The 57,671-nt window shown below is 59.1% G+C and carries 50 protein-coding genes and 1 pseudogene (1 of these 51 running past the window's edge); 21 read left to right on the top strand and 30 right to left on the bottom strand.

All coding sequences use genetic code 11. The features are described 5' to 3' along the window. The 3 genes from TU73_RS02980 to TU73_RS02970 form a co-directional block, all read right to left on the bottom strand. On the bottom strand, positions 1-491 hold the 5' end (the start) of the coding sequence (locus TU73_RS02980) for an alpha/beta fold hydrolase (RefSeq protein ID WP_057010907.1). It extends 583 nt beyond the left edge of the window; only the first 491 of its 1,074 coding nucleotides appear in the window; its start codon is at positions 489-491; its stop codon lies beyond the left edge, outside the window. Between the two features lie 62 nt (positions 492-553). Continuing rightward, positions 554-1,921, bottom strand: a complete 1,368-nt coding sequence (locus TU73_RS02975) for an epoxide hydrolase family protein (protein WP_057010906.1) — start codon at positions 1,919-1,921, stop codon at positions 554-556. A 612-nt stretch (positions 1,922-2,533) separates the two neighbouring features. After that, complete coding sequence (locus TU73_RS02970) at positions 2,534-2,782, bottom strand: CsbD family protein (protein WP_057010905.1); 249 nt, start codon at positions 2,780-2,782, stop codon at positions 2,534-2,536. 275 nt (positions 2,783-3,057) lie between these two features. Here TU73_RS02970 and TU73_RS02965 point away from each other — a divergent pair, with 275 nt between their 5' ends. Then, positions 3,058-3,648 (top strand): acyl-homoserine-lactone synthase, encoded by a 591-nt coding sequence (locus TU73_RS02965; RefSeq protein WP_057010904.1) that lies wholly within the window; start codon positions 3,058-3,060, stop codon positions 3,646-3,648. A 50-nt stretch (positions 3,649-3,698) separates the two neighbouring features. On the opposite strand, the gene TU73_RS02960 is transcribed toward TU73_RS02965, so the two are convergent. Then, the gene (locus TU73_RS02960) at positions 3,699-4,424 is read right to left on the bottom strand and encodes an autoinducer binding domain-containing protein (RefSeq protein WP_057011316.1); all 726 of its coding nucleotides are present in this window, start codon (positions 4,422-4,424) and stop codon (positions 3,699-3,701) included. 445 nt (positions 4,425-4,869) lie between these two features. On the opposite strand from TU73_RS02960, the pseudogene TU73_RS29270 reads away from it, so the two are divergent. Continuing rightward, positions 4,870-5,028 (top strand): annotated as a pseudogene (locus tag TU73_RS29270) (PhzA/PhzB family protein); the annotation flags it as partial. A gap of 183 nt (positions 5,029-5,211) precedes the next feature. Then, positions 5,212-6,504 carry an MFS transporter gene (locus TU73_RS02955; protein WP_057010903.1) on the top strand — a complete coding sequence of 431 codons (1,293 nt, stop codon included), beginning with the start codon at positions 5,212-5,214 and terminating at the stop codon, positions 6,502-6,504. A gap of 31 nt (positions 6,505-6,535) precedes the next feature. On the opposite strand, the gene TU73_RS02950 is transcribed toward TU73_RS02955, so the two are convergent. Both TU73_RS02950 and TU73_RS02945 read right to left on the bottom strand, forming a co-directional pair. Continuing rightward, positions 6,536-8,269, bottom strand: a complete 1,734-nt coding sequence (locus TU73_RS02950) for a hydrogenase maturation protein (RefSeq protein WP_057010902.1) — start codon at positions 8,267-8,269, stop codon at positions 6,536-6,538. Between the two features lie 109 nt (positions 8,270-8,378). Continuing rightward, on the bottom strand, positions 8,379-9,290 hold the full coding sequence (locus TU73_RS02945) for a LysR family transcriptional regulator (protein WP_057010901.1): 912 nt from the start codon (positions 9,288-9,290) through the stop codon (positions 8,379-8,381). Between the two features lie 141 nt (positions 9,291-9,431). Between TU73_RS02945 and TU73_RS02940 the strand changes: the two genes are divergently transcribed. Beyond that, the gene (locus tag TU73_RS02940; protein ID WP_057010900.1) at positions 9,432-10,637 is read left to right on the top strand and encodes an MFS transporter; all 1,206 of its coding nucleotides are present in this window, start codon (positions 9,432-9,434) and stop codon (positions 10,635-10,637) included. A 5-nt stretch (positions 10,638-10,642) separates the two neighbouring features. Here TU73_RS02940 and TU73_RS02935 read toward each other — a convergent pair whose 3' ends face one another. Beyond that, a complete protein-coding gene (locus TU73_RS02935; RefSeq protein ID WP_057010899.1) occupies positions 10,643-11,989 on the bottom strand; it encodes a DUF6687 family protein in 1,347 nt (448 codons plus the stop codon). Positions 11,990-12,014: 25 nt separating this feature from the next. Beyond that, positions 12,015-13,436: an MFS transporter gene (locus TU73_RS02930; RefSeq protein WP_057010898.1), complete on the bottom strand. Its 1,422-nt coding sequence runs from the start codon at positions 13,434-13,436 to the stop codon at positions 12,015-12,017. Between the two features lie 199 nt (positions 13,437-13,635). Between TU73_RS02930 and TU73_RS02925 the strand changes: the two genes are divergently transcribed. Both TU73_RS02925 and TU73_RS02920 read left to right on the top strand, forming a co-directional pair. After that, positions 13,636-14,289, top strand: coding sequence for a helix-turn-helix transcriptional regulator (locus tag TU73_RS02925; protein ID WP_057011315.1), 654 nt, complete (start codon positions 13,636-13,638; stop codon positions 14,287-14,289). A gap of 55 nt (positions 14,290-14,344) precedes the next feature. After that, the gene (locus tag TU73_RS02920) at positions 14,345-15,247 is read left to right on the top strand and encodes a LysR family transcriptional regulator (protein ID WP_057010897.1); all 903 of its coding nucleotides are present in this window, start codon (positions 14,345-14,347) and stop codon (positions 15,245-15,247) included. Between the two features lies 1 nt (position 15,248). On the opposite strand, the gene TU73_RS02915 is transcribed toward TU73_RS02920, so the two are convergent. Continuing rightward, positions 15,249-16,181, bottom strand: coding sequence for a cupin domain-containing protein (locus TU73_RS02915; RefSeq protein WP_057010896.1), 933 nt, complete (start codon positions 16,179-16,181; stop codon positions 15,249-15,251). Between the two features lie 192 nt (positions 16,182-16,373). Between TU73_RS02915 and TU73_RS29570 the strand changes: the two genes are divergently transcribed. Both TU73_RS29570 and TU73_RS02905 read left to right on the top strand, forming a co-directional pair. Continuing rightward, positions 16,374-16,826, top strand: a complete 453-nt coding sequence (locus tag TU73_RS29570; protein WP_057011314.1) for a hypothetical protein — start codon at positions 16,374-16,376, stop codon at positions 16,824-16,826. Positions 16,827-16,868: 42 nt separating this feature from the next. After that, positions 16,869-17,150 (top strand): hypothetical protein, encoded by a 282-nt coding sequence (locus TU73_RS02905; protein ID WP_057010895.1) that lies wholly within the window; start codon positions 16,869-16,871, stop codon positions 17,148-17,150. A 38-nt stretch (positions 17,151-17,188) separates the two neighbouring features. On the opposite strand, the gene TU73_RS28900 is transcribed toward TU73_RS02905, so the two are convergent. From TU73_RS28900 to TU73_RS02895, 3 genes are all read right to left on the bottom strand, one after another. Further along, positions 17,189-17,368 carry a hypothetical protein gene (locus TU73_RS28900; protein ID WP_124356126.1) on the bottom strand — a complete coding sequence of 60 codons (180 nt, stop codon included), beginning with the start codon at positions 17,366-17,368 and terminating at the stop codon, positions 17,189-17,191. Positions 17,369-17,569: 201 nt separating this feature from the next. Then, entirely contained in the window at positions 17,570-19,363 is a 1,794-nt protein-coding gene (locus TU73_RS02900; RefSeq protein WP_057010894.1) for a thiamine pyrophosphate-requiring protein, read from the bottom strand. Between the two features lie 128 nt (positions 19,364-19,491). Beyond that, entirely contained in the window at positions 19,492-19,713 is a 222-nt protein-coding gene (locus TU73_RS02895; RefSeq protein WP_043050188.1) for a PLDc N-terminal domain-containing protein, read from the bottom strand. A 305-nt stretch (positions 19,714-20,018) separates the two neighbouring features. On the opposite strand from TU73_RS02895, the gene TU73_RS02890 reads away from it, so the two are divergent. Then, positions 20,019-20,195, top strand: coding sequence for a con-10 family general stress protein (locus tag TU73_RS02890; RefSeq protein WP_057010893.1), 177 nt, complete (start codon positions 20,019-20,021; stop codon positions 20,193-20,195). A 262-nt stretch (positions 20,196-20,457) separates the two neighbouring features. On the opposite strand, the gene TU73_RS02885 is transcribed toward TU73_RS02890, so the two are convergent. Both TU73_RS02885 and TU73_RS02880 read right to left on the bottom strand, forming a co-directional pair. Then, on the bottom strand, positions 20,458-21,807 hold the full coding sequence (locus tag TU73_RS02885) for an LLM class flavin-dependent oxidoreductase (protein WP_057010892.1): 1,350 nt from the start codon (positions 21,805-21,807) through the stop codon (positions 20,458-20,460). Further along, entirely contained in the window at positions 21,804-22,787 is a 984-nt protein-coding gene (locus TU73_RS02880; RefSeq protein ID WP_057010891.1) for an ABC transporter substrate-binding protein, read from the bottom strand. Before TU73_RS02880 ends, TU73_RS02885 begins: the two co-directional genes overlap by 4 nt. A 329-nt stretch (positions 22,788-23,116) precedes the next feature. Here TU73_RS02880 and TU73_RS02875 point away from each other — a divergent pair, with 329 nt between their 5' ends. Next, positions 23,117-23,986 carry an isocitrate lyase/PEP mutase family protein gene (locus TU73_RS02875; RefSeq protein WP_057010890.1) on the top strand — a complete coding sequence of 290 codons (870 nt, stop codon included), beginning with the start codon at positions 23,117-23,119 and terminating at the stop codon, positions 23,984-23,986. A 23-nt stretch (positions 23,987-24,009) separates the two neighbouring features. Here the strand turns inward: TU73_RS02875 and TU73_RS02870 are convergent, their stop codons facing one another. Then, positions 24,010-24,486 carry a winged helix-turn-helix transcriptional regulator gene (locus TU73_RS02870; RefSeq protein WP_057010889.1) on the bottom strand — a complete coding sequence of 159 codons (477 nt, stop codon included), beginning with the start codon at positions 24,484-24,486 and terminating at the stop codon, positions 24,010-24,012. A 106-nt stretch (positions 24,487-24,592) separates the two neighbouring features. Between TU73_RS02870 and fabF the strand changes: the two genes are divergently transcribed. The 7 genes from fabF to TU73_RS02835 all read left to right on the top strand — a co-directional run bounded on the left by fabF (position 24,593) and on the right by TU73_RS02835 (position 36,791). Then, the gene (fabF, locus tag TU73_RS02865) at positions 24,593-25,861 is read left to right on the top strand and encodes a beta-ketoacyl-ACP synthase II (protein WP_057010888.1); all 1,269 of its coding nucleotides are present in this window, start codon (positions 24,593-24,595) and stop codon (positions 25,859-25,861) included. Positions 25,862-25,932: 71 nt separating this feature from the next. Further along, the gene (locus TU73_RS02860) at positions 25,933-26,313 is read left to right on the top strand and encodes a RidA family protein (protein WP_043050195.1); all 381 of its coding nucleotides are present in this window, start codon (positions 25,933-25,935) and stop codon (positions 26,311-26,313) included. Positions 26,314-26,557: 244 nt separating this feature from the next. Further along, positions 26,558-27,451: a bestrophin family protein gene (locus TU73_RS02855; RefSeq protein ID WP_057010887.1), complete on the top strand. Its 894-nt coding sequence runs from the start codon at positions 26,558-26,560 to the stop codon at positions 27,449-27,451. A gap of 70 nt (positions 27,452-27,521) precedes the next feature. Next, positions 27,522-28,580 (top strand): HEAT repeat domain-containing protein, encoded by a 1,059-nt coding sequence (locus tag TU73_RS02850; protein WP_057010886.1) that lies wholly within the window; start codon positions 27,522-27,524, stop codon positions 28,578-28,580. A 142-nt stretch (positions 28,581-28,722) separates the two neighbouring features. Beyond that, positions 28,723-30,222 (top strand): ATPase domain-containing protein, encoded by a 1,500-nt coding sequence (locus TU73_RS02845; protein WP_057011313.1) that lies wholly within the window; start codon positions 28,723-28,725, stop codon positions 30,220-30,222. Further along, the gene (locus TU73_RS02840) at positions 30,222-31,892 is read left to right on the top strand and encodes an ATP-binding protein (protein WP_057010885.1); all 1,671 of its coding nucleotides are present in this window, start codon (positions 30,222-30,224) and stop codon (positions 31,890-31,892) included. Before TU73_RS02845 ends, TU73_RS02840 begins: the two co-directional genes overlap by 1 nt. A 117-nt stretch (positions 31,893-32,009) precedes the next feature. Next, the gene (locus TU73_RS02835; protein ID WP_156421192.1) at positions 32,010-36,791 is read left to right on the top strand and encodes a DUF8038 domain-containing protein; all 4,782 of its coding nucleotides are present in this window, start codon (positions 32,010-32,012) and stop codon (positions 36,789-36,791) included. 41 nt (positions 36,792-36,832) lie between these two features. On the opposite strand, the gene TU73_RS02830 is transcribed toward TU73_RS02835, so the two are convergent. The 5 genes from TU73_RS02830 to TU73_RS02810 all read right to left on the bottom strand — a co-directional run bounded on the left by TU73_RS02830 (position 36,833) and on the right by TU73_RS02810 (position 43,400). After that, positions 36,833-37,210 carry a response regulator gene (locus TU73_RS02830; protein ID WP_032897270.1) on the bottom strand — a complete coding sequence of 126 codons (378 nt, stop codon included), beginning with the start codon at positions 37,208-37,210 and terminating at the stop codon, positions 36,833-36,835. A gap of 78 nt (positions 37,211-37,288) precedes the next feature. Further along, positions 37,289-38,482, bottom strand: a complete 1,194-nt coding sequence (locus TU73_RS02825; protein WP_057010883.1) for a hybrid sensor histidine kinase/response regulator — start codon at positions 38,480-38,482, stop codon at positions 37,289-37,291. Beyond that, positions 38,476-39,075, bottom strand: a complete 600-nt coding sequence (locus TU73_RS02820; RefSeq protein ID WP_057010882.1) for a chemotaxis protein CheB — start codon at positions 39,073-39,075, stop codon at positions 38,476-38,478. Before TU73_RS02820 ends, TU73_RS02825 begins: the two co-directional genes overlap by 7 nt. Continuing rightward, complete coding sequence (locus TU73_RS02815) at positions 39,072-39,902, bottom strand: CheR family methyltransferase (RefSeq protein WP_173664487.1); 831 nt, start codon at positions 39,900-39,902, stop codon at positions 39,072-39,074. The genes TU73_RS02820 and TU73_RS02815 overlap by 4 nt, the downstream gene beginning before the upstream one ends. After that, entirely contained in the window at positions 39,903-43,400 is a 3,498-nt protein-coding gene (locus TU73_RS02810) for a response regulator (RefSeq protein ID WP_057010881.1), read from the bottom strand. It abuts the gene before it with no gap. 258 nt (positions 43,401-43,658) lie between these two features. Between TU73_RS02810 and TU73_RS02805 the strand changes: the two genes are divergently transcribed. Together TU73_RS02805 and TU73_RS02800 are read left to right on the top strand one after the other, a co-directional pair. Next, positions 43,659-44,024, top strand: coding sequence for a response regulator (locus TU73_RS02805; protein WP_057010880.1), 366 nt, complete (start codon positions 43,659-43,661; stop codon positions 44,022-44,024). A gap of 152 nt (positions 44,025-44,176) precedes the next feature. Beyond that, positions 44,177-45,577: a DUF1254 domain-containing protein gene (locus TU73_RS02800; protein ID WP_057010879.1), complete on the top strand. Its 1,401-nt coding sequence runs from the start codon at positions 44,177-44,179 to the stop codon at positions 45,575-45,577. Positions 45,578-45,595: 18 nt separating this feature from the next. Here TU73_RS02800 and TU73_RS02795 read toward each other — a convergent pair whose 3' ends face one another. From TU73_RS02795 to TU73_RS02775, 6 genes are all read right to left on the bottom strand, one after another. Continuing rightward, on the bottom strand, positions 45,596-46,267 hold the full coding sequence (locus TU73_RS02795) for a DUF3313 domain-containing protein (protein ID WP_057010878.1): 672 nt from the start codon (positions 46,265-46,267) through the stop codon (positions 45,596-45,598). Between the two features lie 125 nt (positions 46,268-46,392). Continuing rightward, positions 46,393-46,887: a hypothetical protein gene (locus tag TU73_RS02790; RefSeq protein WP_057010877.1), complete on the bottom strand. Its 495-nt coding sequence runs from the start codon at positions 46,885-46,887 to the stop codon at positions 46,393-46,395. A gap of 180 nt (positions 46,888-47,067) precedes the next feature. Next, positions 47,068-47,409 carry a hypothetical protein gene (locus TU73_RS02785; protein ID WP_057010876.1) on the bottom strand — a complete coding sequence of 114 codons (342 nt, stop codon included), beginning with the start codon at positions 47,407-47,409 and terminating at the stop codon, positions 47,068-47,070. Positions 47,410-47,513: 104 nt separating this feature from the next. Further along, positions 47,514-48,056 carry an isopentenyl-diphosphate Delta-isomerase gene (idi, locus tag TU73_RS27970; protein ID WP_082642535.1) on the bottom strand — a complete coding sequence of 181 codons (543 nt, stop codon included), beginning with the start codon at positions 48,054-48,056 and terminating at the stop codon, positions 47,514-47,516. A gap of 83 nt (positions 48,057-48,139) precedes the next feature. After that, positions 48,140-48,937: a class I SAM-dependent methyltransferase gene (locus TU73_RS02780; RefSeq protein WP_057010875.1), complete on the bottom strand. Its 798-nt coding sequence runs from the start codon at positions 48,935-48,937 to the stop codon at positions 48,140-48,142. Continuing rightward, complete coding sequence (locus TU73_RS02775) at positions 48,934-50,964, bottom strand: cytochrome P450 (protein WP_231984796.1); 2,031 nt, start codon at positions 50,962-50,964, stop codon at positions 48,934-48,936. Before TU73_RS02775 ends, TU73_RS02780 begins: the two co-directional genes overlap by 4 nt. A 552-nt stretch (positions 50,965-51,516) precedes the next feature. Between TU73_RS02775 and TU73_RS02770 the strand changes: the two genes are divergently transcribed. Continuing rightward, positions 51,517-52,209 (top strand): aspartate/glutamate racemase family protein, encoded by a 693-nt coding sequence (locus TU73_RS02770; protein ID WP_057010873.1) that lies wholly within the window; start codon positions 51,517-51,519, stop codon positions 52,207-52,209. On the opposite strand, the gene TU73_RS02765 is transcribed toward TU73_RS02770, so the two are convergent. The 3 genes from TU73_RS02765 to TU73_RS02755 form a co-directional block, all read right to left on the bottom strand. Next, the gene (locus TU73_RS02765) at positions 52,206-52,718 is read right to left on the bottom strand and encodes a GNAT family N-acetyltransferase (protein WP_057010872.1); all 513 of its coding nucleotides are present in this window, start codon (positions 52,716-52,718) and stop codon (positions 52,206-52,208) included. The genes TU73_RS02770 and TU73_RS02765 overlap by 4 nt on opposite strands. A 209-nt stretch (positions 52,719-52,927) precedes the next feature. Next, complete coding sequence (locus TU73_RS02760) at positions 52,928-54,067, bottom strand: glycerate kinase (protein WP_057010871.1); 1,140 nt, start codon at positions 54,065-54,067, stop codon at positions 52,928-52,930. Between the two features lie 100 nt (positions 54,068-54,167). After that, positions 54,168-55,268 carry a sugar diacid recognition domain-containing protein gene (locus tag TU73_RS02755; RefSeq protein WP_057010870.1) on the bottom strand — a complete coding sequence of 367 codons (1,101 nt, stop codon included), beginning with the start codon at positions 55,266-55,268 and terminating at the stop codon, positions 54,168-54,170. 158 nt (positions 55,269-55,426) lie between these two features. Here TU73_RS02755 and TU73_RS02750 point away from each other — a divergent pair, with 158 nt between their 5' ends. Then, positions 55,427-56,737, top strand: coding sequence for an MFS transporter (locus tag TU73_RS02750; protein ID WP_057010869.1), 1,311 nt, complete (start codon positions 55,427-55,429; stop codon positions 56,735-56,737). A gap of 455 nt (positions 56,738-57,192) precedes the next feature. Here the strand turns inward: TU73_RS02750 and TU73_RS02745 are convergent. Continuing rightward, positions 57,193-57,671 (bottom strand): integrase core domain-containing protein (locus TU73_RS02745; protein ID WP_156421191.1); only part of this gene is annotated, 479 nt, incomplete at its 5' end.

Here is a 57,671-nt window from a genome sequence, read left to right as displayed (position 1 = left end):
CAGTCAAACCCACCCAGCACCGCCGTCTTGATCTTCAGCGCGTCCATGAAGTCGATCAGGTCGCTCGCCAGCGCAGCAGGTTGACCATTGCGAACTGTCTTGGCCGAGAGAAAATGCGTATCGCCATAACCACGCGCAGAAGGGATCAACACTCGATATCCCTTGTCCGCCAAAGCAGGAGCGACATCAGCGTATGCGTTGATATCGTAGGGCCAGCCGTGCAACAAAATGACCACAGGGCCATCGGCTGGGCCGAGTTCCGCGTAAGAAACGTCCAGCAGCCCCGCTTTCACATGCTTAAGAGCACCGAGAGAGGTGTGAGCTCCCGGCGTGATAGCCCCAATGGTGGACGCGGGTACATCAGCCGCGCTGGCTTGGGAAAAACCGACAGCCACCGCTGCGAATTGCAGCACCGCTGCTGCCAACAGCGATGGGGCAAGACCTCGCAGGCGGCTGAATTTATGTTGGTTGTTCAGCAAGGTCATCTCCATGATATTTCTCCGTAGCGAGCCGCCGAATAGCGACCCGGTGTGTTGACTCGATGGCGTGTGAGCTACTGGGCTGTCTTCGTTGCGCTCAGCTTGGCGCGCAGCGGCCGGAAGGCCTCCCGCAACTCTTCGCTGAACAATTGAGGTTGCTCCCAGGAAGCGAAGTGGCCGCCCTTGTTAACCTGGCTGTAGTAGGAAAGTGATGGGTAAGCGCGTTGCGCCCAGCTTTTTGGCGCCTGGTAGATCTCGTGCGGGAAGACCGTGATCGCCACCGGCACCTTGATGCTTGCGGTGTTCTGCGCGGCAGCGCTGAAATTGTTGTTGTTGTTTTCCCAGTAGAAACGCGATGACGATGCGCCTGCGTTCGTCAGCCAGTACAGGCTGATATCGTCCAGCATCTCGTCACGGCTCAATACCCGTTCAGGCTGGCCATCACTGTCCGTCCATGCGGCGATTTTTTCGTACATCCACGCCGCAGTTCCGGTAGGCGAATCGGCCAGCAGGTAACCGATAGTCTGCGGGCGCGTAACCATCATCGCGCCGTATGCTGCATTGCGGCCGAAGAAGGTGCTCAAGGAATCAAACGCCTTGCGTTCAGGCTCAGTGAGCCCGACAGGCGCCGGGTCACCACTACTGATCGGCTTGACCAATTCGGGCGGGATGGTGGCCGGCATGTTCAAGTGAATGCCCAACAGACCCGGAGGATTCAGGCGGCCCAATGCATCCGATATCACCGAACCGTGATCTCCGCCCTGGGAAACATAGTGGGTATAACCCAGACGCTTGATGAGCACATCCCAAGCCTTCGCGACTCGATCCGGCCCCCAGCCCAATTCAGTTGGCTTACCGGAAAAACCGTGTCCCGGAATCGATGGAATGATCACGTCGAACGAATCTTCAACCTTACCGCCGTAAGCAACGGGATCCGTTAGCGGGCCGATAGTTTTCAGGAACTCGAATTGTGAGCCAGGCCATCCGTGTGTCAGAAGCAGCGGCATCGCGTTGGGGTTTCGCGAGCGAACATGGATGAATTGAATATCGACGCCGTCGATAGTGGTGATGAATTCAGGCAGCGCATTGAGCTTTGCTTCGGCCTTGCGCCAGTCATAGCCGCTGCCCCAATACTTCACCAGCGCCTGGACCTGGGCTAACTGCACTCCTTGGGAAACGTCATTGACGGTCTCTTTGTCCGGCCAGCGGGTCGCTGCAATGCGCTTTTTCAGATCGGTCAATTGAGCTTCATCGACGTGAATTCGATAAGGTCGAATCGATTCGGGATTGGTCGAGGCCGAACTGGCAACTGACGCATCGGCGGCCGGGCCAGCAGCCCAGGCACCACCGTTGCCGGTTATCAGGGCCAACCCCAAAACACCCATTCTCACGGAAGAGGCCAGACAATGGCGCCAGGTGAAACCGAACGTAGCTGCAGGCATTTTGAATTTCCTATAAGTCATTGTTCGACAACGTCGCGAAACGCGCAGAGATAGCCGCGAGTTAAATGAGTCATCCATTGGAGAAGGTTTGCGCCTTCTCGATGGGTTCATTTAAAGCCCCGCAGGTATCCCGTATGTGTCATCAACCGACTTAAAAGAATCGCTGTGTATCTATCCAAAGCGCAGATACAAAACGATACAAACCGACCACTCGCTCATAAGAAAAGCCAATGCCCCGACTTGTCGGGGCATTGGCTTTTCTGGGACGCGGAAAACATAAGGGTTTTTCAGCCCATCAAGCCCGGCAAAGGGCATCGAGGCCTCGTCGATTGCCAGGCGGCATGACTACCCAAGGAACGCGCAGATACCCCGCTCAACTTCAGGCCCCTCCACGCTTAAACCTGGGAATGTCCAATCCCAAGCTCTCGCGCAACGTCGTGCCTTCATATGCCGTGCGATACACGCCACACGCTTGCAACAACGGTATGACTTGTTTACCTCGCCTATCTCGGCGCAGGAATGCTGATAGGCCATGATTGTCACGAAGATGGGGCTTCGGGCCTATTCCAGCCTGAGGGAGCGTCCCTGACGGAACGCCCTTTCCTCTATGACTCAGCGGCGAAAGAGACGGTCTAGAACCAGCAGCGCTACTGCACCAATCGCGATGGCAGCAACTGGTTTTTCTTTAACAAACGTAGTGACGCCGTCCACTACGTCGCCGTAGGTCTGGGTCAACTGACCTGCAGCTTGACGACCAGCGCCTTCTGCTTCCAGTTTAGAATCACCAAACAGCTTCCCAACGACGCTCTGTGCCTTTCCAGCAACCTTTTCTGCAACACCTTCGACTTGTTCACTCTTCATAAATCACCAAACCTTTGCGTGTAATTAGTTAGCTCAGGTTCAACCTGAGCCAGGCGCTAGCTGCACAGCGTTAGGGGGATGAGCGTCAGCATAAGTTCAAAGTTGTTGAGGCTCTTGGGGTGGCCGCTGGATTCCTGCTCGAACTCCTCACGCCTCGTTTGCACTCCAGCCCCGCCGACCACACCAGCTCGCCCTACAAGATCTTGTAGTCGCTAACCCTCCACAAGTCCTCTATAAAAAACCGCACTCCCCCCTCCCCCAAGGAACACCCTGCCATGCACATGGAAGAGCACACGCTGAGCGCAATGGACGACGAGCTTAAACTCATGCTGGGCCGCTTTCGGCATGAACAATTCGTCGAAAAACTAGGGTGGCGATTGCCTATCCCACCGCACCAGGCCGGTTATGAATGGGATCAATACGACAACGAGCACGCCCGTTACCTCCTGGCGTTCAACGAGCAGCGTTCAATCGTCGGCTGCGCTCGGCTGATACCCACCACATTCCCCAACCTGCTGGAGGGTGTGTTCAGCCATGCCTGCGCAGGCACACCACCCAGGCATCCCGCCATTTGGGAAATGACACGCTTCACCACCCGCGAGCCGCAACTGGCCATGCCGTTGTTCTGGAAAACCCTCAAGACCGCCAGCCTGGCGGGTGCCGATGCCATCGTCGGAATCGTCAACAGCACGATGGAACGCTATTACAAGATCAACGGGGTCAAGTACGAACGCCTGGGATCGGTTATCGAGCATCAGGGCGAAAACATCCTCGCCATCAAACTCTCGGCTCACCGGGAACACCACCGCGGCGCCCGCTTACCTTCAGCCTTCACGTCTGACGCATTCTTGGAAGAGACTGCTTGATAATAACGGCCGAGTCGTCCTCTTGGGCGACTCGGCGCAGCAGATGAACCTCAGATATAGCCCAGCGCGACGGCGTAAGACACTGCCTGTACGCGGTTGCTGGCGCCAATTTTGCGTTGGATGTTGCGGTGATGGTAGTTCACGGTGTCGGTGCATACGCCCATGATCACGCCAATTTCCTCCGAGGTCTTGCCATCGGCGGTCCAGCGCAACACACCACATTCGCGCTCGCTGAACTCTACATCCGTGTTGAACGCACGAACATCAGTCTCCAGCGCGGAAATTTTCTCCAGGGCCGCTGCCGCAAACGCTTTGGTCACTGGCTTCAATGCTTCAAATTCCTGAAGACTGATGGCGTTGTCCTTGCGTGCCAGGCTTAACACCCCGACCCGGCCCTGGGTGTTGAACGAAGGTTGGGCCAGGCCATGGCATAGACTCGAGTCGTTGGCTTCTGACCACAGGTCCGAGCAGTCTCGGAACAAGTCGTTGCTCCATAAAATGGGGGCCGACGAGACCTTGCTGTGTTTCACCGTGGGGTCGATCGTCGCATAGTTAGCGGCTTGATATCGTTGTAGCCAGTGCTCGGGATAGTTGCCGTACATATAGGTCTTGGGCCGCATGAACGGCGTCACGCTGCACATGCCATAGGCAAAAAAATCGAACCGCAGTTCACGCAAGGCTCTCAATGCAACAACAGTGAACTCCTCCATGTTCATGGTTTGTGCAAAGATACTGTAAAAATAAGCATCCCATCCCAACAGCTGTCCTAATTCCATTTTGAACACTTATAAGACTCCAAGGGAGTCGTGAGACTAAACTAACCTGAACGCCTGTCAACACCCAAAATCAACACTCATAGACTGCTTCGCACTAGCGACATGTTTTTTATGTCTAACCCAACTAACTAGCCATAGGCCACTGTTTCTCAGCCGACGAATGAGCCTGCACCTTCATAATAATGCAACACTCCATCCGCCTGATCGCGGCCGCCCTGAGCTACTACAAGATCTGGTAGTTCCAAGCCCGGGAAACGCAGGTATATAAACAACGCCACACAAAACAATTAATGCGAAACAGTTCAAAAGCATTCAATTTCGTCGCATGCAATTAACTAATTATTTAATTGATTGTTCGCGATTTTAATCAACTAAGGAGAACATTGCCCATGCCCGGTTCGCTTTCATCTGGCGGCTTTAATGACCATCTTGAAACCGATGCCCCCACTTCCTGCACTCCTTCGAGCTGCAAGACGGCAAAGTAAAACGCAACCGCGAATTCATGAATGTCTTTCAACTATTGCGCGCCTTGGGTATTTGCGCCCGCTGCCTGCGTCCTAACGTCGCAGCCGCCAGCTCTTGGAAAATCCCACACAAGCCTTAGAATCGCGCGCTCGCTTGCAGTCGTCGGGGTCGATGGCTGGAGGCTAGCAACGCGTACCTGAATAGCTGGCCACACATTCGTCATGTGTGTCCGACTCAACCACCCTCATTTGCACAACACACTTCGGTTTGGCAATCGCATGCACGCCTGTGCCTGTTTCACTGTTCGATTCTAGAGGTCTATATGTCTGCGCGTTTGCTGGCCATGGCGCTGGCGCCCTTGCTCGGGCTGTTCATTGTTGCTTTGGGCAACGGCTTTCTTTCATCCCTGACCACCCTTCGACTGGACGCGGCCGGTGCCTCGGCCACCATGATTGGTATCGTTTCCTCGGCGTACTTTATTGGCCTGACGCTGGGCGCCGTCTTTAATGATCGATTGATTCTGCGCATCGGTCATATCCGCGCCTACGGCAGCTTTGCCTCGTTGATCGCGGTGACCATCCTGCTGCAAGGATTGTTCTATGACACGTGGGGCTGGTTCGCGCTGCGTCTGATCAACGGCTGGGCCACGGTCGGGGTGTTCCTGGTGATCGAGAGCTGGCTGCTGCTGGCCGGCGACGCGAAGATCCGCGGGCGCTTGCTCGCGCTGTATATGATCGTGCTGTATGGCGCGGGAGTGCTGGGCCAGGCTGCGCTGGGGAAGATCACCGGCTTGAGCGACAGTGCACCGTTCATGGTGGCCGGCATGCTTGCTTCGTTATCGGTGCTGCCTATTGTGATCCTGCCACGGGTGTCGCCGCTGCTGGATCAGGTTGAACCCCTCAAGCCACGGCAACTGCTGGGCGTGACGCCGACCGGGCTGATCGGGTGTTTTGGCTCGGGAGTCACCATTGCGGCGATTTACACCTTGCTGCCGCTGTACCTGCAACGCGCCGGCCTGGATGTCGGCGAAGTCGGCAGCATGATGGCCTGGACAATCCTCGGCGCCATGCTCCTGCAATATCCAGTCGGGCGCTGGTCCGACCACAAGGAACGTTTGCAGGTGCTGACAATTCTGGCGATGGCCTGCACGGTCTTGTCGCTGGTGATCGTATTGCTACCGTTATCCTCGGTGATGCTGGCCGTGCTGCTGTTCCTGCTCGGCGGCGCGGTGTTCGCGCTCTACCCGGTTGCCGTCAGCCATGCCGCCGACCGCGCCCCTGCCGAAGCGCTGGTACCGATGATCCAGGGCCTGCTGCTGATCAACTCGTTGGGCTCGGCGATCAGTCCGATGATGATCTCACCGGTGATGAATTCGTTCGGCCCAAGTGGACTGTTCTGGGTGTTCGCGCTGGTCAACCTGTGCATGGTCAGCTTTTTCTTATGGCGCCGTAACAAACGCCCCGCCCCGTCCAATCCAGCACCTTTTACCGCTGCGGCAACGTTCTCGCCGACCGGTGCTGAATTGCGCGTGACCGAAGATCTGCGCCAGGCGGCGCAGGATCATCCGCCCATGGTCGATGCGCTGAGTGGCGAGCCCACCCACTCCCAGTCCTGAACCCCACCCAATCGCCCCTGGCCCGTGCGGCTTATGCGCTTTCCCGCTTCTCTTTTACTGTCGGCTGTGGGCTCAACGCCCACGGCGCCATCAACCGCTGCGGGCTCTGGCAAGTTTTACGCTTAAGCACAAAGCCCTGGCACTTTTGCGCAAACTGTTGACGGTCTTGCACCATATCCATCTGCATTTGTGCCAGCTCACGTTCGCGACAGCGCTCAACCTGCTGAATATCCATCGCGGCTTTACGGGCACGTGCTTGAAGGCATTTCTCATCGGTCAACGCACTGCTGGCCTGCTGCATGAGCCACCGACCGAATGCGTCTGGGCAACGCGGTCCGATGCCTTGGATCATTGCGTATTGCTGGGCTTGGAGGGCACTGATGGGCAGGCATTCTTCGGTGAGTTTGTGCGCGATTTCACTGCCGACGGCCCGTGGCAGGCTGTAGGTCCAGTATTCGGAGCCATAAAGCCCCATGGTTTTGTAATGCGGGTTGAGCACGACACCCTCGCGGGCCAATACAACATCGGCGGCCAGCGCCAGCATCACGCCGCCTGCGCCAGCGCTGCCGGTCAGGCCGCTGATTACCAGTTGCCTCGCTGTTAGAAGCTCCAGGCACACATCGTCGATGGCCTGGATGTTGGCCCAGGCTTCCAGCCCCGGCACTTTGGCGGCCTGGATGACGTTGAGATGAACACCATTGGAAAAACTGCCGCGCCCGCCCTTGATCAGCAACACCTGGGTATCTCGCGCCTTGGCCCAGCGCAATGCAGCCACCAGGCGCTGGCATTGTTCGGTGCTCATGGCGCCGTTATAGAACTCGAACGTCAGTTCGCCGACGTGTCCGATTTCGCGGTAGCGAATCGGTTGATAAACCAGCGCATTAAACGCCTGGTGGGCGATGGAGCTATCGAGCACCGGCACGCCGGCCAACCGCTCAGCCAGGACCTGCCGTGCCGGCAGCTTGAAGGTCTCCTCCCCTGGCTGGGCTTTGGGTTTGAGCGAGCCGATCCACAGGCTGCGGTCGCCGGCCGCCACCAGCACGGCGTCGTCCTGTATCGCAAGGATTGCTCCCGGCGTACCCTGGCGTGAATCCAGGTGTGCGTCGTACAGGTAATACTGCCCGCCCTCAAGGCTTGCCAGCACGCCGGGCTGGCCATCGGCGGCGTCGATGCTGCGTTTGATGAAGCTTGCGCAATCGAACCAACTGAAGGTTCGGTCGGCCTGGGTCATGTTCGGCTGCAAACGTCCGATAACGTTGGGTTGTGTGTAGTCGAGCGGCACCGGGACGAAGCCGTTGGCAAACTTTTGCACCACATCGCGGATGCACACCATCGCGGCGTCACTCACCGGGCCGTTGTACAGCTCGGATTTGCGCATATCAGTGGGCATGTCGAATTCGCAGGTGGACCAGATCGGCCCGGCATCCATTTCCTCTACCGCTTGCAGGGCCGTGACACCCCAGCGGCTGAGCTGCCCGGTAATGGCCCAATCCAGTGCACTGGCGCCACGGTCGCCGATGATGCCCGGATGAATGATCACTACCGGTCGCTGCGCATGGCTCCACAGCTGCTGTGGCACACGGTCCTTGAGAAAGGGGCAGATCACCAGATCGGCGCCTGAATCCTCGATCTGCCGGCACACCGAGGCTTCATCAGTGAACACCACCACGCTGGGGTCGTGACCCGCCTGGCGCAAGTCCAGCCAGGCGCGCTGGGTCAAACCGTTGAACGCCGACGATAACAAGAGGATCTTCAATGACCGCATGGCTGACTCTTCCTTGAGAATGCGCGGCCAGAGAGGCTCCTTGAGCCGTCCCTGGCCTTTGATGGATCACAAGATTATAGCGCTCGCCGGTACGGTCACCTGATCAGGATCAATCTTGCGTGCCCAGCCCGGCGATCAACGCATCGAGCACCACGCGAACCTTGGGCTGCGCCTGGCGGCTCTTGATCCAGACCAGGTTGATCTCAAACCCTGCTGTCGCCAATTGCGGCAAGACCTGGACCAATGTCCCGTCGTGCAGCTGTTGCTTGGCCAGCCACGTCGGCAACTGGACGATACCGCAGCCAGCCAACGCGGCCATCAGCAGCCCTTCACCATTGCCCACCACCCACTGCGGCGCTGCATGCTTGTGCAGCGTCATGCCCTGTTCACCGGTGTAGCGCCACGGGCTGATACGCCCATCCACCCAGCCATAAGCGATGCACTGATGGTGTGCGAGGTCGTGTTCCGACACCGGTGTGCCATGACGGGCCAGGTACGCCGGGGCGGCACACAAGACATGCCATTCATGCGCGAGCACCTTGTGCCCTAGCGTCTGCGGCCAGTCATCCGTATTGCCGATGCGCACGACGATGTCGGCACCTTCCCGGAACGGGTCGACCAGGCCATCACAGAAGGTCAGGTGCGGCACCAGCAGCGGATGTGCCTGCATCCATGGAACAAGGAATGGCAGCACCTGGGTGCGACCGAATGTGCCTGGCAGGTCAATGCGCACTCGTCCACGCGGCTCGGTATTTTCCGCTTGCAGGGACAGCTCGGCTTCTTCCAGGTCAGCCAGCACCCCGGTGCAGGTACGTAGGAACGCCGTGCCCGCATCGGTCAATGCCAATACACGCGTCGTACGCTGGAACAGTCGGGCGCCCAGGCGTTTTTCCAGCCTGGCAATGGATTTACTGACGGCAGATGCGGTCAGGGCCATGTTTTCGGCAGCCGCTGCGAAGCTGCCGCATTGCGCAACGCAGACAAACACGTCAATGCCCTTCAAACGTTCGGAGGCAAACATAGACGGTCCTTATTCATGAATTCATTTCCTGATTCGTTGGAAAAAGTATCGTAAATCAGAATTCACGGCACCAGTAAGCTATGTCTATCCAGACAAGCGGTTCATGGCGCTTGCACTTGGTCAATGGACGATGAGGCTCGAATGCTCGCCACGCTTAAAACCTACCCCGCTACCCTCAACCTGCTGCTGTGCGCTTCATTGGTACTGACTCTGGCCCGGGCGGTCACCCTGCCCTATCTGGTGATCTACTTATCGGGCAACTTTGACCTGGGCATTGCCGACATCGGCCTGGTCATTGGCAGCACGCTGATCATCGGCTCTTTACTGAGCCTGTATGGCGGGTTCCTGGTGGACCGGATACGCAGTTACCCGCTGATTCTCACCTGTTGCGCAGTATTCACCCTGGCTTTTCTTAGCGCGTACGGCGCATCCCAGCTGTGGTTGTTCTACCTGTGCCTGGTACTGGTCAACCTGGCGTATGCGGTGATTGATATCGCGGTGAAGTCCGGATTCGGCAGCCTGCTCCCCGTCGATCAGCGCAGCGAAGCGTTTTCGATCAAGTACACCTTGACCAATATCGGCTATGCCATCGGGCCATTTCTCGGCGCTGGGGTGGCCAGCCTGGGCATCAGCCTGCCGTTCCTGCTGTCGGCGGGGCTTGGAGCCGGCTACTTCCTGATCTACTGCGTATGGGGCGACAAAAACCTGGCGACTGTCGAAACGGGCCAACCACCCACGCCGTTCCTGGCGGTCGGCAAGGTATTGCTGCGTGATTACCGCCTGGTGTGCTTTACGCTGGGAGGCTTATTGAGTGCCGTGGTGTTCGGCCAGTTCACCGCTTACCTCTCGCAGTACCTGATGGTGACCACCACGCCTGAGTCTACCTACCGGATCATCAGCACCGTGGTGGCGACCAACGCCCTGATGGTGATCAGCCTGCAATACAGCCTCGGCAAGCGTATTTCCCGGCGGCACCTGAACGCCTGGCTGGCGGCAGGGCTGAGCCTCTTTATCGTCGGGCTGGGCGGTTTTGCCCTGTCGACCACGCTGGTGGTGTGGGTGATTGCCATGGCGATCTTCACCCTCGGTGAAATCATCGTCTTCCCAGCCGAATACATGTTCATCGACAGCATTGCGCCGAACCACCTGCGAGGCATGTACTACGCGGCGCAGAACCTGGGCAACATCGGCGCCGCGCTCGGGCCGGTGCTATGCGGCCTCGTGCTGGCGACGCAACCGGCGCAGTATATTTTCTACATGCTGATGCTGTTCATCGTTGCCGGCGGGTTGTTCTACTGGTTGGGCGGTCGCATTGCCAGTGATGGGAACCTTGAACCGCTGAGGTGAGGCGCTCAACCTGCCCCGCTCGCCGAACCTGAGCGCGATCCGCGCCAGGCGACGGGTGCAACGGCCAGGAACTGCCTCAGCTCCATCAGTAACATCGCGCTCGAGTACCGCGTAGCGCCTGGGTTGGCGCATTTCATCGCCGGCATGATGTTTTCCACGCCGCCGTAGTGCCAGGTACAGCCTTCTCGTTCATCCTGCTGAAGGGCCCGGGTAAAGATCGACAGGTCCCGACGTGGCCGAGGAATGCCTGAAATACGCTCCACCCAGCTCTCGTAACGCTGCCTGACTTCCAGTGCCGCACCGTGGACAATCGCCACGACACCGCAGCGTGTCCGGTTGTGAAAGGCGATGTTCGACAAGCCGAAATAAGGTTGCTGGTAGTCCAAATGATCCGAAACGAGCGCAGCCGGCAGATGGAACACCGCCAGATCGACGTCCTTGTATTCCACCAGCCGCGTTTCGGGATGGCTCAACAAGCGCTCACTGCGCGCCAGGTGATGCATGCCTTCGGCATAGCAATGGGCGTACTGTCCGGGATGCTCCAAAACGTGGCCCACCTTCGGCAACACAGCTCGATAGGTCTGCAGCAAGGCCGTATCGGCATCGAGAACGCCCGGCCGTTTCGCTTGGGCCGCCATTGAATTGAGGGTAAAGGCTGCTCTCAGCGCTTGGGGCGACGTTCCTCTAGAGAAGTCGCCAAGCCTGGCCACATCAATCAACAAGTCCTGGTGCCGCAGTGCGCTGGCAGGCGACAGAAACGCATAAATCGAAGCCAGCCCATCCAGGTCGAAATGATCGCTGGTGACAATCCTTGCCTCACCCACGGGATTGCCTTCGCGCAGATAACGGAATGCGCTTTGCGTTGACAGGTTGGCTTTATAACGCTGCGGTGTGTGGTTCGATGGCCAATGTGAAAGGGTCAGTAAGGTGGCGGCGTTATCAATGGAGTCCAGCGAGATGTTGGGCACCTGTGCGGTATGCCCCAGCGGTAGATACCGGAACGGACTGTCCGGGTCGATACCGCCGACGGCGTGTTCAACGCCCGCTACCGGATCAGCCTGCGTACGAGCGGGTATGGCCAAGCGACATAAACTTGCCTCGATCGGTCCACGCACCAGCTCTCCACTGGTGCCGAGGGTATAGCGCAAGCGAGAGAGGTTTTCTCGACGGATATCGCTCGGGTCGCCATTGTTCAAGACCGTCCCACTGCCGCCGATGGCGCTGGGCAAATCAATGAAGTGGTTGTTGACGATGCCGATGGCCCGCCCACCCAGTACCCGGGTTTCAAGGCTGGACAGCTGTGCGGCGATATCCGCATCGGCCACTAACTCAGATGAACACAGTTGGTTCATGCTCGAACTCCCTTCGAAGAAATAATCAGGCTGCATCCAGTGCTGCGCGCTCGGCTTTGCTTCGTATAACCGGCCGGACGCTGACGAATATGAGCAGCGACAGCGCGGCGTACACCCCAAAGAGCCAGGCTGCGGCACTCGATGCACCCGTCACGCCCCCGGGCGAAGAGAAGCCGCCAAGGTTGACGATCATGCCGGCCAATGCGGCCCCGATCGCCGTAGCGATCAGTTGAACCGTGGTGATCGAAGCGCCAGCCAACTCCTTTTCATCCTCGGCCACGCTTTCCAGCACGCGTGTGAGCAGATGCGGCCACGCCAGGCCGATCCCGGCGCCGACCGCCAGCATTCCCGCACACACGCCTGCCACATTGAGCAGTGATGGATCGAACCGTGGTACGAATACAAACGCCAGTACCAACCCGGCAACAATGAAAAACGGCGCGATGCCAATGGCACGCAGCGCGGTAGTGGATTTCAGCCCGGAACTGTAAAGCGCCCCCAAGGTCCAGCCCGCAGCCATCAACGCGCTGATATAGCCCGCCAGCAACGGTGTCTGCAGGTGCAAGACTTGCAGGAAATACGGCACAAAGACTTCGCTGGTCATGCCGATCACCATCAGGCTCATGGACACATACAGCGGCAGCAACGCGCCGCGGGCAGCCAGGCCGCCCTTGGGCATCAAGCGCCAGGTCGAGCGGACCTCTACGCGATAAACCCAATAGAGCAGCAAGAAACCCACGGCCAGGCCGAGCACGCTGTAGATCGCCTCAGGCTTGATACTGCCGACCGAAATGGCCAACACCACGGCGCTCAGAAGCACCAATTGCGCCCACGGCACCCCTACAGTCCGGGAGGGATCCGCGCTTTTCTTCGGTAGCAGCGCCCAGGCCAGCACCATGAACAACGCGGTGACCGGAATCAGGGCCCAGAATGCGGCGCGCCAGGCATCGTACTCGGCGAACACCCCGCCCACGGCAGGCCCGATCAGCGTTGCAGCACCCCACATGCCCGAGATCAGGGCCATCGCCCGCGGCCACAAAGGCTCGGCGAAGACCAGGCGAATCATCGCGTAAGGCAGCGCGAACAGCAGGCCCCCGCCCAGGCCTTGAATAGTGCGGCCAAGAATCATGACCGCCATATCCGGCGCCAGGCTGCACACCCCGCTGCCAATGGCAAAGATCACTCCGGCCCAGACATACGCGGCCCTGGCGCCCAGGGCCTTGAGGCACTTGGTGGACAGCACCGAGCCAATGATCGAGGCGACCACAAACAAGGTCGTGTTCCAGGCGTAGTAGTCCAGCCCACCGATATCGGCTACCACTGACGGCAGTATGGTCGTCACCAGATAGACGTTGATGGCGTGAAGTGCGACGCCTCCCGCCAACGCCGCAGAGCGTAAACCGTTCTTCCCAAGGAGTAGCGCTGACCAACCTGTAGTAGATGTCATCCTGATATCCAAGTCTGATTAACCTGGGATCACTGTATTACAAAAGATAAACCTTGTGTAATTGTCCTGCCTTTTTTTAAGTGATTTTCCTGACCGTCAAAACTGACTATGCTGGCAGGCCCCTGCCCTTATGCAATGGGTGACGCCACAGTCGACGGACGTCAGTGATGCCTTCATTTCCCATGGTTACGCGCAACCTATGACCACCAGAACTAACGACGACACCCAGGCCTCCACAGCCGATCGCATCCTGTTCATGCTCAAGACCCGTGGCCCCTTGAAGACCACTGAACTGGCGACTCTGCTTGAAGTGACCTTCGAAGCCACCCGGCAGCACATTCAGAAATTGCAGGCGTCAGAGCTGATCACCGGCATGTGCGCACCGACCAGCGGCGCCGGCCGACCGTCCCTGAGATGGGCGTTGACCGATACCGGCCACGGCAAGTTTCCGGACGCCCACAGCGTGTTGACCCTGCACCTGATCGAAACCATCGAAGGGGTTTTCGGCACCGAGGGGGTCGAGAAAATAATCGCCAGCATGGAAACGACCAATCGACGCGAATACCTCCAGGCCTGCGAGAAAGCCTCATCCCTGGAAGAAAAGGTGCGCATCCTTGTAGGCATCCGTGAACGTGCCGGCTACATGGCGCAAATGGAGGCGGCGGGCGACGGCTGGCTGCTGATCGAGAATCACTGCCCGATCTGCGCGGCGGCCCGCAAATGCCAGGGCTTCTGCCGGTCGGAACTGCAGATATTCCGCGCAGCCCTGGGCGACAGCGTCGTGGTCGAGCGTTGTGAATACCTGATTTCCGGGGATCGGCGTTGCGTCTACAGCATCCAGCCACGCATGTGAGCCGCCCTCCCCCTGTCGCCCTTTGATTGCGCCATGCTCGACAACGAGGCTGCCCTTGGACTATTTCGCCGCCCTCACCGCCTTCGTCGAAGCCGCCGAAGGCAATAACTTCTCCCGCGCCGCCGAGCGCCTGGGCATCAAGGCGTCCACGGTGTCGCGCTACGTGAAGGATCTTGAGCAAGACCTGGGCATCGCGTTGTTCAACCGCTCCACTCGCACGCTGCACCTGACTGAAGGAGGCCAGACCTTCCTGATGCACGCTCGCAGGGTGTTGGATGAGCTGGAACACGCCAAGGCCGCCACCTCGGCGTTGAACCAGCAGCCCCGAGGCTTGTTGAAACTCAACCTGCCGCCGGCATTTGCCCGGCATCACATCCTGCCGGCCTTGAACGATTTCCGCGTGCGCTACCCGCAAATCAGCGTGGAGCTGGTGCTGGATAACGCCCAGGTCAACCTGATCCATGCCGGCGTCGACCTGGCCATTCGCATTGGCGCGCTGGCCGATTCCACGCTCAAGGCCCGCAAACTCAGCGACGGCCAGTACTTTGTGGTGGCCAGTGCGGCGTTCGCGATGCAGTACCCGCCCCCGTCAACGCCCACCGACCTGGCCGGTTTGCCTGCCGTGGTGGGTACGACTTCCAGCGCTATTACCTTTGTGAACGGCGACCTGGCGTTACCGCTGATGCATGCCACCTGTATTCGCATCAACGATCTCGACGCGCAGTTGATCGCTGCACGCCAAGGCCTGGGCTTTGCGTTGCTGCCGGACTGGCTGGTGGCCCGCAGCATCGACGCCGGCGAGCTTGTGGTGTGGTTGCCGCAGTGGCGCGTTCGCGATGTCGAGCGGGCGTTTGCCGTGTGGTTTGTCTACCCGCCCAAGCGCATCGTGTCGTCCAAGGTCAGGTGTTTTATCGACTTTATCGTTGAACGATTGGGCCAGGCACCTGACTGGAAATGATTCAGCTGAAACGAATATCCAGGGAGCGCAGGTAAGTTTGCAGCCCGGCATCCTGGATCGGGATCAAGAACGCCTCGGTGTCTGATTCATTGAAGTGTGCGTGCCAGTACCCAGGCGGTGTGACAAACGCCAGGCCCGGCGACCAATCCACCCGCTGCGGGTTGCGGATCTGCCCATCCGCATCCAGCTCGGTGCCTACCAGGGAGTAACACCCCCGCGGGCAATCAATGATGAAGTCCAGCGCAATCGACTGATGCCGATGGGGTTTCTGCACCGAGCCCGCCGGCAGGATCCCGTACATTGCCCACAGCACATGGGTCACCGTGCGGGTCTGCGGGAAGTTGCGATTGCCCAGCAGAATGCTGATGCGGCTGCGGTCCTGCGCACGGGGATCATCCGCCGCTTCACGCAGTTTTGCGTTGGCCAGTGCCGCGGGGTACAGCGTCGGCGTAAAACGGTCTGCGCTGCGTGTCACCCCCAGGTAACGCAATAACGGTTCATCGTGCACATAGTAAAGACGCGCATCCTGGCTTGCGCGAAAGTGCGCCGCCTGCAAGCCGGGCAAGGCGATAAAGCAGCCTTTGGACCATTGAATCTCATGCGCCCCCTGGGCCACGCTGCCCTCCCCGGCAATCACGTAGAACACCTGGGAGGTCGCATTCGGTTGCAGGCTGAGGGTGTCGCCCCGATTAAGGCGCATGAAGTTCGCACACAGCCCGGGCCCGGTCGCCGGCCCCTCACAGCCCAGGGCGTCGCTGAGGTCCAGCGGTATCACCCGCGAGGGGCCGCTGGCATACAGCGAGGCAGGAAAGCTGTGGTAGGGAATCCGCGGGATGAGATTGGCGCTGATGGGGTTGGCCGCCTTGCTGTATTCGAAGTACTCGGCGTCCACTTGGTGCATGTCGCTTGGTGCGGGTTGCAATTCACGGTTCATCAGGCTCACCTCGGTCTGTGCTGGTGAGGGAACTATAGGCATGGCGGCTCAGCGGATTAACCCCTGGAGCTGCACAGCAGTTGTGCAAGATGGGAACGCTGGCAAGCGTTGCAGTGCCTTTCGGTCATTTGGATTGAACGATCATTTACCCAGCCTCCTCTATCGCAGGACATGTCAATGGAGGAAGTCATCATGATCGACTCAGCAACCGGAATGAGACCCGGCCAGCGCTACACCGTGCAAAACCTGGAGCGCACGAAGAATTTCGGTGGATTCTTCCTGGATGGAAAGTACTACCTCGGTCCCGAGCTGATGACTGCGGTGGGATGGCTGGAAGGCCAGAAGTTCCTGTATGACGAACTGGATGCCAACGGCGAGCCGGTGTTTCCTGATCGGGTCGCCGGCACTATCGAGGACTTGACCCTGGTGTTGAACGATGGCGCACGCCTGAAACTGCAGGAAATGCAGGTCGACGCCCCCACGCAGGCGCCTGAATCCGCACCGGCCAGTCAACGCCGGGAAGAAACCGGCAGGCGGGAAACCAGTCAGCCACCCTACTTACTGATTGCAACAGGCGCCGCCTTGCTGGTAGCCGGCATTGCGATTGCGCGTGCCTGTTGGATGAACACTCAACGCCGCAGATAACTGCCCGCGCCTCCGCACTCTTACTACGAAAGGTACGCAAGTATGTCTTACGACTTTGAAGGTTCTACAAGTGTCATCACCGCATCGCGCCATCTAGGCACCAGCTCAGATGAATGCCTGAATGACTCGGTAAACATCCACATGAGCAGCAGCGGTAAACCCACGGTGGTGCGGTTGGCATTCGATACCCCGCTTGAATGGCCAGGCCACCCGAACTTCGTGACGGTGAATTTGCCCGACGGCACCTCTGTGAGCGGGGTGATTGCTGAAATTCAAAGACCCACCGATGGGCCGGGCTGGGTCACTTTCACTGTGGACGATTAAAACCGCTGCTGGCGGCCCTGCCCCTACAGGGCCGTCGGTCATGCGCCTGATTCAGGGTCCTTGGACGGCCCGCCAGGGGCTACGCCGCCCTGGTCCACATCCGCTTCCCAAGGGCGCTCGACATTCGGGTCTTCTGACTTATCGTTTCGTTTTGCCGTATCAGGGCGTACTTTTTGCCCGGCATGGGTGCCTGGGCCTGGCGATGACGGCTTGTTCATACCTCCCTCCTCGAGCGCAGAGATGCGCCTGTCGATTGCATTTTCGGGCATACACGCCTGTGGAGGACAATCGATGTCCCGGGGTTCACTTGCGATAGACCTGCACAGACAAACGGCAGTCTCCTTCCGGCAATGGGCTCGAACCTTTGCGGTATTGGCTTTGCCTGCGTCAGCTGCGCCTGGGCCAAGCTCATTGCCCGCCTATTTCTTCGCGCCCCCCGGCAATACGCTGGCCAGCACTTGCTTGGCGGTTTGCACGATTACCCCGGCCTCCTGCGGATCCCCTTGGAGCAATGTGGAGGCAAACTTCTTCGCCTGCTCCAGCTTGATATGCGGCGGCAGTGGCGGCACGTTGGGATCGGTCTTGAACTCGATCAGCACCGGGACGTCCGATGCCAGCGCCTGCTCCCACGCCGCGGCGACGTCGTCTTCATGCTCGACGAAGATGCCTTTGAGCCCCAGGGAAATGGCGAACAGGTGGTACGGCACATCGGGAATATTCTGGGAGGCTTCGAACTTCGGATCGCCTTCCATGACCCGCTGCTCCCAGGTGACCTGGTTGAGGTCTTCGTTATTGAACACTGCGCAGATCCACTTCGGGCTTTGCCACTGTCGCCAATACTTGGCCACGGTGATCAACTCGGCCAGGTTGTTCATCTGCATCGCCCCATCCCCTACCAGCGCCACAACGGTGCGTTGTGGATGGGCAAATTTGGCCGCGATGGCATAGGGCACGGCGGCGCCCATGGATGCCAGGCCGCCGGACAGCGAGCATTGCATGCCGCGGCGGATCTTCAGGTCGCGGGCGTACCAGTTGGCGCAGGAGCCGGAGTCGCAGGTGATGATTGCGTGGTCGGGCAGGCGGGGCGACAGTTCATGCACGACGCGCTGCGGGTTGATCGGCTTGGCCTTGGCCAGGGCGCGCTTTTCCAGGGTCTTTTCCCAACTGCCACGCCAGCCTTCGACCTGCTTGCGCCACTTGCGCTGGCTCTTGCGTTCCAGCAACGGCAGCAATGCCGCCAGGGTTTCCTTGGCGTCACCCACCAGGTTGACTTCCATGGGGTAGCGCAGGCTCAGCATGTCCGGTTGCAGGTCGATCTGCACACCACGGGCCTGGCCTTCCCTGGGCAGGAATTCGGAATAGGGAAAACCCGAGCCGATCATCAACAGGGTGTCGCACTCGGTCATCAGCTTATAGCTGGGCTCGGTACCGAGCAGGCCAATGCTACCGGTGACCCAAGGCAAGTCGTCAGGCAGCACGGCCTTGCCGAGCAGGGCTTTGGCGGCTCCGGCGCCCAGCGCCTCGGCAATGGCGATGACTTCATCGGTGGCCCCCAACGCACCGGCGCCAACCAGGATGGCGACCTTTTCGCCGCCGTTCAGCACCTCGGCAGCGCGCTGCAAGTCGGCGGCATAGGGCAGTACCCTGGGTTTGGTGTAACCGACGCCGGAATGCACAGTGCCATGGGCTCGGGCTGGCGCTTCGTAAGGCTGCTCCTGCAGATCGTTGGGCAGGATGATCGCGGTGACCCTGCGCTCGCCCACGGCGGTGCGCACCGCGCGGTCCACCAGATGGCGCACCTGCGCCGGGGCCGAGGCCTGTTGCACAAAAGCCCCGGCGACATCCTTGAACATCGAGAGCAGGTCCAGTTCCTGCTGGTAATGACTGCCCAGTGCGGCCCTGGCCTGCTGCCCAACAATAGCCAGCACCGGCATGTGGTCCATACGCGCGTCATACAGGCCAGTGAGCAGATGCGCAGCACCCGGACCGGAAGTGGCGATGCACACCCCCAATTCACCGGTGAATTTGGCATGGGCCGAGGCCATGAAAGCGGCCATTTCTTCATGGCGCGCCTGGACGAATTCGATCTTGCCCTTGGCCCGATTCAAGGCGCCGAACACCCCGTTGATACCGTCGCCGGGGTAACCGAAAATACGCGTTACGCCCCACTCGCTGAGCCGTTCAACCAGAAAGTCGCCTACTGTCATTGTCATCGGATGGTTTTCTCCTTTATTTCAGAGAACAGAAGTCCCTGCCAGCGTGCATAGTCTTGCGAGGGCACGCTGGCAGGGTTAGTTCAGCTTCATTTGCGCCCATTCGGACCAGCGCGCCGTCACCGCTTTCACCCCTTGCTGTGCTCCGGCGACGACGGGCCTTTAGTTACGCCACGGGGGCCGGCCACGCTCCATATCACCGCGCCGACAAATGGCAGCACCACCACCAGCGCAGTCCATCCGGCCTTGGTGCCCGAGGTTTTGTCGCTGCGCCATACACTATTGATGATCCACAGGTCGAGTAATACGAGGATGACTGCCAGGCCTATCCAGAAATACGTGGTTTGCATGCTGCACCTCCAGGTCAGTGATGCAAGTTAGGTCAAGGACGGGTGCGAGAGGTTCAATATAAAGGCAACTAAGCGAAGCGGCCGTTGACCCTATCGATTCAGTTTCGGCGCGTTTGAATCGGTCGCAAAAGTTATACGAAGCGGTGCGAAGAAACGCTGACTTGTATAAGTTTTTTGCACTGCACTACCATTCATCGCCGCGCCGAAAAATTTTAAAAACGTTTTCTCGGTCGCTCTTCTCGAAGTAAATGCCCGCTGTATCAACGGGCAACTAGCGAAACGACACTTACTTTTGGAGTACGATCATGACCACGAGTAATAAAAACCCTGGAAACTTCGCCAACGATCACCAAAAAGCTTCCGAGGCAGGTAAGAAAGGTGGCCAGGCATCTGGCGGTAACTTTGCCAACGACCGTGAAAAGGCGTCGGAAGCCGGCCGTAAAGGTGGGCAACAAAGCCATGGCGGCGGCCGCAAGTCGTAATTGACGCGACGGTGGGGGCGGCAGTGCCGCCCCTTCTTTTCGACAGCAAAAGTTGAACATGCAAGCGCCAGTCGATGTGCAGCCTGACGACTTAGCTCGTGAGGTTATTATGGAAGCACGCACCGAACCGAAAACGGCAGTGCGCCCGAACACGCACTCATGTTATGAACACTTACAGGTTGCCAAACAGGCTGAAATCAGTGTTGGTAGTGAGCGTGCGCTACCTTTATGCGAAAGCACTTATAACCACCACTCATTGTAATTAGTCTGGGCAAGACTGCGCCTGGACCCGGCCCGGTGTACAGGTTGGTATCGACAAGCCCAGGCTCTCACGCAACGTCGAGCCTTCATACGCCGTGCGGTAGACACCGCGATCCTGCAGCAACGGAATGACTTCCCGGGTGAATCGATCAAACTGCCCAGGGTGCCCGATATAGATATTGAACCCATCCACGGCCCGCGCTTGCAGCCAGCCAGCCATTTTCTCTGCGACCGTGGCGGCGCTGCCAACGAAGGCGCCGGGGCGCAGTTGCCGGCCAAACTCGACGGCTTGACGCAGGGTAAAGCCTTTTTCCCCGGCGTGATCAGCGATGCGCTTGGCCGCAGTGAAAAAGCTGCTGCGCGCCGCCTCCAGGCTCTCTTGGGGGAATGGCGCATCCAGGTCGTACTGGCTGAAATCATGCCAACCGAAGTTACGTCCGAATTCCTTGAGTGCCAATTCAAAGCTATGGTCGAGCTGATGGTAGTGCTGCTCGATTTCCCTGGCGTGCGCATCGGTATCGCCCACGTAGATTTCTGCCCCGGGCATGATCAATAGCTGCTCCGGATCGCGCCCCCGTTGCAGCGCCCTGCCCTTGATATCCCGGTAAAACGCCTGGCCCTGCTCGATGCTGGCCGCATGGGTGAAGATGACATCCGCCGTGGCGGCGCCCAGGTCACGGCCGGGCTCTGAGTCACCGGCCTGGAAGATCACCGGCTGGCCCTGGGGTGAGCGCTGGATATTCAGCGGCCCGACCACGGAGAAATGTTCGCCCTGGTGATTCAGGCTGTGCAGCTTGCTCGGGTCAAGAAACTGGCCGGTGGCGCGGTTGCGCACAAAGGCATCTTCTTCGTAGGAGTTCCACAAGCCCTGCACCACTTGCACATGTTCGGCGGCGCGGCCATAGCGCGTGGCGTAGTCATAATGTTCATCGCGGCTGTAATTGCCCGCAGTGCCGGCATCGCCGCTGGTCACCACGTTCCAGCCGGCGCGGCCTTTGCTGATCAGGTCCAGGGACGCCAGGCGCCGGGCGACGTTATAGGGTGAGTTGTAGGAGGTGGTCAGCGTACCGACCAGGCCGATATGCCGGGTGCTCACCGCCAGTGCCGATAACAGCGTCAGCGGCTCCAGTCGATTGAGGTAATGGGAGGGCGAGCCTTCGGTGATGAACTGGCTGTCGACAATAAACATCAGGTCGAACAGCGCCGCCTCGGCCTGGCGCGCAATCTCGATGTACCAGTCGACGTTGACGCTGGCATCGGCCGGCAATTGCGGGTCAAGCCACAGGTTATGCCGGCCCGGGCCGCCGCAGCCCATGGTCAGGGCGCCGAGTTTGAGCTGTCTTTGAGTCATTGTGCATGGGTTCCTTGAAGCGTCCCGGGCTGGGCTTCGGCTACGGCGGGCTGCAAGGACGCCGTGAATGAAGGGTCGAACAGGGTGGCGGCCGGGTAGGACTTGACCAGACCTTGGCTCGCAAAAAACTCCACGGTCTTTTGCGCTTCAACAGGCGTCTGGGCCGTCAGTGGCTCGACGGTGGTGCGTGCACGGGCAAACCAGGCGCGGGCGATGTCAGCGTCGGCACGGGTGCGCTTGGCCCAGGCGTCGGCATACGCATTGGCGTTGGCCGGGTTCTGCCGGGCCCAGTCACGGGCTTTTTTCAGGCGCTGGAGAAAATCGCTGATGGGCCCACGCTTGGCCTCGACGGCACCGGCGTTGGCGGCAATGAAGCTCTGGGCGGGGATCAACCCTTCAGCGGTCGCCAGTACCCGCGCACCTTGGCGCTCCTGTTGCGTGACGTAGGGTTCCCAGGTGGCGATGACGTCAACCGAACCGCCTTCCAGCGCATGGGATGCATCCAGTGCACTGAGGTAGCGCCATTGCAGGGTGTCTGGAGCCACCCCCGCGTTGTCCAGCGCGGTCAGCAGCAATTGCTGGCTCCAGGAGCCTTTCCAGATCGCTGCGCGTTTACCGGCAAGATCGGCCAGGCTATGGATCGACGATTCCTTTTTCACCAGGATCGCCACGCCCTCGAGGTTCTGTCGGCTGACCGCGATCACCTTGATCGGCGCGCCCAACGCGCCCAGAAATAATACCGGCGCATCCCCCAGCAGACCTATATCCAGGCTGCCGACGTTGAGTGCCTCGGCCACCGGGGAGCCGGCGGTGAATTGCTTCCAATCCAGCGTGTAGGGCAGATCATCCAGCACCCCCGCCGCTTCCATCACGGCCTGGGCGTTGTAGCTCTGGTCGCCGACGACCAGGGTTTGTGCCTGTGCCGTCAGGCACAGCAAGGCGGCGGTCAACCCCGCCGCCAGTGTTGTCAGGTAACGCACGTTCGTCTCCAGATGCCCGGTCAGGGCCTTTCAAGTCGATCCGCGCGCGCGGTCTCGGCAATGGTTGTCAGGGTCGATACGATGAGGTTCCAGTGACCAGGTGTAAAATACTTATAATGCATAACGTAATTCTTTAATAATGCATGCATTGCATTTAACCGGTTGCCTGGCTGACGTGTCCATCGTCACCCCTTTAACCGACCCATCATGGGCTCGCTACGCGGGCCATGCTCAAACGTCATAATCCTGCGGGCGTCTGCGTGGTAATCTCACGCCACCACGAATAGACATTGATCGTCACTTGACGATGACCAAAGCCAGGAAAGAACATGCCCAAGATTTCTCACTCAGCGCTACGCCGCAACTTCCGTGACCTGCTTGCAATGCCCATCTGCGTTGAAACCGCTTCCGTATTCGACCCCATGTCTGCCCGCATCGCGGCCGACCTGGGTTTTGAGGTCGGGATCCTGGGCGGTTCAGTCGCTTCCCTGCAGGTACTGGCGGCCCCCGATTTTGCGTTGATTACCCTGAGTGAGTTCGTTGAGCAGGCCACCCGCATTGGCCGTGTCGCCCAGTTGCCCTTCATTGCCGACGCCGACCATGGCTACGGTAACGCCCTGAATGTGATGCGCACCGTCGAAGAGCTGGAACGTGCCGGCGTTGCGGCGCTGACCATTGAAGACACCCTGCTGCCTGCGCAATTCGGGCGTAAATCCACGGATCTGATTTCGGTCGAGGAAGGCATCGGCAAGGTCAAGGCCGCCCTTGAAGCGCGGGTCGACCCTGAGCTGTCGATTATTGCCCGCACCAACGCGGGTGTGCTGCCCACCGCAGACGTGATTGCACGCACCAAGGCCTATGAAAAGGCTGGTGCCGATGGCATTTGCATGGTCGGGGTCAAAGACTTCGAGCACCTGGAGCAGATCGCAGAAAACCTCACCGTGCCGCTGATGCTGGTGACCTATGGCAACCCGCAACTGCACGACAGCGAGCGCCTGGCGAGCCTGGGTGTGCGCATCGTAGTGGCCGGGCATGGCGCCTACTTCGCCGCGATCAAGGCCACCTACGACAGCCTGCGTGCGCAGCGCCAGCTGACCCATAGCACCTCAAACCTCAGTGCGACGGAATTGACCCACACCTACACCTTGCCTGAGAGCTATGTGGCGTGGGCCGAGGAGTTCATGGACGTTAAAGAGTAATTATTGTAGCGGTACTGCTTGAATCACTCAGGGCTCAGCCGCTTGCGCATGCCTGCGCTGGCGGCCGGACCGGCCTGTACGAGGCACTGGTCCAGCGGCACCACCGCACCTTCAGCCGTTGCCATCATCGGCTGCACAGGACGGCCGGTCTCACGCTCCACCACCTCCACACTGGCGCCCTCCTCGGCGTAATGCCGGTTGCCCCACGCCACCAATGACATCAGCACCATACGGAAGTCCTCACCCTTGGCCGTCGGCACGTATTCGTAGCGTGGCGGCCGCTCGCTGTAGGCGCGGCGCTCCAGCATCCCCGCCTCGACCAAGCCATTGAGTCGCCGGGTCAGCATGTTGGGCGCGATACCCAGGCTGCGCGAGAACTCATCGAAGCGCCGTAAACCGTGCAATGCGTCACGCATGATCAAGATGCTCCACCACTCCCCTACCCGCTCAAGGCTGCGGGCGATCGGGCATTCGTCACTGATGAGGGATTTGCGCTGCATAAGAAGTCCTGGGTGCGAGTACACACTTGTGTGGCGCCATGTTACTTTCATGATGATAGTGACGTCCACAGGCTAAGTATCCCTCAAGCAACAGGAGTCGATTGACATGAGTAAACGTATCGTCGTGACGGGCATGGGCGCGCTGACGCCGTTGGGGTCGAGCGTGGAATCCACGTGGCAACGCTTGCTGGACGGCCAGTCGGGCATCCGTCGTTTGCCGCAGGAATTAATCGGTGACTTGGCGATCAGTATCGGCGGCCAGGTGCAAAGTGTGGAGCAAGACCCGGAAGCCGGATTTGACCCCGATCGACTGTTGGCGGCCAAGGAACAGCGCAAGATGGATCGTTTTATCCTGTTCGCCCTGGCGGCGGCGGATGAAGCCTTGAAGCAAGCCGATTGGGCACCGAAAACACCTGAGGAGCAGGAGCGCACCGCAACCATCATCGCTTCCGGTGTCGGTGGTTTCCCGGCGATAGCCGACGCGGTGCGCACCACAGACAGCAAAGGCCCGCGTCGTTTGTCGCCATTCACCATTCCATCGTTTTTAAGCAACATGGCCGCCGGGCACGTGTCGATCAACTACGGCCTGAAGGGTCCCCTGGGCGCGCCGGTGACCGCGTGTGCGGCCGGCGTCCAGGCCATCGGTGACGCAGCGCGCATGATCCGCGCCGGGGAGATCGATGTGGCGGTCTGCGGCGGTGCCGAAGCGGCAATTCATCGGGTCAGCCTTGCCGGCTTTGCTGCAGCACGGGCGTTGTCCAGCGCGTTCAATGACGCGCCGGAGCGTGCTTCGCGACCCTTTGACCAGGCACGCGATGGTTTCGTGATGGGCGAAGGCGCCGGCATCCTGGTCATCGAGGAACTGGAACACGCCCTGGCACGCGGTGCGCAGCCGATTGCCGAGCTGGTGGGGTATGGCACCAGTGCAGACGCCTATCACATGACGGCCGGGCCGGAGGATGGTGATGGCGCGCGTCGGGCGATGACCCAGGCGTTGCGCCAGGCGGGCATACAGGCATCGCAAGTGCAGTACTTGAACGCCCACGCCACCTCCACGCCTGTAGGGGACAAAGGCGAACTGGCGGCGATCAAGACAGTCTTCGGTACCGGCGGCAGCCCGGCCATCAGCTCGACCAAATCCGCCACCGGCCACTTGCTCGGCGCGGCTGGGGGTATTGAAGCCGTGTTCACCGTGCTTGCCCTGCGTGACCAAGTCGCGCCGATGACGCTCAACCTGGACAACCCTGACGCCCTCGCCGACGGCCTGGACATGGTGCGCGTTGCGGCGCGGCCCATGCCGATTGAATATGCGCTGTCCAATGGCTTCGGCTTTGGCGGCGTGAACGCCAGCGTGCTGTTCCGACGTTGGACATGATCAAGGGTTTGCCCCTGGGGTAAATTTCGCGGACCATGGCGCCTTTGTGTTCCTGCCAACAAGAGGTGCCCATGGCCAACCACGACCTGTCCTACACCCCCGACCCGGATGCCGACTCCATTTCCTCCGACGTGATCGGTTTCAACGGCATCCTGGTTTCCACCCAAGTGCCAACCCGCGCCGACGGCAGCCTGGAGCTGGGCGATATCACCCTGCAAAGCGAGTGCACCCTGCAAGCCTTGAAAGTCGCGCTGGAGAAAGCCGGCAGCTCCATGGACCGGGTCATGCACCTGACCATCTACCTCACCGACATGGCCGACCGTGCAGCGTTCAACGAAGTCTACAAGCGCTTTTTCGCCAAGCCATGGCCGGTGCGCGCTGCGGTGGGCGTTGCTGCGCTGGCTGTGGAAGGCATGCGTGTCGAAGTGACGGCAATGGCAGCCAAGGCCTGACAGCCACCGAGTATTCGCCTGATGTGCCGCGAACCCAATGTGGGAGGGGCTTGCTCTCGCGTCAAACCACGCTGGCCGGAATTCTGCTGGACCGTCGCCACAGACTCAGGCTCACGCCAACGTTGTGTCGTTACTTATGCCCTCCCTCTGATCGATCCCAATGATCAGATGGTTGACCCAAGTGATTGGACGCTCTGCCTGCCAGCTTCTAACCTGACGGCCCGCACCATCACAGAAACCTGCCATGATCGTTCGTCCAAAGCCCAACCTCCTGGGTATCCTGTTTTCCCTCAAGGGCTCGATTGCCAAGCGCATTGCCTGGCGCAGCCTGATGGTCACGCTGCTCGCCTCAGTGATCGTGCTCGTGGAAACCCTGCACCCGGCGTACTTTTCCAAGGTCAACGCCACGCCGTTCACCTTGCTGGGTTTGTCGTTGTCGATCTTCATGAGTTTTCGCAACAATGCCTGCTACGACCGCTGGTGGGAGGGCCGCAAACAGCTTGGGCAAATGATCATTGAGGTGCGTTCGCTGATCCGCGAAACCCAGGTGCTGGGCGACACCGTCGAGCGTGCCGGCTTGTTGCGCGGCCTGTGCGGTTTTGCCCACGGCTTGATCGCTCATCTGCGCCATGAAGATGAAGCCCGCGCGATAACACCCTGGATAGCGGTGCAAGCAAGCCACCCCAACCTGCCTGACAGCGTGCTGCAAAGACTCGGTGCGCGGTTTTCCACACTGGTCAGCCAGGGTGTGATCAGCGAGTGGCGCTACACTCAGTTGGAAACCCGGCTGGTCAGCCTGAGCCAGGTGCAGGCGTCGTGCGAGCGCATCAAGACCACACCGCTGCCTTTCCCCTACACCCTGCTACTGCACCGTACCATCTACCTGTTCTGCATCCTGCTGCCATTCGCCATGGCCGAGCCGCTGGGCTGGCTGACGCCGGTGTTCACCGCCATCGTCAGCTACACCTTCTTTGGCCTGGATGCGATCGGCGACGAATTGGAGGACCCGTTCGGCTTCGACGAAAACGACCTGCCGTGCGACGCCATCCTGCGTACGCTGGAGCGCGAGATCCTCGCGGCCCTTGGTGAAGACGAACTCCCCCCTGCCCTTGAGCCGCTGGATTTCGTGCTGACCTGACGCCGGTTTGACACCCGCCTTGCACTGACCGAAGCTTGGGGCTTTGCTGCTCAAGCTTTCGGACACCCGCATGTCAAAGTCACGCCGTTATTCCATCATCGGCCTGTGTGCCCTGTTGCTGGTCGTACTGGTCATCTGGTTTTTTTCCCGCACCGCACCTGTCGTCGTGGCACCGGCCATTGCCCATGGTTATTCCAAGGCATTGAAGCAGGCACACAACGGCGAACCGGGCGCGGCGCGGGTGTTGTATCAACAGTTGGGGCGCCCGGACCTGTCGCCTGAACGCCGCGCCGCCTTGCACGCCGAGCTGCCCAATTACCCCAGCCCTCAAGCACTTAAGCTGGCGGATAAAGACCTGGCCAATGAGTCGCCCTTGGTGCGCGAGGCCGCGATTCACAGCATCGTCGGCCTGGTACCCAGCGGCCAGCGCACCTTGCTGCTTGGCCCGGTCCTGGATGATCCCGAACAGCCAGTGCGCTTTGCCGCCGCCAATGCCTTGCTCGGCCTGTCGCCGGATACCCTGGGCTTGTATTTCGGGCCCCTGCAGCAGGTGCTCGACGAATTTGTGAAAACCCTCAAGGCCCAGCCCGAGACCGCCGAAGGCTGGATTCAACTGGCGCGCCTGTACATCCACAGCGCCCTGTTGCCGCAGGCACAAAACGCCCTGGAGCAGGCGATGCGTTTGCAGCCGGATAACTTGCAGGCGGTCGTGTCGCAGATCGAATTGCTGGACAAGCAAGGCAAGAGCGACGAGTCGCGCCAACTGTTGGCGCGGCAATTGGCGGCGCACCCGGAATCGGCCTACCTGCAGCATGCCTTGGGCATGTGGCTGCTGCACCATGGCGAGCGCCCGTATGCGCTGCTTGGCCTGTCGAAGGCGGTGGAGCTTGCGCCGGACAACCAGGATTACCGCTACGACCTGGCCACTACCCTGCATGCCCAAGAGGAAGTCGAGGCTGCCCAGCGCCAATTGGAAGAAATCGTCCAGCGTAATCCGGCCAACCGCAAGGCCCGCGTGCTGTTGGTCAACTACTGGAAAGAAACCGGGCAACTGCAGAACGTCCAGGTACTGCTCGCGCAACTGGAGCAGCAGAACCCGGACGACCCGGCGCTGCAACAAGGCCTGTAGGCGCCAGCTTGCTCGTGCCGTACCGGGCGGCCTTCTGCAATTTTTACGAAACGTTGAACCGCCACTGGCCACTACGGTCAAGTAAATATGGCGCGTCCCTCTCGGCGCGCCCCTCTACTTGTACGTGACCCGAGGGCACTTCTTGTCTACATCCAAAGAGCTGTTCAGTGAAAAGGCGGCCACCGGCATCGAAGGTCTTGATGACATTCTTGCCGGGGGGCTATCGCGCAGCCATCTGTTCCTCCTGGAAGGCGAACCCGGCACCGGTAAAACCACCGTGGCGCTGCACTTCTTGCAGGCCGGCGCGCAAAACGGTGAACGCTGCTTGTATATCACCCTGTCGGAGACTGAGCACGAATTGCGCCAGGGTGCCAAGTCCCATGGCTGGGACCTGGATGACAATATCTTTATTTTCGAATTGACCCCACCGGAGAGCCTGCTCAACGCCGAGCACCAGCAAAGTCTGCTGTATTCCTCCGACCTCGAACTGGGTGAGGCCACCCGCCAGATTTTTGAAGTGGTAGAACGGGTCAAGCCGACCCGCGTGGTGGTCGACAGTCTCTCGGAAATCCGCCTGCTGGCGCAAAGTTCCCTGCGCTACCGCCGGCAGATCCTGGCCATCAAGCATTACTTCGTACGCTATGACGCGACCGTATTGCTGCTGGACGACCTGACCACCGAATCCCTGGATAAAACCGTGCACAGCGTTGCCCACGGGGTGATCCGCCTTGAGGAACTGACCCCCAACTACGGTGCCGAGCGCCGCCGCGTACGGGTGGTGAAATACCGCGGCCAGAAATACCGTGGTGGCTTTCACGACTTCACCATCATGGGCGACGGCATCCACGTGTTCCCGCGCCTGGTGGCAGCTGAGCATCGTGGCGGCTACAACCGCCAGACATTGACCTGTGGCATCCCGGAACTGGATTCGCTGCTCGGCGGCGGTATCGAGACGGGCTCCAGCAGCTTGATCCTTGGCCCGGCCGGCACCGGCAAGTCGCTGATCTCGATGATCTTCGCGGCGGCCGCGGTGGCTCGTGGCGAGAAAGCCGCATTGTTTATCTTCGATGAAGAACTGGGCCTGCTGTTCGAGCGCATGAAAAACATGGGCATCGACCTCGCTGCGATGCAAGGCACCGGCAACCTGCTGATCGAGCAGGTCGACGCCGCTGAGTTGTCCCCCGGAGAGTTTTCACACCGGGTACGTCGCTGCGTGGATGAAGGCGGCATCAAGACCGTGGTCATCGACAGTATCAACGGCTACCAGGCTGCCATGCCGGAAGAGAACGCGCTGATTCTGCACATGCACGAGCTGCTGCTGTACCTCAATCGCCGCGGTGCCGCGACCTTCATGACCGTGGCCCAGCATGGACTGGTTGGCGATATGCAAACCCCCGTCGACATTACCTACCTGGCCGACACTGTGATTCTGCTGCGCTATTTTGAAGCCCTGGGCAAAGTCCGCCGAGCCATTTCAATCATCAAGAAAAGGACCGGCTCACACGAGTCGACCATTCGCGAATACCGTATCGGCAGCCGCGGCATGACGGTTGGCGAACCGCTGGAAAACTTCCAGGGTGTACTGCGCGGCATTCCGATTTATATGGGCGCCGGTTCCCCACTGCTGAAGGATGAGGGCTAGTGCCGGCTCTTTCTCCCGCCTCCGAGCGCGCCATCGTACTGGCACCCATGGGCCGCGATGGCTCATTGGCGCTGATGATGCTTAACGAAGCTGGCTACAGCGGGATCGTCGCCAACAGCCTGGCAGCCCTGTGCCAAGAGCTGACGCAGGGCGCCGGCCTGCTCATCATTGCCGCTGAGGCGCTACGTGGCGTAGATCTGGAACCCTTGCTTGAGCAGTTGCATCAGCAGCCGGCGTGGTCCGACCTGCCTATCGTGCTGATGACCCAGCATGGCGGCAAAGAGCAGAACGGCTCGACCCGCCTGAGCGGCTTGCTGGGCAACGTCACGTTTCTGGAGCGGCCGTTCCATCCCATCACCTTGATCAGCCTGGTCAGCGCCGCCCTGCGCGGTCGGCGTCGCCAGTACGAAGCGCGGGACCGGTTGATTGACTTGAGCGAGAGTGAGCTGCGTCTACAGCGCACCCTGGAAACCCTCGAACAGCAAGTAGAAGAACGCACAGCTCAACTGCGTCACAACGAAGAGGCCCTGCGCCAGTCGCAGAAAATGGAAGCCGTCGGCCAACTGACCGGAGGCATCGCTCATGACTTCAACAATATGCTTACCGGCATTATCGGTAGCCTGGAACTGCTGCGCCGGCGTGTAGCGCGAGGCAAACTGGATGACCTGGACAGCTTGATCGACCTGGGCGTGACCTCCGCCAACCGCGCGGCCAGCCTCACCCACCGACTGCTGGCGTTCTCCCGTCGACAATCGCTGGATTCCAAGCCCGTGCAGATCAACCAGTTGGTCACCTCCATGGGTGAGTTGTTGCAACGCAGTATCAACGAAAGTATCAGCCTGGACATGCGCTTGAGCGACGCCTTGTGGACGGCCGAGGCCGACCCGAACCAGCTCGAAAGCGCCCTGCTCAACCTGGTGATCAACGCGCGCGACGCCATGCCCGCCGGTGGCACACTGACCGTGGAAACCACTAACCGCCACCTCGACAGTGTTTTTACCGCCGCCTACGGCACCTTGACCCCAGGCGATTACGTAGAGCTGAGTGTCAGCGACAACGGCTGCGGTATTCCACAACACTTGATGGGCCGCGTGTTCGATCCGTTTTTCACCACCAAACCCATCGGCCAGGGCACGGGGCTGGGACTGTCGATGATCTACGGCTTCGCTCGCCAGTCTCGTGGGCATGTGACCATCCACAGCGAAGTCAACAAAGGCACTACGGTCAGCTTGTTCCTGCCGCGTTTTATTGGTGAGACCCAAGCCCAGGCGCCGCTCAACCCGACATTGCCGCCGTTTGCCAATGCAGGGGAAACGGTCTTGATCGTCGAGGATGACCCTGCCGTACGGGTGTTGGTCAGCGCCGTGCTCAAAGAACTGGGTTATGGATTTATCGAGGCCGGAGACGCGAACACGGCGGTTCCGATCATTGAGTCCGAACTGCGTATTGACCTAATGATCAGCGACGTGGGCTTACCCGGTATGAATGGCCGGCAACTGGCAGAAATAGGCCGGCAGATTCGCCCTGAACTCAAGGTGCTGTTCATTACCGGTTATGCCGAGCATGCAGCGGTGCGCGGTGGTTTCCTGGACCCGGGGATGCAGTTGATCACCAAGCCTTTCACCTTTGACTTACTCACAGCGAAGGTTCGGGAAATGATCCGGGCATAAATACGACCTGTCTGTACGGCTCGGTACGCTGTCCGTCTCTAACAAATTGTCATTTATATATAAATAAAAGATGGAATCGACGCCTGTCTTTTTCCACGAAGCGTTAATGCGCTACGTATGAAAAAACACTTCAATGGCATCGACCAGGAAAATCCATCAATGACGACAATCGCTTTCGCTGCTCCTCAATCCCCTTCTGTAGGACTCCCCCCCTCGGGGGACATAACAGTCGCGCCGCCAGCCCCAATCGCTCTCACCCACCCGCCAATAACAAGTACAGCGCCGTTGACAGATGACATTCCCGCGGCCAACGCGGACAGCGAGTTGGCCACGCTGTTTGCGCAAACGGTGAAAAAGCACATATCCAGCAATCAAGACCCACGCAAAGTAACGGTTGAGAATATCCCTGCGACGTCAACCTACGGAAAATGGCGAACGCATCTTCACAACATTCTCCAAAGCGCTGAGATGAAGCGGTGGGCAGCCGAGAAAAATATTGTGCTGTCAAAGCGAACCATGATCGATGTCAATAACGGTACCCTGATCATTCCGGGAGCGTTCGGCTTTGGAACCGTCGATTTAAAGGACTTTGCTGGGCGCGAGGTGCTCATGAGCGCCGCTAAAACGCTAGCCCCCTTGGGCGGCTTTATTTCAGTCGGTACAGAGACCACGGCGAGCATGTCAGAAATCGCCGGGTTTCACGGTAAACCTATACCTATCAATGATTCCCTCCCCCAGGCTGAGCAAACAGCGAGCATCACGGCGTACGCCGAAGGATTATTGCAGACACCCTTTACATACGCAGAGACGCATAGTCCTTTCAAAGAAGACTTAAACGTTCAAAAATCGCAACTGGGTGACTTGAACAATCGAAGCGCCTTGAGTGCACAACTCGTTGGAAGTCTGGTTGCAAAGCTTGAAACAGCATCCAATAGCGCTAATGCCTTTAGCTCTGACGTACAACGCTCCGCCCCTTTCACTGACGCCCAACTAAAGATTTTTAAAGAGATCGTATTCCCCGTAGATCCCGAGTCATCCTATGCTCGAGAACACAACCTGGGCCCCAAAGACGCTGTCAGCCTGCACCAGTACATGGTTGACGAAGGTATAACGATTCCGACGAACTACGATGAATTGATGATGGTGGCAAAAGCCCTGCGCCGAGCGCCGCCGATCAAGCCTACCTTGGGTGATCTGGGTGGAGCGCTTTCATCGCCTACGCTATTGAGCATTGAGGATCAGCGCCAGCTTCACGCCATAATTCGTCATGTATTGAAAGATGAACCAGATGACAACTTGTTGGCACATTGGACCCGGAACTTGGCCAACGTCAATGACGATCCTCACAGTCTGCTCGCCGATATTCTCAAGACAACTCAGGCACGAGGAATGGGGGCCTCAGCCGAAGCCAAGCTGGGCGAACTGGCCTCACCTACATCGCTGCAAGAGTGGATGCTTGCGGCGCTTTCGCTCTCATTGGAACAGGACCTGCACCGGTTTTCGCCCACCTCGGCGAGAACCACAGCTGCGGGATTCAACTTCGCCGACGCAGAGTTATCGGGCAAGAGTGCGTCCTTTATAAGAAACGCGATGGCTGATCACCTGGTCAAGATGAAAAAAGCCACGCCTCAGACCGCGGCGCTCGCCGTGGCCGTGCTGTTATCTCGCAAGGCGCCACATCTCTTGATCAAAGATGTACCTGAGCAGGTGACGTTCGGCTCACATACATGGGTGAGTTTTACGACCGCAGTAGCGCGTCTTGAAGCCCAGGCGCCGGGCTCAACCAGCAAGATGACGTTTGCACAGGTCATGAGCCAGGCAGACGAGATACCGCTCACTTCAGAAGAACGGCTCGTTGAGCATCGCGCCCAAAACGATGCACTCAAAGACTGGGGCGTTGCCCAAGGCATCATTGCTGTAAAGCCTGACGATGCCTATACAGACTCGGAGATGGAGGACGTACATCGCGCATTTAAATTGCAAGTGACTGAGCTGAGCGCAGCCTCCACAGCGTTTGCAACACAGATGCCTGAGTTTCATAACAAGGTAATGGAAAAGTTACTGTCGTTATTGCCGCACTTGTCCCGGGAAGAACTTCTAGAAAAATGCATCACCCGCGACAGTTCCAAGTACGACTTTCCTGGCCCTTATTCGGTATTGGATTTATTCCTTACGAACCGACTCGGGCCTAGCGACTCACAATGGCGGTCAAGCAATAAAAAAATAAGCTTGCCGGCTATTCGTGCAGGATTGAGCACTGAACGTTCATTGGTATCAGATCTAAAGGCTGAATTTGAACGGGAGTTTTCCGCCTACGTTGATAGCTATGAAGCCGCCATCGCTGCGCAAACCAAACATTTGATCGCCTCATTGCCCATCGCTGACCGTAAGATGATCGAATACGGGCAGCTCACCGTTGCTCAACAATTTACCGTCTACCGCCCCCATACGACTGGCGTTTTAACAAACTTACCCAGGAATGAGTCAAAGATTTTTTTGCGCAGCACCCTCGACGGAAAAACACAGACTTATGAAATTGACTGGCAAAAAAACACCATCCTGAAACGGGATGATATGAATGATTTCAAAATCGGTCCTGTGCCGAGCAAGAGAGCCCCTATACCCAAGGGAATGAAACTTGGAGATTCCTTTGAGCTCCTGGCGCCAGTAAGTCCTCCTGATGGACATACAGAAAAATCACTCGACCAGACAAACGCTGTGCATCCTCCAAAAAGTTACTTTAGCGAGAGGACACGGTATATCGCGGGTGCCAAGTTAAAACTTGTCGACGTTCAGTCGTATAAAAAAATGGCTCAAGGCATGACGACGTTCGAGACCGAAGAGACTATCAACAAGAAAGTAGGCGAATTCTTCCTTAATCTTGTTCCACTTTACTCTGCCATCGATAATTTTTCGAAAGGTAATATCGGCGCCGGCATCACTGACTTGGCTCTTGATGCCCTGGGTTTTTTTGTCGCCCTCGGCGCTGCCGCAAAAGGCGCCAAAGCGCTGAACACAGGGGCGTCCGCGTTTCGACACCTCACGCGTGGGGCAAAAATCCTGACGCGTGCCGTCGTCAGCTCGCTCAACCCATTGGACGGCGCAGGCGCGTTGCTGAAAACCCTGGGAACGGGCGGAAAACAACTCGCCTCACTCGGCGCCAGAAAATTCATCGAATGGGCCATGTCCGGGGCTGACAAATATGATGTGATAAAAAAGATCTTCAGTAACTTCGACGCCGGAGCGATAGGCACCGCCAAGATTAATGGAGAAATTGCAGAAGTCGCAGCGGTGACATGGAACGGCCATTGGTATGCCTTGGACCCTGTCACCCTAAAACCTCGGGGCCTGCCGCTAAAGGACTTCCTGCCGTCCCCCCGAATAGAAGTGGATGATTTCAAAAAATGGGCGACCGCCAGCTCTTCCTCCTCCGGGCGCACCATCAGCGATGATGTGATCAAGCAATGGAATAAAGCTGTTAATGCTCATCGGGGCAAGACAGATTTTGATGATGGTTACCGCATTGGCGACGCGAACAATGTTCCAGGCTTGTCAAAAGCAAAAAAGCCGGCTGACTTTATGTCATTGGTCAATAACGGCGACTTCACAGCTGAGCAAGTAGGGATCATTGTCAGAAAATACGATGAATATGCTTACGAGTTTGGTAGGCGTGGTGCCGCCCGCTTCACAGATAATATAGAACCGCGCTTCGGGACTGTGTTTCCCATACCGCAATCTTCTTATATAGGCATGACATCCCAGTTGTCTGAAGGCCAATGCGCCGCCTTCTCGCGCTTAATGGCGACGGCCATGGAGGAAGGAAAGGACATAACCTTTATTAAGAACCTGTATACCGCCGCGGCTTTCCCCTCGGACCCGGCGTGCAGGCGCTTCATCGAAAATCTGAATAAGCTACAGCAAAGAACTCAAACCAAAACCGCCTTCTATGCCGGAAAAACCTCGGAACTCCTGTCTGTAGAGGGCATGGTAAAAAAACTGGACGGTCTTACGCCCCCCAAATCCATCATGATCGACGCGCCGGGCCATGCAATGGCCGCCGGTGTTAAAATCGAAGATGGCAAAAAAGTATTTTGGTTTAACGACCCTAATTATGGACTGGCAAAATTCGAGAGCTCAGACTTCATGCACGCGGGCCTGGATAAACACGTCCGCGACAAAAAACTGGACGTACCCTATAAAACTCACGGTACCGATCGAAACCAGTTAGAGTTCAATGTTTTTGAACACGACAACGAGTGGCGGAAAAAAAACAACATATTCGATTCCGAGGTTGTCGAGCTGTATGACAAACCCTTGATCCCCTCAGGCCAGCCACGTGCCCTTTCCAGCCGAGAGCTGCAATTGAATTGGGAGAAACTGCACTCGAACCCGGACAATCAAGGGCTGATCTGTTATGAGGCGTCCATGCGTGTGGGGCAAGCTGAAAAAACCCTTTCGCCTGAAGTATACGATACCGTCAAAGCTGCCACAGGCCGCGACGGTGGTACCAACTACTCAACCCGTTATCTCGAACTCATGGGCATCAAGCCCGACGGCATAAAAACCACTTTCAACCCCGCCGAAATTACCGAGTCCGGGTTTCTCAATTTCAAGCATGCCAATGAGGGGGGGGACTTTGCCCACACTGTCTATATACAAAAAGCCAATAACAACGAGTTAATCCTTTTCAATACCAATAGCCCGGACCTGGATTTGGCAATGCTCAAGAGTGGCCATCCTCTTAAGCAAAGCGGCGGAATGACGGTCTACAAAATCAGCGGTGGCGACCACAAAGGTCTTCAAGATTTTATCGATGGGCTCGGCGGAAAAGTCGGTTGGCAGTATGCGTACACGCCAGCCAGCCAGCTAAACGCAAATGTTAAGAAGGCAAAAAGTTGAGTCACTGAAGTACACGGCGTCCTGATTGGGCGCCGCACTCTTCATGCGAGCAAACGCTGGATATGCTCCTGCAACGTATCCAAATCAAACGGCTTGGCCAAGATGGGCGCATTACGCGTGATCGGGCTGTGGCAGTCGAGAATCTCCTGCGGGTAGCCGCTGATAAAGATCACTTTCAATTCCGGGCGCAATTTGATCGCAGGTTCGGCGATCTGCACCCCGGAAATCCCGCCAGGCAGGCGATAGTCGGTGACCATCAGGTCCAGGTGCGGCTTGGTCGCGAGGATTTCGAAGGCCTGCTCCCCATCGATCGCCTTCAAGACCCGGTAGCCCAAGCCTGCCAGGTACTCACCCAGCACAAACATAATGGATTCGTCGTCCTCGACGATCAGTACGACATCTTGCGCATCTTCACTCATGGGAAGCCTTTGTCCGGTCAATTGCTGCTGTTACGACCATGGGGTCACGCAGAGGTTGCGTCGAGGTGACGATTGATTTCACTCGGCCGCTTCAAGGGGCAGGCACACGCGAAACAGCGCGCCCTCGCCTATCCGGCTCTCGACCTCGATGGTGCCGCCATGGGCCGCGACGATCTGCTCGGAAATAAACAAACCCAGGCCCAGGCCCGCTGTCACGTGGTTGGCGCAGACCCGCTCGAACTGCTGGAAAATGCGCTTCTGGTTCTCTTCGCTGATACCGATGCCATGGTCACGCACCTCTACCCGCGCTTCGCCATGCTCGCTATACACCCGCACTTCCACCGGGCTCTTGGCCCCGTAGCGCAGGGCGTTGGTCAGCAGGTTGGTGATCACCTGCTCGATCCGGAACTCGTCCCAATTGCCTTCCACCGCTTCGTCAGCCTGCAGTTGCATCGAGGACTCCGCGGCCGCCACTTGCGGTGCGAAGTTCTGCACCAAGTTGCGCACCAGTTGGCTCAAGTCACAGCGGGCCGGGCGGATCGACAGCTTGCCGGTGCGAATGCGCGACACGTCGAGCATATCCTCGATGAGGCGGATCAGGCTCTGGATCTGGCGTTCATCGCGGTCGACCATGGCGTGCATCTTGTCCAGCGTAAACGCCGCGGCGTTGTCCCGGGCCAGGTGCATCTTGCGCAGCTGGGTCTCCAGGATCAGCCCGTTAAGGGGCGTACGCACTTCGTGGGCGACAATCGACATGAAGTCGTCACGCATGCGCACAGCTTGCTCCAACTCAGCCTGCGTGGCCTGCAGGCGCGCCAGCAACAGTTCCTGCTCGCGGCGGCTGCGCTCCAGCTCTTCCACTTGCAGCTTCATGGCCTTGCTCTGGCGATACAGGTCGACGAACACATTGACCTTGCTCTTGACCGCGTGGATATCCAGCGGCTTGTGCAGGAAATCCACGGCGCCGCTTTCATAGCCCTTAAAGGCGTAATTGAGTTCGCGGCCGGCGGCGCTGACGAACACGATCGGGATGTTCTTGGTCTTTTCGGTGCCGCGCATCAGTTCGGCCAGCTCGAAACCGTTCATGCCGGGCATCTGCACGTCGAGGATCGCCATGGCGAATTCGTGTTCCAGCAACAGGGACAACGCCTCGTCGGCACTCAATGCCTTGAAGACCTGGCGATCCTCGCGCTTGATCAGCGCTTCGAGAGCCAGCAGGTTTTCCGGCAGATCGTCAACGATCAGCAGTTTGGCCTGGACAGTACTTAACATGGGTAGGGTTCCAGGGAAGCCAGCAATGAGCCGATACGGCCCAAGGAAAGAATATGGTCAGGTGTGTGTAAGGCCAGGGCGGCCAGGGGCATCACGGCCATGCGCGCCTCCTGGGGGTCCTGGACGACGGTAGTGCCGCCCGATTGCTTGACGTGGGCCAGGCCGCTCGCGCCGTCCTGGTTGGCGCCGGTCAACAGGATCGCGAGCAGGCGCGGCCCATACACGTCGGCAGCCGAGGCAAACAGGTAGTCGATGGCGGGCCGGGAGTGGTGCACGCGGTCCTCCTGGCTCAGGGACAGGCTACGGTCATGCTCCACTGACAGATGATAGCCGGGGCTGGCAAAGTACAAGGTGCCCGCCTCCACCGGCTCTTTGTCCCGGGCTTCCTTGACCGGAATGCTCAGGCGCCGCGCAAAGACTTGCGCAAGTTGGCTGCGGCGCTCATCCGGCAGGTGCAGCACGGCAATGATCGGCAAGGCGAAGGTGTCTGGAAGTTGGCCAAAAATCGTCAGCAGCGCCTCGACGCCGCCGGCGGAAGCGCCGACGACGATGGCTTCAATCCCGTGTATCCGGGTGTCTGGCGTGTCACTCATGATTTTCGGTAGATCCGTTCCTGTTTGACCAAGGGTTCGAATTGCTTGCTGTAGGCGGAAAAATCCAGGGTTTCCTTACTGCCCAGCACCAGGAAGCCGCGATGACACAACGACTCATGAAACAGCCCAAACGCTCGATCCTGCAACTTCTTATTAAAGTAAATCAATACGTTGCGACATGAAATTAATTGAGTTTCCGAGAAAACACTGTCGGTGGCCAGGCTGTGATCAGCAAAGGTAACGTTCTCGCGCAGGGTCTTGTCGAAGATCGCGTAATCGTAAGCCGCTGTGTAGTAGTCGGCAAATGAACGGTGCCCGCCGGCTTGCTGATAATTGGCGGTATAGGCGCGTACGTTCTCCAGGGAGAAGATGCCCTGCTTGGCTTTGTCCAACGACGCCGGATTGATGTCCGTGGCATAGATGATCGTGCGTTCCAGCAAGCCTTCTTCACGCAACAGGATGGCCATGGAGTACACCTCCTCCCCCGTGCTGCAACCGGCGATCCAGATCTTGATCGACGGGTAGGTCTTGAGCAGCGGCACCACTTCCCGGCGGATCGCCAGGAAGTGCGACGGGTCGCGAAACATCTCGCTCACCGGGATGGTCAGAAATTGCAGCAACTGCATGAACGCCGCCGGGTCGTGCAGTACACGCTCCTGCAGTGCGGAAATGGTCGCGCAGTCGAACTGGCGCAAGGCATGGGCAACACGCCGCTTGACCGACGCGCCGGAGTAGTCGCGAAAGTCATAGCTGTACTTGAGGTAGATCGCCTCGATCAACAGACGCAGCTCAATATCGCTGTTTTTGTCCAAAAAACACTGTTCCACTTAAATGCGTTCCATCTTCGGTAGCCATACGCGAATCAGTGAGAACAGACGGTCCAGGTCAATCGGTTTGGCCAGGTAGTCATTGGAACCTGCTGCCAGGCACCTTTCCTGATCGTCCTTCATGGCCTTGGCCGTTACTGCAATGATTGGCAGTTTTTTCCAGCGCGGGTCCTGGCGTATCAAGGCGGTGGCCTCGTAACCGTCCATTTCCGGCATCATCACGTCCATCAGTACCAAGTCGATATCCTCGACTTCATTGAGTTTGTCGATGGCCTCGCGACCGTTACGCCCGATCACCACCACCGCGCCCTTGTGCTCCAGGGCGCTGGTCAGGGCGAAGATATTGCGTACGTCGTCGTCCACCAGCAGGATCTTGCGCCCTTCGAAGACCTTGTCGCGACTGCGGGCAGTCTTGAGCATCTTCTGGCGGTCATGGGACAGCTGGGATTCGACTTTGTGCAGAAAGAGTGTGACCTCGTCCAGCAAGCGCTCAGGGGAGCGGGCGCCCTTGATGATGATCGAGCGCGAATACTTGCGCAGTTCGGCTTCTTCATCGCGGGTCAGGTTGCGCCCGGTGTAGACGATCACTGGCGGGAATGAGCAGATGTCCTCGGTGGCCATGCGCTTGAGCAGCTCGTTGCCAAGCATGTCCGGCAGCTTGAGGTCGATGATCATGCAGTCGTAGATATTAGTTCGCAGCAGGTCGAGAGCTTCCTGGGCGAAGCCGACGGCCGTGATCTCGATGTCATCGTCGCCGATCAGGCGGGCAATGCTGTCGCGTTGCAGGTCATCGTCTTCTACCAGCAGTACGCGCTTGACCTTCTGGGTCAGCTTGGCTTCCAGGCGCGCGAACACGTCCTTGAGCTCTTCGCGGGTGGTGGGCTTGACCGCATAACCGATGGCGCCCATGTGCATGGCGGCTTCGACGCGATCTTCCACGGAAATTACGTGCACGGGAATGTGGCGGGTGTTGGCGTGTTCCTTGAGACGCTGCAGCACCGTCAGCCCGGAATGGTCCGGCAGGCGCATGTCCAGCAGGATCGCGTCGGGGATGTATTCCTCAGCGAGGCTGTAGCCTTCGTCGGCACCGTGGGCGACCAGGCAGTGGTAACCCAGCTCATGGGCCAGGTCGAACAGGATACGCGCAAAGTTCGGCTCGTCCTCCACCACCAGGATGCACCGGGTGTTGAACGGGGCTTTTTCGCGGTCATCGGCAAACCGTGGAATCTGCTGGGTGTCTGCCACCGGCAATGGCGAAACCCGCACTGGCATGGGCGCCGGCACGACCACCGCTTGACGCGGTTGCTCCATAGGCGCCGCGTCTTCTTCTCGCTCTACGTATTGCTCAGGCAATACCAGGGTAAAGATGCTGCCCTTGCCCGGCTCACTGGTCACGCTGATATAGCCGCCCAGCAAGGTGGCCAGGTCGCGGGAAATCGACAGGCCCAGGCCGGTGCCGCCGTAACGGCGATTGGTGGTGCCATCGGCCTGGCGGAAGGCTTCGAAGATGCTTTCCTGCTGGTCCGGGGCAATGCCGATGCCGGAGTCGCGCACGGTAAAGGCAATGCCCTCCCCTGGCGCACGGGACACCGTCAAGCTGACCTCACCCTGCTCGGTGAACTTGATCGCGTTGGACAACAGGTTCTTGAGGATCTGCTCCAGGCGCTGGCGATCGGTAAACAGCAGGCTCGGCGAGCCCTCCTGCACATCCACCTGGAAGCCCAGCTTGCGATCCGCCGCCAGCGGTTCGAACATGCCGCGCAGGCCGTCCACCAGACGCACAACGCTGGAGTTCTCCGGGCGCACTTCCAGCTTGCCGGCCTCGACCTTGGAAATGTCCAGGATGTCGTTGATCAGGTTGAGCAAGTCGTTACCCGCCGAGTAGATCGACTCGGCAAACTTGACCTGCTCGGCGCTGAGGTTTTCCTGGGGGTTTTCCGCCAGCAGCTTGGCCAGGATCAGCGAACTGTTCAGCGGCGTACGCAGCTCGTGGGACATGTTGGCGAGGAATTCGGACTTGTATTTGCTGGAACGCTGCAGCTCATCGGCGCGGTCTTCCAGCTCGAGCTGGGCCTGGTTCAACTGGATATTCTTGCGGTCCATGGCGTCGCGCTGCTCGGCCAGGGTCTGGGTCTGTTCGGCCAGTTGCTCGTTGGTCTGTTCAAGCTCGGCCTGCTGGGTTTCCAGGTGGGCCTGGGACTCCTTGAGGATACGCGACTGTTCTTCCAACTCTTCGTTGGCGGTCTTGAGTTCTTCCTGCTGCACTTGCAGCTCTTCATTGAGCTGCTGAGTCTCGGCCAACACTTCCTGCAAACGCTGGCGATAACGGGCAGCTTCGATAGACGTGCCGATATTGCCGGCAATCAGTTCCAGCAGTTCGACATCACGCTCATCCAGCGCCCGCAGGAAGCCCAGCTCGACCACGCCATTGACGCGGTCGTCGTCGCTGGTGGGCATCACCAGCACGCTGCGGGTAGCGCCTTCGCCCAGGCCGGAGCTGACCTTGAAGTAATCCACCGGTACATCGTCCAGGCGAATCAGGCGATCCTGTTGGGCGGCTTGGCCAACGATGCCTTCGTCGCTGTAGATCGACTGCTCCTGTCGCTCCTGCTCGCGGGAGAAGCCATAGGTAGCCACGCGCTTGAGGCCACCATGTTCTTCGCGCACATACAGCGCCGCCACGGCCGAGCCCATGTACTGGGCGAAGAACTGCAGGATATTGCGCCCCAGCATGTTCAGGGTCAGCTGCCCCAGCACTTGTTCGGCCAGCTCAGTCTGCCCATTGCGCAGCCAGGCTTGACGTTCGAGGCGTCGCGCGATCTTTTGTTGGGACGCGAGGTTTGCGCTATAACTCTCTGATAAAGCTACTAAGTTTCTCCTGCCGACATACGCAAGAAATCCACTCAGCCCCAGCACGAAGACCAGGTACAGGGTGACGCTGATCACCGTCGTGCGGGTGACTTCTTCGTTACGGGTGATGCGGAATTGCTGCTCCATCGCCACCGCATCGTCGTACTCCTTGCGAATTTCGTCCGTCAGGCGCTTGCCACGGCCCGCCTTGACCGCATTGCGGTAGTCGCCGTTCTGGCGCTGCATATCAATCATCGACTGGGCGTAGTTGTTCCATTCGACCTGCAACGCTTCCAGACGCTTGAGGCGGTCGACCTGCTGGGGATTGTCCGCCACCAAGCCTTGCAAATTGCGCAGATCGGCAATGATCCGCGGCTTGGCAACCTCGTAGGGGTCGAGGAAATGCTCGTCGCCGGTAATCAGGAAACCGCGCATGCCGGTTTCCAGGTCCACCGTCAGCTTGGACGACTCATTGAGGTTATTGATCACCCGGTCGGTGTGCTCCACCCACTGGATCACCGAGAGCAAATAGGTAATCAGGCAGACGAAAAACACCGCGCTGAGCACGCCCACACCCAAGGGCAGTGCCACGTTTCGGCTCAACAGGGTACGGAAGCTCTTTTCATCGACGGACGACGCGGGAGTCATGGGCATGCCTTGGCCAAGTACGGAAAAACCGGAAGTTTGCCCCAAAGTGGCGCCTGAACGCTATTTTTCTGCGGGGGACGACGGCAAGAAACATCTGCGACGGGCAAAAAGAACGCCAAGCCAACGGCTAGCTGGCGGGACATTCGCTCGCCCAGCGGTCACAATGCCATCAATTGCTTCGGAACTTGCTGGCATTGCCGTCACTCACAATCAAGTTGCCTTTAAGCCCTACGCTCTCACTTTTCAGGAATACCCACCATGCCCGCACCTGCCTCCACCATCCTCGTAGTCGAAGACGACGCCATCGTGCGCATGCTGATCGTCGATGTGCTGGAAGAATTGGAGTTCAAGGTGGTTGAGGCGGCTGACGCTGCCGAGGCGCTCATAGCGGTGCAAAACACCGAGCAGGTGATTGACCTGATGATGACCGATGTCGGCCTTCCGGACATGGATGGCAAGAAACTGGCAAACAAAGCCCGTGAATTGCGCCCCGCCCTGCCCATTCTGTTTGCCAGCGGCTATGCCGAAAACATCGACGTGCCGGCCGGGATGCAGGTCATCGCCAAGCCGTTTTCGATTGATCAATTGCGTGACAAGGTCAAATCCATGCTGCCCGGGGCCTGATTCCTCCCTTACAACCCCCACCTTCTGTGAGTAAGCGCCCGACGAGGCTGAAAAGCGTCGCAGGGATTAACGTGACGTGCGGCCAATAAAACTGGAAACTCAGCGCCTTGCCCCCACGCCCCCTTAAAAGCACTCTGGAAGGACGCTACAACATGATTGGAAAACCGACGCGCCTGCTGTTGGCGAGCCTCTCGATAGTCATCAGTACCGGCGCCTGGGCCGACTTCACCGCCAGCCCCAGTGAAGCCCGTGCCATCGCCAAGGAAGCGTACCTGTACGGCTTCCCGGTGGTGCAGATGTACAAGACGCTCTACACCCAGGCCGTTGATAAAGGCGGTGCCAACTTCAAGGCACCGTTCAACCATATTGGCAACTGCGCCCAGGTGTTCACCCCCAAGGACGCGGCGTTCGCGAGCCCGAACGCCGACACCCCCTGTTCGTTCGTGTGGATGGACCTGCGCAAAGAGCCTCTGGTACTGACCCTGCCCAAAATCGAAGACGACCGCTACTACTCGGTGCAGTTGGTCGACCTCTATACCCAGAACTTCGCCTACCTGGGCACCCGCAGCACCGGTAACAACGGTGGCCACTACATGGTTGCCGGGCCTGACTGGAAAGGTCAGCAACCGGTGGACATCGACCGCGTGGTCTACAGCGAAAGCAATATCGCCTACGCCCTGTACCGCACGCAGCTGTTTGATGACAAGGACTTGGGCAAGGTCAAACAGATCCAGAGCGGCTACAAAGTCCAGCCACTGAGCCGCTATGTGAAGCAGCCTGCCCCGCCCAAAATGCCGAAGATCGAATGGCCCAAGCCAACGGCGACCATGACTGACGGCCCGCAATTGTTTCGCTACCTGAACTTCATGCTGGCTTTCGCTGCGCCCCAGGACAGCGAAAAGGACTTGCTGGCACGCTTCGCCAAGATCGGTGTCGCCCCGGGCGCGCCTTTCAAGGTCAACCAGTTGACCGCCGAGCAACGCAGGGCCCTGGAGGAAGGTATTGCCGATGGCCGCGCCGAATTTGCCGCGTTCAAGAAGGACAAGGTCGACATCCACCAGGTGCGCCGCGGTGACTTGTACGGCAGTCGCGACCGCCTGCAAAACAACTACCTGTACCGCTACGCCGGCGCCGAAATGGGCATGTTCGGCAACTCCAGCGATGAAGCCGCTTACCTGACCTACCTCCTCGACAACGAAGGCAAGCCAGCCAATGGTGCGCGCCACAGCTATACCGTGCACTTCGCCAAAGATCAGTTGCCGCCGACCGACGCGTTCTGGTCGCTGACGATGTATGACGGCAAGACCAAACTGCTGGTGCCTAACCACAAGACGCGCTACCTGATCAACTCGCGGATGCTACCGGCCCTCAAGCGCGACGCCGACGGTGGCCTGACCCTGGCGTTGCAACACCACGAGCCACCGAAGGCGGAACAGAGCAATTGGTTGCCGGCCCCGCCCGGCCCGTTCTACGCGATCTTGCGCATCTACCTGCCTAAGCCCGAGGTGGGTAACGGCCAGTGGAAGCTGCCCCCGCTGACACCGCTGAAGTAACACCACGGGCCGGCTGGGTCAGCGCTTTTTCAGGCGCAGGTAGGATTGATGCAGGTCCGAGGCCCAGCCATCAATCACGCTTTTCACATCGTCGGCCTTCATCACCTGCGAGTCATTGGCCAATGGCTTGCCGGTGCCTTTGCGCACCACCTGGGCCACCACTTTATTGCTGGCGCCATCGAGGAACTGCGCCTCGGTGCCCAAGGTGGTTTCCTGGTCACGAATCCCGGTGCCGGTACTCACCGCCGCCGCAACCAGGGCCACGGGTACGAACTCATAGGGTTTGAGGCCTTCGGTCTTGCTGCTGACGGCGGTGATCGCCGCACGCACCACCATCACCCCGGGGCCGGGAGCGTTGGCCAATGGCAGCGACTTGGCCAGCTCGCGCTTGAGGGCCTGGTTGAAGTAATCGTTGATACCGCGCAGGGTGCTGTCTGGAATCTTCGTGGTGGCCTGGGGCTTGGGGTAGAACTGGGTGGGTTCGATATACACCGAGGTATACCGGCTCAGGTCCAGTTGCGGATCAACCCAGCGCATCACCTCCGCCCCCGACGGTGACTTGGCCTCCTTGAGCTGGCTGTAGTTGGAAAGGAACCCTGAATACTCGTCCGGTTGCGGCACCTTGCTCGCGCAACCGGCCATGCCGAGTGAGGCGACGCACAGCGTGCTGATCATTAGCCCTAGCTTCATCGTGGAACTCCCTGGCGACCATCATCGTGATGAATGAGTTGTAGGTATAGCCAATGCTTGGCAAATACACCTAATTTAACGCGTCGCCAGTCATGAGTTATTTACCTGCGATTAAAGCGTGCAGGTCAGGCTCGCTCGCGTGGGATCAGGCTCTGCAACTGCGAGGCCAGGAAGTTGGCGTCGAAACCGAAGGTGTCGGGGTCTTTGAGGCCGTTGGTTTTCTTCCACAGCCAATCGTTCTTATCGGCCGGCAGTACCAACGACACGCTGCCATGGCGAGCGGCGGTGAGCCCCATTACCGCTACCGAAATCAAACCGCCGGCACCCATGACGTCCGGCACGAACTCAACACTTTTGCCGGTGATGTGTACGGTGAGTTTCTCGCTCTTGAAGGGCGAACTCTCCACCGGCACGCTCGGGCCGCTGGCGGTGTAGGCCTCACGCTGGACTTCCAGTAAGCCTACGGTCTTCACTGGCTCCAGCCACTGTTCGATCTGCTGGAACAACTCGCCAAGCTTTTGCGTCCAGCGCGCCGACTGCAGGTCGAACTGCTGTTTTTTATGCGCTTCGCTATCGGCGTAATGACGAAGCATCTCGCCCAGTTGCTGTACGTCGTCCATTGCGGATTTCCTTGGGGTTGGTAGGTTGCCAAGCGTGATCATGGCAGATGCAGCTGCCTGGCGTATGACTAAACGCTTGGCCTGCCCAGGGCGTGGGTCGCCGTGCACAGTTGGATCAATTTCAATCCAGGCGGCCCGCCCTCAAGTGAATGCAAGGGTACTCAGCGTGGTTGACGGCAGCTAGACCCGGGCTGCCGGGGCGGGGGCCGGGTAATACGCCACGGCGGAACGGTGAACCGCACGTTTGTTAACATAGGCGCCGTAGTCGATATGCAATACCTTCGACTTGGGAAGTTGCTGCTTATCAAGCTCCAGTTCCATGGGTTGCTGCAAACGTTCTTCTTCCAGGGTCAGGTAAATCGCGATGCCATGCCCCTCAGGCGTACGCAGGAAGAACACTACTTCTTGCCCTTTTTCAACGTCAGGAATCGCTGGCGCGGTTATTTTGAGCTTATCGTCGGTCTCGGTAATGTCGGCAGCGGGCAGGCCGTCAAAGCTAAGAAAGTCGTATGAATTGGGCATTTTGCAATCCTCATCATGTCAATGGATCAAGCCACCAAAAAGTGGGCTTGTCCCACTATTAACAGGGGAAAAACGCTTATCGTCTACTGTCATAAATAACAGGTTCATACGTGTCGTGACGGTGTATCGAACGAAGGATGCTCCGATAGAAGGCGCCCCCACTGCATTCGAAACCATGGAGTGAACTGCGCATGGGAATCTAAAAGCTGTGCTGAGATTTCGGCTCGAGTCTGCCACTTGATCTCGCTGACTTCGTCAATCGCCGGCGAAACTGCAGCGTCAGATCGAGCCACCAACACATGACACAGTTCGTGCTCCGCACCAATCGAACCAAAGCAGGCATGGTACTCAAAACTATATAGAGCGTGACATGAAGCCGAGACGCCCAACTCTTCGCGCAGACGCCGAGAGGCGGCAGTCAGGATCGTCTCGTCAGGTGCCGGATGACTGCAGCAAGCATTCGACCAGAAACCCGACCAGAGCATTTTACCCGCAGCACGACGCTGAAGCAGATGACGCCCGCGACTGTCGACCAAATGCACTGAAAATGCGCGATGAAGCTGTCCCGTGCCCAGGTGTGCATCGCGTTTGGCACACACTCCGATCTGTACATCCTGTGCGTCAACTAACACTACATCATTGGTCATTGTGTATTTCCTTCGGTGCAATGCACGCGTGCGCTCGCGCAGGTTTGTCAGTGTGCGGAAGGCGCCATGCCTTTTGCTTAACGTTAGAGAACTTGCCCCCAGGCGCTGACGAATGTCAGGGCTGCGTCGCTGAACGCGGGATCAGCACGCAGGTTGATCATGGCATCAAGGTCGTCCTGGGTGACCAGCCCGAGTTTCAGCAGTGCCGGCCCCGCCTGGGCGGTGGTTGCAGCCCAGAACGTATCGGCCGGGCTGTTGTCGCCGATGCGGCCTTCGAAGGTGCGATGACCCACGTTGGAAAGTCCCTGAGCACTTAATCGGCCGGGTAGCGTTTCGGCCCAGAGCATGTCGGAACCGATCGACTGCTCCAGAAGCGTGATTCCGGCTTGGGCGACTTTGCGGAACAACGGATTCGCAGTATTCAAGCTCGGTTGCAGGCTCACATCCTCTATCACCAACCAGCCGCCCGGGCGGACCCATCTGACGGCCCGCGCCAATATGTGTTCGCGTTCGCTGAGGTGGCACAGAAGCGCACGAGCGTGCACCACATCAAAGGAGGCTGCAGGAAAATCATCGGTCCTGGCGTTATGGGTAACCACCTGAATGCCGGGAATATCGAGCAGGAATCGGGTGTCGATATCGGTGGCAGTGACGGTTGCGCCGGGATACTGCTTGCTCAGCCAACCGGCGAGCGATCCGGCACCGGCGCCGAGATCGAGGATGGCAGGTTTGCGCGGAAGATCCAGCCAATCGAACGCTGCTTGGCTCAGCGGGTCAAAGACCCGCTCCAGGGTACGCAGCCGTGCTAGCTGATCTGCGTGCTGATCCGCAAGATAGCTGTTGGTGTAGCCGCGCTCTTCAATGGACTCAATAGTGGTCACAGGACGACCTCCAGTTGTTCAGGGCAACGATTGAGGAATCCGCGCTCGGTGGGTTTGAACCCTGGCGCCCAACGCAGGTTTGGAAAGGCATGTAGCAGCATGCGTGCGCCGATCGTGATCTCCATCCGTGCCAGCATGGATCCCAGGCAGAAGTGGCGCCCCGCGCCGAAGGCGAAATGGCTGGTCGCCTGTTCGATGCGTGACATATTGAAGGCGTCCGGGTCGCTGAATTGGTCCGGGTCACGGTTGGCCGAACCGATAAGACAGGCCAGGGTCGCGCCCGCAGGAATCGTTCCTGACGGCAGTTGCAGCGCTTCACGGGCCTCCCGGAGCACAAGTTGCAAAGGCGGGTTGCGTCGCAGGGTTTCGGCGAGCGCGCTATCCATCAAATCTGGATCAGCCATCACCGCCTCCTTGACGCCCGGCTCGTCCAACAAGTTGACAATGAGATTCGCCAGCGCACCGTGACTGGTCTCGCTACCGGCAGTCATGAGGATCGCGCAGTAGGACCGCACGAATGCTTCGGACAAGGGTTGATCGTCAATCCGTGCCGCCAGGAGCTGTGAGATCAAATCGTCTGTGGGTTCAGCACGGCGAGCGTTGATGTGTGGCTGGATGAAGTCGTAGAAACTGTCGCGGTTGGATAACCCGCCGTTCAACAGTGCCGGATCCTGTCGATAATTGCCCATATAGGCAAAGCCGATGGCACACCAACGCTTGAGCTGTTCCACTGCCTCAGGGGTTTCGGCCGGGAGACCCAGCGCATGAGCCATCACTCGCACTGGCAGCGCTGCGGTGAAATCGGCGATGAGGTCCACCTGAGATCGGCCTTGCATGCGCATCAGCAGGTCTGAGGTTACCGAGATGATGGATGCTTCAAGCGCCGCAAGGGCCTTGCTGCGAAACGAAGGGCTGAGCAATGCTCGATGCTGAGCGTGTTCACACCCATCCATAGTGACAATCGTGTGTCCCAGCAGCGGTCCAATCTGCCAGGTGTAGTTATTGTTGCTCGCCCCCGGGTGGGTCAATGCGGCTTTGACATCCACATGCCGACTGACCAGCCATACATCGGTGGGCTCGTCGTAGGCGATCGGTAGAGTGGTACGCAACAGCTCATACAAGGGGTACGGATCGATTTCGAATTGGCGGGACTTAAGAGTCGGTGGGGTAAGTTTCAGGTCCACCTGTCGGTTATTCCGTGGCGTAGTATCGGCGGCGTTCAGGTGATAGCGAGAAACGCTCCGGTGCCAGTCGCCCGCTGCCCGCACAACCTGCCGTAGTCGGTTCGGGTCAGTGGCGGCGCCCGCGCGGTGATTTACCTGCTGGGCGGCGATCGCAGTGAAGTCCGCAACCGCCGTGTTCACCATTTGATGGGCGGACTCAATCGCAGTCGGCCAATCCGCACCGGCGGTGTCCGCAAGTATCGATACCAGGTTGTAACGCTCACCACACGCCACATCCTTGGCAAGCGAATGGATATCGTTGGTCCAGGCAATGATATTGGCGGCGTGTTCACGCAGCGTGTTCCACCCGTCAATGTCAGCTTCGTGCTCGTACGGGTCGAGCGTTTCGGCCGCATCGATGAGATCGAAGAAGAACAATGCACCAAACGAATCCCGACGCAAGGGCAGATACTCGACCAGCGTGAACGCCGAGTCGGTTTCGCGCAACCGCACCTGCGCCGCTTGCGCGCGTAGATGTTGGATCAAATGTCCCACGCACCTATGCCGCCAACCATCGCCTCCCCAGTATTTGATCTGGGGCCACAGATCATCGACCAGAACAGCCAGCATCGGGTCCTCAAATTGACTGGTTTCACCTGGCGGAACGGTACCCTCGCTCTCGGTCGCAGCCTGCACGGCGCAGATGAAACGCTCCAGCGCACCGTTTTCCGCCCATGGCCCATCATCAATGCGGTCATCAAGGATAAGTGCCCACAGGTACCAGCACACCAGAATTTCGGCTCGGTGCGTGGGTGCCCTACCGCACAACGCCATTCCCAGCTCGAGCAGTGGGGTGGTGTTCAACCGATGCGCACCGCGACGGCCGATCAAGTGGTATCGCTGCGCCCAAGCGAGAGCATGTGTGCGCAATCGCTCACTGTCGGGACGCGGCGCCGGACCGGCAAAAGGAAGCCGGATCTGGGGAATAATGAGTGTTGTCGATGGTAGGTGACCGCTGGGGCTGTTGTCGGGATCACCTACGGGGTCTGGCGGTACCATGAAGAGCTCCTCGTGAATCAACTTTCAATAAGATCTGACCTTATCGAAAATCAACATCTCCAGATGTGGGGGTTATCTGACCGTTACCTGCCAATGGCAACCCTTCGGGTAGGGCAAAAGGAATGTATTCAATGTGCACGCTCAGTACTGATTGACCGTTGGTGCCGATTAGATACACGCATCGGGTCAAAATATACTGTCATTTCTCACAGGTATGGACGAGTCCGCTCAGCACCTGGCCAGTGGTTGGTCATCAACGTAGTTCGAACTGCTCCGGTGAATTGGCTGGCAACTGCGTATGACTAATCAGCCTTCGATGGGTAAGGTGACATCACATCCCCTTATCCGGAGCATCGCATGCGCACCATCGGCCTTATCGGCGGCATGAGCTGGGAGTCCAGCGCCGAGTATTACCGCATCATCAACCAGCGGGTGCGCGACCAACTCGGCCCGCTGCGGTCGGCGCAGATGTTGATGTACAGCGTGGACTTCGGCCCGGTGGAGCAGGCCCAGCATGCCGGGCGCTGGGACGATACCGCGCTGATCCTGGAAGACGCCGCGCGCCGTTTGCAGGCCGGGGGCGCCGAGTGCGTGGTGCTATGCACCAACACCATGCACTTGGTGGCGCCGCGTATTGAAGCGGCGGTGTCGATTCCATTCCTGCATATTGCCGACGCCACGGCGGTCGCGGCCGTGGAGGCCGGAACCTTGACAGTAGGCTTGCTCGGCACCGCATTTACGATGGAGCAGGACTTCCTTAAGTCCCGCCTCGCCGCTCAAGGCCTGACCGTTCTGGTACCGGACGCGGATGAACGCCGAGATGTACACCGGATCATCTATGAAGAGTTGTGCGTAGGGGTCATCAGTGACGCCTCTCGCCGGGTCTACCAGCGCGTAATCAAAAGCCTCGCCGCTCGCGGTGCCCAGGCGATCATCCTGGGCTGCACTGAAATCTGCCTGCTGCTCCAGCCCGAACACAGCGACCTGCCATTGCTCGACACCACCGCACTGCATGCGCAGGCTGCGGTGGCGTTTGCCCTGGCGGATTAAGCCGACCTGCGCAGGCGCGCCATGCTCAGGGTGTCTACAAACACACCGTCACGCAGGGCGTAATCGCGCAACGTCCCCTCCACTTCGAAGCCGAACTTGCGATAAAGGTTATGCGCCGCCTCGTTGTCGGCGTAGACCGTCAGTTCCACGCGGTGCAGGTTCATCCAGTTGTCGGCCACATCCAGCGCGGCAGTCAGCAGCCGCGAGCCTACGCCCTTGCCCTGCCAGGCAGTCGCCACGCCCATGCCAAACGAACCCACATGACTCTGGCGTACGCGCAGGTACTGCTCCAGCCCCAGCTGACCAATGACCTCACCGCCGTGCAATGCTACCAGCTGTAGTCGCCGCTCATTATCCATCACCAGGCGTTTGCGCCAGACTTCAACTGACTGGAAAGGCATTTGCAGCACCTGACGGCACACGGCCGGTTCGTTGTAGAGCGCGGCGACGCCCTCAAGGTGGGCCTCGGTAAAGCGCTGGATCACGATATGGGGTTCAGGTGTGTGCATTGCGTTTCATCCTATGAAAGACAAGTGGCCGGCCAGTGTAGAAGCAAAGCTGTACGTCTGACGAGCCCAGAGCTTTCCCACATCGTCAACTGCACCCTCCTGCATCTGAACGATGGCGATCAAACCTGACAGCACCGATATTCAGCCCTGGGCCTGCAACGCCTGGCCCAGCATCAGGACATCGCGCCTGATTGAGGCCAGCGGCGGGCTCACCCTACTGATGCAAGGCGCCACACCCGCGCGATATCCGCAGCTCGCTCACGCAACAGACGCGGAGCCTCACGGCAGGCCTGCTCCAGGCTCATCGGCCCCGACGGCAAGGCAAATGCCGCATCCACGCCATAGGCGTACATCTGCTCGTAACCCTCGCCCAATGTGCCGGCGATCACGATAACCGGTACGCCATGCTGCTGGGCGATACGCGCGACGCCGAACGGGGTCTTGCCGCGCAGGGTCTGGGCGTCGAAGCGGCCCTCACCGGTGATGACCAGGTCGGCGCCGCGTACGGCGCCATCGAGGCCGACCAGTTCGGCCACCACCTCCACCCCTGGGCGGAACTGTGCACCGAGAAAGGCCTTGGCGGCGAAGCCCAGGCCACCAGCGGCGCCGCTGCCCGGTTGGTCACGTACATCGTTGGTCAGTACCTGGGCGCAGTGGTCGGCGAAGTGGCCGAGGGCGGCGTCCAGTTGGGCCACTTGCTCGGGGCTCGCACCTTTTTGCGGGCCGAAAATCGCCGAGGCGCCGTGGGGACCGCATAGGGGATTGTTGACGTCGGCGGCAATCTCAAAACGCACCTGGGCCAGGCGTGGGTCGAGCGTATCAAGGCTGATACGCGACAGACGCGCCAACGCCAGGCCACCTGGGGGCAGTGGCTGACTGGCTGCGTCAAGAAGTTGCACGCCCAGGGCTTGCATCGCGCCCGCTCCGCCGTCATTGGTAGCGCTGCCGCCAATCGCCAGGATGATACGTTGCGCCCCGGCATCCAGGGCGGCGCGGATCAATTCACCGGTGCCATAAGTGGTACTGGAACACGCGTCGCGCTGCCCCGGCGCGACCAATTGCAAGCCGCTGGCCTCGGCCATTTCGATTATCGCGGTATGGCTGTCGGCCAACCAGCCCCAGTGCGCCTCAACGGAGCCGCCCAGTGGCCCTTGCACCCTTTGCCGATGCAGTTCGCCATTGCACGCGGCGAGTACTGCCTCCACCGTTCCTTCACCCCCATCGGCCATCGGGCATTGGGCCAACTGTGCATCCGGCCAGACCTGGGCCAACCCCTCGGCAATCGCGTGGGCAACCCCTGCGGCACTCAGGCTGTCCTTGAACGAGTCGGGGGCAATGATGATCTTCATGATGGGTTTTCTCCGGTTTTTATAACGCCCATGCTGCCAGTTGGCTGGGGTAATGACGCCGGTCCGATGCACAAGTGTGGCTGGGGTTTGTTGGTCATTTCTACAAAGTCTGGGGCAACAACTGCACGCCCAGGTACAGGGCCAGCATGCCGTCAAGGGTCAACGGGTCAACACCGCTGAGTTCGGCAATGCGCTCCATGCGGTAACGCAGGCTGTTGCGATGGATGCCCAAGGCATCAGCGCACGCCTGGCTTTGCCCGTCGTGCTCGCACCAACTGCGCAGGGTGGCCAGCAACTGCCCGTTGCTGTCCTTGGCCAGCACCTTGCGTAATGGGTTGAGCAATTCGTCCAGGGCGTCATCGTTGCGATGACGCCAGAGCATGACGGGCAGGCGATAGCGGTTGAGGGTCAACAGCCGCAATTGCGGGAGGATATCGCGACCGTAAGCGAGCAGGTCACTCACTCGCCGATAACACCGGCGCAGCCCCTCCAAGCCTTCAGCTTGCCCGCCGACCGCAACGCGCAGGATGTTCCAACCCAGGCCGTCGAGTTTTTCCAGCAAGCGGGGGTTGTCAACCTGCACCGCGGCAGGCCGGCACCACAGCAGGGAAAACTGCGCGGGGCTGACACACCAACTGTCCGGGTAACGGCTGCTGAGCCAAGTACTCAAGCCTTCCGCCGTTTGGCCCGGGCCCAGTTCGAACAGGTACGGCGTGCGCGACAGCTGCGGCTTGAGACCCAGTTGCCGGGCTTCGTCTACCAGGCGCGGGGAGTCGCCACTGTCCGCCAGCAGCAAGGCCAGCAGATCATCGCAGCGCTGGCGCCGCCATTGCTGCTCGGCTTGCTGATGGCGATGGCTGACCAGCATTTCAGCGGTCATGCGCACCAGTTCGGCATAGGTGCGCAGCCCGTCCGGTTCACCGGTGATACCCAGTACGCCGATCAGGCGTTGATCATGCAGCAACGGCAGGTTGATGCCCGGCTGCACGCCCTTGAGATGCTTGGCGGTCTGACCATCGATCTCCACCACCCGCCCGTTGGCCAGGACCAGTTGCGCGCCTTCGTGGCGGGTATTGATGCGCTCCGGCTCGCCGCTGCCAAGGATCAGGCCCTGGCTGTCCATGACGTTGACGTTATAGGGCAGGATGGCCATGGTGCGATCGACAATCTCCTGCGCCAAGGCGTGATCGAGCTCGAACATGGGGTTAATTCCCTAAAAACAGGTTGTTCACTGGCACAGCGCAAAGCCTGCTTCGCTGTGCGCCAGCACAAAGACAGTCGCCCATCACGTCATCGAGACTGTCGGGGCGGTCAACGTTAACCTCGCACCGCGAAAAATCATAATAAAGAGAGATTCCCATGTCACAGAGCGCCACTGCCGCACTGGCCAGCGATGACGATAAAAACGCCATCTACAAGCGCATCACCCTGCGCCTGATCCCCTTCATCTTTATCTGCTACCTGTTCAACTACCTGGACCGGGTGAACGTTGGCTTTGCCAAGTTGCAGATGCTCGATGCGTTGAAATTCAGTGAAACCGTATACGGCCTGGGTGCCGGGATTTTCTTCATCGGTTACGTGCTGTGTGGCGTACCCAGCAACCTGGCGCTCACCCGGTTCGGGCCACGGCGCTGGATCGCGTTGATGATGATCGTGTGGGGCACCCTGTCCACCTGCCTGCTGTTTGTGACCACGCCGACGCATTTCTACACGTTGCGCCTGTTTACCGGTGCCGCTGAAGCCGGTTTCTTCCCCGGTGTGGTGCTGTACCTCTCGCAGTGGTTCCCGACCTTCCGCCGCGGACGGATAATGGCACTGTTCATGTCGGCTATCCCGGTGTCCGGCTTGCTCGGCAGCCCCTTCTCCGGCTGGATTCTCAACCACTTTGCCGCCGGCCAAGGTGGCCTGGCGGGCTGGCAGTGGATGTTTCTGCTGCAGGGCATCCCGACCGTGATCCTCGGCGCCCTCGCCTACTTCCTGCTCAGTGACAGCTTCGCCAACGCCAAGTGGCTCACGCCCCATGAACGTGCAGTGCTGGAGGCCGACCAAGCCACGGACCTGGCGAACAAGCCGAAAACCACCAGCGACTCCCTGGCCGAAGTGTTCAAGAACCCGGCGATCTGGGCATTTGGCCTGATCTACTTCTGCATCCAGAGCGGCGTGTATGCGATTAACTTCTGGCTGCCGTCGATCATCAAGAACCTGGGTTTCAGCGATAACCTGGTGATTGGCTGGCTCAGTGCGATCCCGTATCTGCTGGCGGCGGTGTTCATGTTGCTGGTGGGCCGCTCTGCCGACTTGCGCAAGGAACGTCGCTGGCACCTGGTGGTGCCGATGCTGATGGGTGCCATCGGCCTGCTGATCGCGGTGAACTTCTCCACCACACCGGCCATCGCCATCCTCGGCCTGACCATCGCTACCATGGGCGCCCTTACCGGCCTGCCGATGTTCTGGCCGGTGCCTACCGCCATGCTCAGCGCAGGTGCCGCGGCGGGTGGCCTGGCGTTGATCAACTCCATGGGGCAGATGGCGGGCTTTCTCAGCCCGTATATCGTGGGGTTTGTGAAAGACGCCACCGGGTCCACGGACGTGGCGCTGTACCTGCTGGCGGCAGTGATTGTCGCCGGGAGTGTGCTGGCGTTGCGCATGACGCGGACCTTGAAGGCCTGACGCGGTTTAATGTGTGAGGGGACTTGCTCCCGATGATTTAGTGTCAGTGAGCGCATCTGTGACTGAACAACCGCCATCGGGGCATAGGTATCTACACAACTTCGGCACGAGGCTAAATCTGTGGCGAGGGAGCTTGCTCCCGTGACGGGCTGACAGCCGACGCTGATCTAGCTGACGCACCGCGATCCAAATGTGGGAGCTGGCTTGCCTGCGATGACGGCCTGCCAGCCGATGCCAATCTACCTGACACCCCGCAATCAAACTGTGGGAGCGGGCTTGCTCGCGAAGGCGGCCTGACAGGCGACACAGCTATACCGGGTACATATCCATTCCTGCGGTAACGGCCACTTAGGGTTCCGCTCTGACAGCGGGTCACTTTGGAAAAGAGCCCCAAAGTAACCAAAGGGCTCTTGCCCCCGGCGTTTTTCAAGGTAGTTGTCGCGTCAACCGTTCTGCTATGCCGCTTTTTGTTCGGTCTGCTGTTCCCGATCCGGATTCAGCAACACCGTTCCTACCGGTTCCCAGTTACGTGTTTGCCCTGACCACCGTTCAGGTCTTTTCCGGCGCTCCCGCTCATACAGCTCATGGCGCAGTGCCAGGATCTGATGATCTTTCCCTCCATGGCGCTCTGATGGGGTGACGAAGCGGATCCGGCTGTGCCGGTGTTCGCTGTTGTACCACCGCATAAAATCCCTCACCCAAGTCCGTGCAGCGTCCAAGCTGGCGAAGCCTTCCAAGGGCCATTGCGGGCAGTACTTCAGTGTCCTAAACAGTGATTCCGAGTACGGGTTGTCATTGCTCACGCGGGGACGACCGCGAGAAGGCGTGATGCCCAGCTCATACATTTTGCTTAACAGCGTCACCGATTTCATTGGCGCTCCGTTATCAGAGTGCAACACCAAGGGCTCACGCAGGCACTTCTCATTGATCACGC

It is taken from the genome of Pseudomonas libanensis (assembly GCF_001439685.1).
GTDB classification, from domain to species: domain Bacteria; phylum Pseudomonadota; class Gammaproteobacteria; order Pseudomonadales; family Pseudomonadaceae; genus Aquipseudomonas; species Aquipseudomonas libanensis.
The sequence above is the reverse complement of the archived record's forward strand: the minus strand, read 5'-3'. Positions and strand labels throughout refer to the sequence as shown.

Bases quoted from the DNA above. Each gene is read 5' to 3' on its own strand.
- TU73_RS02925 (WP_057011315.1), top strand. From the start codon at position 13,636: ATGACCACCAGAACTAACGACGACACCCAGGCCTCCACAGCCGATCGC.
- TU73_RS02830 (WP_032897270.1), bottom strand. From the start codon at position 37,210: ATGAGTGAAGATGCGCAAGATGTCGTACTGATCGTCGAGGACGACGAA.
- TU73_RS02800 (WP_057010879.1), top strand. From the start codon at position 44,177: ATGATTGGAAAACCGACGCGCCTGCTGTTGGCGAGCCTCTCGATAGTC.
- TU73_RS02875 (WP_057010890.1), top strand. From the start codon at position 23,117: ATGCCCAAGATTTCTCACTCAGCGCTACGCCGCAACTTCCGTGACCTG.
- TU73_RS02850 (WP_057010886.1), top strand. From the start codon at position 27,522: ATGTCAAAGTCACGCCGTTATTCCATCATCGGCCTGTGTGCCCTGTTG.
- fabF (WP_057010888.1), top strand. From the start codon at position 24,593: ATGAGTAAACGTATCGTCGTGACGGGCATGGGCGCGCTGACGCCGTTG.
- TU73_RS02890 (WP_057010893.1), top strand. From the start codon at position 20,019: ATGACCACGAGTAATAAAAACCCTGGAAACTTCGCCAACGATCACCAA.
- TU73_RS02955 (WP_057010903.1), top strand. From the start codon at position 5,212: ATGTCTGCGCGTTTGCTGGCCATGGCGCTGGCGCCCTTGCTCGGGCTG.
- TU73_RS02970 (WP_057010905.1), bottom strand. From the start codon at position 2,782: ATGAAGAGTGAACAAGTCGAAGGTGTTGCAGAAAAGGTTGCTGGAAAG.
- TU73_RS02895 (WP_043050188.1), bottom strand. From the start codon at position 19,713: ATGCAAACCACGTATTTCTGGATAGGCCTGGCAGTCATCCTCGTATTA.
- TU73_RS02795 (WP_057010878.1), bottom strand. From the start codon at position 46,267: ATGAAGCTAGGGCTAATGATCAGCACGCTGTGCGTCGCCTCACTCGGC.
- idi (WP_082642535.1), bottom strand. From the start codon at position 48,056: ATGACCAATGATGTAGTGTTAGTTGACGCACAGGATGTACAGATCGGA.
- TU73_RS02810 (WP_057010881.1), bottom strand. From the start codon at position 43,400: ATGACTCCCGCGTCGTCCGTCGATGAAAAGAGCTTCCGTACCCTGTTG.
- TU73_RS02765 (WP_057010872.1), bottom strand. From the start codon at position 52,718: ATGCACACACCTGAACCCCATATCGTGATCCAGCGCTTTACCGAGGCC.
- TU73_RS02935 (WP_057010899.1), bottom strand. From the start codon at position 11,989: ATGAACCAACTGTGTTCATCTGAGTTAGTGGCCGATGCGGATATCGCC.
- TU73_RS02825 (WP_057010883.1), bottom strand. From the start codon at position 38,482: ATGTTAAGTACTGTCCAGGCCAAACTGCTGATCGTTGACGATCTGCCG.
- TU73_RS02750 (WP_057010869.1), top strand. From the start codon at position 55,427: ATGTCACAGAGCGCCACTGCCGCACTGGCCAGCGATGACGATAAAAAC.
- TU73_RS02790 (WP_057010877.1), bottom strand. From the start codon at position 46,887: ATGGACGACGTACAGCAACTGGGCGAGATGCTTCGTCATTACGCCGAT.
- TU73_RS02785 (WP_057010876.1), bottom strand. From the start codon at position 47,409: ATGCCCAATTCATACGACTTTCTTAGCTTTGACGGCCTGCCCGCTGCC.
- TU73_RS02835 (WP_156421192.1), top strand. From the start codon at position 32,010: ATGAAAAAACACTTCAATGGCATCGACCAGGAAAATCCATCAATGACG.
- TU73_RS02905 (WP_057010895.1), top strand. From the start codon at position 16,869: ATGTCTTACGACTTTGAAGGTTCTACAAGTGTCATCACCGCATCGCGC.
- TU73_RS02770 (WP_057010873.1), top strand. From the start codon at position 51,517: ATGCGCACCATCGGCCTTATCGGCGGCATGAGCTGGGAGTCCAGCGCC.
- TU73_RS29570 (WP_057011314.1), top strand. From the start codon at position 16,374: ATGATCGACTCAGCAACCGGAATGAGACCCGGCCAGCGCTACACCGTG.
- TU73_RS02960 (WP_057011316.1), bottom strand. From the start codon at position 4,424: ATGGAATTAGGACAGCTGTTGGGATGGGATGCTTATTTTTACAGTATC.
- TU73_RS02965 (WP_057010904.1), top strand. From the start codon at position 3,058: ATGCACATGGAAGAGCACACGCTGAGCGCAATGGACGACGAGCTTAAA.
- TU73_RS02860 (WP_043050195.1), top strand. From the start codon at position 25,933: ATGGCCAACCACGACCTGTCCTACACCCCCGACCCGGATGCCGACTCC.
- TU73_RS02855 (WP_057010887.1), top strand. From the start codon at position 26,558: ATGATCGTTCGTCCAAAGCCCAACCTCCTGGGTATCCTGTTTTCCCTC.
- TU73_RS02755 (WP_057010870.1), bottom strand. From the start codon at position 55,268: ATGTTCGAGCTCGATCACGCCTTGGCGCAGGAGATTGTCGATCGCACC.
- TU73_RS02760 (WP_057010871.1), bottom strand. From the start codon at position 54,067: ATGAAGATCATCATTGCCCCCGACTCGTTCAAGGACAGCCTGAGTGCC.
- TU73_RS02870 (WP_057010889.1), bottom strand. From the start codon at position 24,486: ATGCAGCGCAAATCCCTCATCAGTGACGAATGCCCGATCGCCCGCAGC.
- TU73_RS02945 (WP_057010901.1), bottom strand. From the start codon at position 9,290: ATGTTTGCCTCCGAACGTTTGAAGGGCATTGACGTGTTTGTCTGCGTT.
- TU73_RS02975 (WP_057010906.1), bottom strand. From the start codon at position 1,921: ATGCCTGCAGCTACGTTCGGTTTCACCTGGCGCCATTGTCTGGCCTCT.
- TU73_RS02940 (WP_057010900.1), top strand. From the start codon at position 9,432: ATGCTCGCCACGCTTAAAACCTACCCCGCTACCCTCAACCTGCTGCTG.
- TU73_RS02805 (WP_057010880.1), top strand. From the start codon at position 43,659: ATGCCCGCACCTGCCTCCACCATCCTCGTAGTCGAAGACGACGCCATC.
- TU73_RS02885 (WP_057010892.1), bottom strand. From the start codon at position 21,807: ATGACTCAAAGACAGCTCAAACTCGGCGCCCTGACCATGGGCTGCGGC.
- TU73_RS28900 (WP_124356126.1), bottom strand. From the start codon at position 17,368: ATGAACAAGCCGTCATCGCCAGGCCCAGGCACCCATGCCGGGCAAAAA.
- TU73_RS02900 (WP_057010894.1), bottom strand. From the start codon at position 19,363: ATGACAATGACAGTAGGCGACTTTCTGGTTGAACGGCTCAGCGAGTGG.
- TU73_RS02950 (WP_057010902.1), bottom strand. From the start codon at position 8,269: ATGCGGTCATTGAAGATCCTCTTGTTATCGTCGGCGTTCAACGGTTTG.
- TU73_RS02930 (WP_057010898.1), bottom strand. From the start codon at position 13,436: ATGACATCTACTACAGGTTGGTCAGCGCTACTCCTTGGGAAGAACGGT.
- TU73_RS02915 (WP_057010896.1), bottom strand. From the start codon at position 16,181: ATGAACCGTGAATTGCAACCCGCACCAAGCGACATGCACCAAGTGGAC.
- TU73_RS02820 (WP_057010882.1), bottom strand. From the start codon at position 39,075: ATGAGTGACACGCCAGACACCCGGATACACGGGATTGAAGCCATCGTC.